At 41.5% G+C, this 57,671-nt stretch carries 55 protein-coding genes (1 of these 55 running past the window's edge); 32 read left to right on the top strand and 23 right to left on the bottom strand.

The genetic code is table 11. The annotated features are described in order from the left end of the window. The 5 genes in view from K1F36_RS05290 to K1F36_RS05270 are tightly spaced (at most 10 nt apart) and all read left to right on the top strand, a layout consistent with a single transcriptional unit that may run on beyond the window. Positions 1 to 1,300 carry the 3' portion of a nuclear transport factor 2 family protein gene (locus tag K1F36_RS05290; protein WP_220112868.1) on the top strand. It extends 227 nt beyond the left edge of the window, so 1,300 of the gene's 1,527 nt are visible here — the last part of the coding sequence; its start codon lies off the left edge, out of view; the stop codon is at positions 1,298 to 1,300. A gap of 4 nt (positions 1,301 to 1,304) precedes the next feature. Further along, complete coding sequence (locus K1F36_RS05285) at positions 1,305 to 1,922, top strand: TMEM175 family protein (RefSeq protein ID WP_220112867.1); 618 nt, start codon at positions 1,305 to 1,307, stop codon at positions 1,920 to 1,922. A 1-nt stretch (position 1,923) separates the two neighbouring features. Continuing rightward, positions 1,924 to 3,255 carry a M28 family metallopeptidase gene (locus K1F36_RS05280; RefSeq protein WP_220112866.1) on the top strand — a complete coding sequence of 444 codons (1,332 nt, stop codon included), beginning with the start codon at positions 1,924 to 1,926 and terminating at the stop codon, positions 3,253 to 3,255. A 10-nt stretch (positions 3,256 to 3,265) separates the two neighbouring features. After that, positions 3,266 to 4,879, top strand: coding sequence for a M1 family metallopeptidase (locus tag K1F36_RS05275; RefSeq protein WP_220112865.1), 1,614 nt, complete (start codon positions 3,266 to 3,268; stop codon positions 4,877 to 4,879). A 1-nt stretch (position 4,880) separates the two neighbouring features. After that, positions 4,881 to 5,450 carry a YdeI/OmpD-associated family protein gene (locus tag K1F36_RS05270; RefSeq protein WP_220112864.1) on the top strand — a complete coding sequence of 190 codons (570 nt, stop codon included), beginning with the start codon at positions 4,881 to 4,883 and terminating at the stop codon, positions 5,448 to 5,450. 4 nt (positions 5,451 to 5,454) lie between these two features. On the opposite strand, the gene K1F36_RS05265 is transcribed toward K1F36_RS05270, so the two are convergent. After that, on the bottom strand, positions 5,455 to 6,708 hold the full coding sequence (locus K1F36_RS05265; RefSeq protein ID WP_220112863.1) for an MFS transporter: 1,254 nt from the start codon (positions 6,706 to 6,708) through the stop codon (positions 5,455 to 5,457). Positions 6,709 to 6,810: 102 nt separating this feature from the next. Between K1F36_RS05265 and K1F36_RS05260 the strand changes: the two genes are divergently transcribed. From K1F36_RS05260 to K1F36_RS05215, 10 genes are all read left to right on the top strand, one after another. Next, positions 6,811 to 8,217 (top strand): amidohydrolase family protein, encoded by a 1,407-nt coding sequence (locus K1F36_RS05260; protein ID WP_220112862.1) that lies wholly within the window; start codon positions 6,811 to 6,813, stop codon positions 8,215 to 8,217. A 21-nt stretch (positions 8,218 to 8,238) separates the two neighbouring features. Next, on the top strand, positions 8,239 to 9,495 hold the full coding sequence (locus K1F36_RS05255; RefSeq protein WP_258538946.1) for a metal-dependent hydrolase family protein: 1,257 nt from the start codon (positions 8,239 to 8,241) through the stop codon (positions 9,493 to 9,495). A gap of 148 nt (positions 9,496 to 9,643) precedes the next feature. Then, positions 9,644 to 12,850, top strand: a complete 3,207-nt coding sequence (locus K1F36_RS05250; RefSeq protein WP_220112861.1) for a VPS10 domain-containing protein — start codon at positions 9,644 to 9,646, stop codon at positions 12,848 to 12,850. A 7-nt stretch (positions 12,851 to 12,857) separates the two neighbouring features. Next, positions 12,858 to 14,777, top strand: coding sequence for a S9 family peptidase (locus K1F36_RS05245; protein ID WP_220112860.1), 1,920 nt, complete (start codon positions 12,858 to 12,860; stop codon positions 14,775 to 14,777). Then, entirely contained in the window at positions 14,774 to 15,472 is a 699-nt protein-coding gene (locus K1F36_RS05240; RefSeq protein WP_220112859.1) for a DUF2490 domain-containing protein, read from the top strand. Before K1F36_RS05245 ends, K1F36_RS05240 begins: the two co-directional genes overlap by 4 nt. A 68-nt stretch (positions 15,473 to 15,540) precedes the next feature. Beyond that, the gene (locus K1F36_RS05235) at positions 15,541 to 16,128 is read left to right on the top strand and encodes a superoxide dismutase family protein (RefSeq protein ID WP_220112858.1); all 588 of its coding nucleotides are present in this window, start codon (positions 15,541 to 15,543) and stop codon (positions 16,126 to 16,128) included. Between the two features lie 54 nt (positions 16,129 to 16,182). Next, the gene (locus K1F36_RS05230) at positions 16,183 to 16,380 is read left to right on the top strand and encodes a (4Fe-4S)-binding protein (RefSeq protein ID WP_220112857.1); all 198 of its coding nucleotides are present in this window, start codon (positions 16,183 to 16,185) and stop codon (positions 16,378 to 16,380) included. 17 nt (positions 16,381 to 16,397) lie between these two features. Further along, positions 16,398 to 16,700: a GNAT family N-acetyltransferase gene (locus K1F36_RS05225; RefSeq protein WP_220112856.1), complete on the top strand. Its 303-nt coding sequence runs from the start codon at positions 16,398 to 16,400 to the stop codon at positions 16,698 to 16,700. Positions 16,701 to 16,741: 41 nt separating this feature from the next. Then, on the top strand, positions 16,742 to 17,269 hold the full coding sequence (locus tag K1F36_RS05220; protein WP_220112855.1) for an RNA polymerase sigma factor: 528 nt from the start codon (positions 16,742 to 16,744) through the stop codon (positions 17,267 to 17,269). A gap of 2 nt (positions 17,270 to 17,271) precedes the next feature. Continuing rightward, positions 17,272 to 18,069, top strand: coding sequence for an anti-sigma factor (locus K1F36_RS05215; RefSeq protein ID WP_220113075.1), 798 nt, complete (start codon positions 17,272 to 17,274; stop codon positions 18,067 to 18,069). A 67-nt stretch (positions 18,070 to 18,136) separates the two neighbouring features. Here the strand turns inward: K1F36_RS05215 and K1F36_RS05210 are convergent, their stop codons facing one another. Beyond that, entirely contained in the window at positions 18,137 to 18,784 is a 648-nt protein-coding gene (locus K1F36_RS05210; protein WP_220112854.1) for an OmpW/AlkL family protein, read from the bottom strand. A gap of 120 nt (positions 18,785 to 18,904) precedes the next feature. Then, positions 18,905 to 19,885, bottom strand: coding sequence for a CorA family divalent cation transporter (locus K1F36_RS05205; protein ID WP_220112853.1), 981 nt, complete (start codon positions 19,883 to 19,885; stop codon positions 18,905 to 18,907). A gap of 72 nt (positions 19,886 to 19,957) precedes the next feature. On the opposite strand from K1F36_RS05205, the gene K1F36_RS05200 reads away from it, so the two are divergent. Further along, a complete protein-coding gene (locus K1F36_RS05200; RefSeq protein ID WP_220112852.1) occupies positions 19,958 to 20,497 on the top strand; it encodes a mechanosensitive ion channel family protein in 540 nt (179 codons plus the stop codon). A 94-nt stretch (positions 20,498 to 20,591) separates the two neighbouring features. Here the strand turns inward: K1F36_RS05200 and K1F36_RS05195 are convergent, their stop codons facing one another. Next, positions 20,592 to 21,878 carry a tetratricopeptide repeat protein gene (locus K1F36_RS05195; RefSeq protein WP_220112851.1) on the bottom strand — a complete coding sequence of 429 codons (1,287 nt, stop codon included), beginning with the start codon at positions 21,876 to 21,878 and terminating at the stop codon, positions 20,592 to 20,594. Positions 21,879 to 22,032: 154 nt separating this feature from the next. On the opposite strand from K1F36_RS05195, the gene K1F36_RS05190 reads away from it, so the two are divergent. After that, on the top strand, positions 22,033 to 23,223 hold the full coding sequence (locus tag K1F36_RS05190) for an LETM1-related biofilm-associated protein (RefSeq protein WP_220112850.1): 1,191 nt from the start codon (positions 22,033 to 22,035) through the stop codon (positions 23,221 to 23,223). A gap of 89 nt (positions 23,224 to 23,312) precedes the next feature. On the opposite strand, the gene K1F36_RS05185 is transcribed toward K1F36_RS05190, so the two are convergent. The 8 genes from K1F36_RS05185 to K1F36_RS05150 all read right to left on the bottom strand — a co-directional run bounded on the left by K1F36_RS05185 (position 23,313) and on the right by K1F36_RS05150 (position 28,655). Beyond that, positions 23,313 to 24,068: a LytR/AlgR family response regulator transcription factor gene (locus K1F36_RS05185; RefSeq protein ID WP_207032931.1), complete on the bottom strand. Its 756-nt coding sequence runs from the start codon at positions 24,066 to 24,068 to the stop codon at positions 23,313 to 23,315. Between the two features lie 63 nt (positions 24,069 to 24,131). Continuing rightward, complete coding sequence (locus tag K1F36_RS05180) at positions 24,132 to 24,410, bottom strand: 2TM domain-containing protein (protein WP_220112849.1); 279 nt, start codon at positions 24,408 to 24,410, stop codon at positions 24,132 to 24,134. 4 nt (positions 24,411 to 24,414) lie between these two features. Continuing rightward, positions 24,415 to 24,747 (bottom strand): 2TM domain-containing protein, encoded by a 333-nt coding sequence (locus K1F36_RS05175; protein ID WP_220112848.1) that lies wholly within the window; start codon positions 24,745 to 24,747, stop codon positions 24,415 to 24,417. 4 nt (positions 24,748 to 24,751) lie between these two features. Continuing rightward, positions 24,752 to 25,057 carry a 2TM domain-containing protein gene (locus K1F36_RS05170; protein WP_220112847.1) on the bottom strand — a complete coding sequence of 102 codons (306 nt, stop codon included), beginning with the start codon at positions 25,055 to 25,057 and terminating at the stop codon, positions 24,752 to 24,754. A gap of 2 nt (positions 25,058 to 25,059) precedes the next feature. Beyond that, entirely contained in the window at positions 25,060 to 25,404 is a 345-nt protein-coding gene (locus K1F36_RS05165; protein ID WP_220112846.1) for a 2TM domain-containing protein, read from the bottom strand. Positions 25,405 to 25,406: 2 nt separating this feature from the next. After that, a complete protein-coding gene (locus K1F36_RS05160; RefSeq protein WP_220112845.1) occupies positions 25,407 to 25,685 on the bottom strand; it encodes a 2TM domain-containing protein in 279 nt (92 codons plus the stop codon). A 1,012-nt stretch (positions 25,686 to 26,697) separates the two neighbouring features. Next, complete coding sequence (locus tag K1F36_RS05155) at positions 26,698 to 28,026, bottom strand: 2TM domain-containing protein (protein ID WP_220112844.1); 1,329 nt, start codon at positions 28,024 to 28,026, stop codon at positions 26,698 to 26,700. A gap of 5 nt (positions 28,027 to 28,031) precedes the next feature. After that, positions 28,032 to 28,655, bottom strand: a complete 624-nt coding sequence (locus K1F36_RS05150) for a tetratricopeptide repeat protein (protein ID WP_220112843.1) — start codon at positions 28,653 to 28,655, stop codon at positions 28,032 to 28,034. Between the two features lie 154 nt (positions 28,656 to 28,809). On the opposite strand from K1F36_RS05150, the gene K1F36_RS05145 reads away from it, so the two are divergent. Continuing rightward, positions 28,810 to 29,421, top strand: coding sequence for an FMN-binding negative transcriptional regulator (locus tag K1F36_RS05145; RefSeq protein ID WP_220112842.1), 612 nt, complete (start codon positions 28,810 to 28,812; stop codon positions 29,419 to 29,421). Between the two features lie 4 nt (positions 29,422 to 29,425). On the opposite strand, the gene K1F36_RS05140 is transcribed toward K1F36_RS05145, so the two are convergent. Beyond that, positions 29,426 to 31,219, bottom strand: a complete 1,794-nt coding sequence (locus K1F36_RS05140; protein ID WP_220112841.1) for a PorP/SprF family type IX secretion system membrane protein — start codon at positions 31,217 to 31,219, stop codon at positions 29,426 to 29,428. A 245-nt stretch (positions 31,220 to 31,464) separates the two neighbouring features. Here K1F36_RS05140 and K1F36_RS05135 point away from each other — a divergent pair, with 245 nt between their 5' ends. Both K1F36_RS05135 and K1F36_RS05130 read left to right on the top strand, forming a co-directional pair. Beyond that, positions 31,465 to 31,965, top strand: coding sequence for a GNAT family N-acetyltransferase (locus K1F36_RS05135; RefSeq protein WP_258538945.1), 501 nt, complete (start codon positions 31,465 to 31,467; stop codon positions 31,963 to 31,965). 167 nt (positions 31,966 to 32,132) lie between these two features. After that, positions 32,133 to 32,555, top strand: a complete 423-nt coding sequence (locus K1F36_RS05130; RefSeq protein ID WP_220112840.1) for a DoxX family protein — start codon at positions 32,133 to 32,135, stop codon at positions 32,553 to 32,555. A 1-nt stretch (position 32,556) separates the two neighbouring features. Here K1F36_RS05130 and K1F36_RS05125 read toward each other — a convergent pair whose 3' ends face one another. Then, positions 32,557 to 34,719, bottom strand: coding sequence for a TonB-dependent receptor (locus K1F36_RS05125; protein ID WP_220112839.1), 2,163 nt, complete (start codon positions 34,717 to 34,719; stop codon positions 32,557 to 32,559). 212 nt (positions 34,720 to 34,931) lie between these two features. Between K1F36_RS05125 and K1F36_RS05120 the strand changes: the two genes are divergently transcribed. Together K1F36_RS05120 and K1F36_RS05115 are read left to right on the top strand one after the other, a co-directional pair. After that, complete coding sequence (locus K1F36_RS05120; RefSeq protein ID WP_220112838.1) at positions 34,932 to 35,351, top strand: DUF2141 domain-containing protein; 420 nt, start codon at positions 34,932 to 34,934, stop codon at positions 35,349 to 35,351. A 141-nt stretch (positions 35,352 to 35,492) separates the two neighbouring features. Further along, the gene (locus K1F36_RS05115) at positions 35,493 to 36,434 is read left to right on the top strand and encodes a LysR substrate-binding domain-containing protein (protein ID WP_220112837.1); all 942 of its coding nucleotides are present in this window, start codon (positions 35,493 to 35,495) and stop codon (positions 36,432 to 36,434) included. A 32-nt stretch (positions 36,435 to 36,466) separates the two neighbouring features. On the opposite strand, the gene K1F36_RS05110 is transcribed toward K1F36_RS05115, so the two are convergent. Next, a complete protein-coding gene (locus K1F36_RS05110) occupies positions 36,467 to 36,664 on the bottom strand; it encodes a hypothetical protein (RefSeq protein WP_220113073.1) in 198 nt (65 codons plus the stop codon). 120 nt (positions 36,665 to 36,784) lie between these two features. Between K1F36_RS05110 and K1F36_RS05105 the strand changes: the two genes are divergently transcribed. Further along, complete coding sequence (locus tag K1F36_RS05105; RefSeq protein ID WP_220112836.1) at positions 36,785 to 38,068, top strand: D-alanyl-D-alanine carboxypeptidase; 1,284 nt, start codon at positions 36,785 to 36,787, stop codon at positions 38,066 to 38,068. Here K1F36_RS05105 and K1F36_RS05100 read toward each other — a convergent pair. After that, positions 38,062 to 38,625 carry an NUDIX domain-containing protein gene (locus K1F36_RS05100; protein WP_220113072.1) on the bottom strand — a complete coding sequence of 188 codons (564 nt, stop codon included), beginning with the start codon at positions 38,623 to 38,625 and terminating at the stop codon, positions 38,062 to 38,064. The two genes, K1F36_RS05105 and K1F36_RS05100, sit on opposite strands and share 7 nt — an antisense overlap. Before the next feature lie 146 nt (positions 38,626 to 38,771). Between K1F36_RS05100 and K1F36_RS05095 the strand changes: the two genes are divergently transcribed. Next, a complete protein-coding gene (locus tag K1F36_RS05095) occupies positions 38,772 to 40,328 on the top strand; it encodes a M81 family metallopeptidase (protein WP_220112835.1) in 1,557 nt (518 codons plus the stop codon). Here the strand turns inward: K1F36_RS05095 and K1F36_RS05090 are convergent. The 4 genes from K1F36_RS05090 to K1F36_RS05075 form a co-directional block, all read right to left on the bottom strand. Then, positions 40,325 to 40,978, bottom strand: coding sequence for a DUF2461 domain-containing protein (locus K1F36_RS05090; protein ID WP_220112834.1), 654 nt, complete (start codon positions 40,976 to 40,978; stop codon positions 40,325 to 40,327). The genes K1F36_RS05095 and K1F36_RS05090 overlap by 4 nt on opposite strands. Positions 40,979 to 41,036: 58 nt before the next feature. Next, a complete protein-coding gene (locus K1F36_RS05085) occupies positions 41,037 to 41,399 on the bottom strand; it encodes a four helix bundle protein (protein WP_220112833.1) in 363 nt (120 codons plus the stop codon). Between the two features lie 68 nt (positions 41,400 to 41,467). Next, on the bottom strand, positions 41,468 to 42,268 hold the full coding sequence (locus K1F36_RS05080; RefSeq protein WP_220112832.1) for a TIGR00266 family protein: 801 nt from the start codon (positions 42,266 to 42,268) through the stop codon (positions 41,468 to 41,470). A 1,089-nt stretch (positions 42,269 to 43,357) separates the two neighbouring features. Beyond that, positions 43,358 to 43,813, bottom strand: coding sequence for a DUF4442 domain-containing protein (locus K1F36_RS05075; protein ID WP_220112831.1), 456 nt, complete (start codon positions 43,811 to 43,813; stop codon positions 43,358 to 43,360). A 168-nt stretch (positions 43,814 to 43,981) separates the two neighbouring features. Here K1F36_RS05075 and K1F36_RS05070 point away from each other — a divergent pair, with 168 nt between their 5' ends. The 7 genes from K1F36_RS05070 to K1F36_RS05040 all read left to right on the top strand — a co-directional run bounded on the left by K1F36_RS05070 (position 43,982) and on the right by K1F36_RS05040 (position 51,040). Then, on the top strand, positions 43,982 to 44,464 hold the full coding sequence (locus K1F36_RS05070) for a DUF4870 domain-containing protein (protein WP_220112830.1): 483 nt from the start codon (positions 43,982 to 43,984) through the stop codon (positions 44,462 to 44,464). A gap of 228 nt (positions 44,465 to 44,692) precedes the next feature. Next, positions 44,693 to 45,022, top strand: a complete 330-nt coding sequence (locus K1F36_RS05065; protein WP_220112829.1) for a PadR family transcriptional regulator — start codon at positions 44,693 to 44,695, stop codon at positions 45,020 to 45,022. A gap of 9 nt (positions 45,023 to 45,031) precedes the next feature. Continuing rightward, positions 45,032 to 46,768: a PspC domain-containing protein gene (locus K1F36_RS05060; protein WP_220112828.1), complete on the top strand. Its 1,737-nt coding sequence runs from the start codon at positions 45,032 to 45,034 to the stop codon at positions 46,766 to 46,768. A 119-nt stretch (positions 46,769 to 46,887) separates the two neighbouring features. After that, positions 46,888 to 47,610 (top strand): head GIN domain-containing protein, encoded by a 723-nt coding sequence (locus K1F36_RS05055; protein ID WP_220112827.1) that lies wholly within the window; start codon positions 46,888 to 46,890, stop codon positions 47,608 to 47,610. 108 nt (positions 47,611 to 47,718) lie between these two features. Beyond that, the gene (locus K1F36_RS05050; protein WP_220112826.1) at positions 47,719 to 48,729 is read left to right on the top strand and encodes a dipeptide epimerase; all 1,011 of its coding nucleotides are present in this window, start codon (positions 47,719 to 47,721) and stop codon (positions 48,727 to 48,729) included. After that, on the top strand, positions 48,729 to 49,772 hold the full coding sequence (locus tag K1F36_RS05045; RefSeq protein ID WP_220112825.1) for an aminotransferase class I/II-fold pyridoxal phosphate-dependent enzyme: 1,044 nt from the start codon (positions 48,729 to 48,731) through the stop codon (positions 49,770 to 49,772). The genes K1F36_RS05050 and K1F36_RS05045 overlap by 1 nt, the downstream gene beginning before the upstream one ends. 65 nt (positions 49,773 to 49,837) lie before the next feature. Next, positions 49,838 to 51,040: a C40 family peptidase gene (locus tag K1F36_RS05040; protein ID WP_220112824.1), complete on the top strand. Its 1,203-nt coding sequence runs from the start codon at positions 49,838 to 49,840 to the stop codon at positions 51,038 to 51,040. A gap of 73 nt (positions 51,041 to 51,113) precedes the next feature. Here K1F36_RS05040 and K1F36_RS05035 read toward each other — a convergent pair whose 3' ends face one another. Beyond that, complete coding sequence (locus tag K1F36_RS05035) at positions 51,114 to 52,505, bottom strand: SusD/RagB family nutrient-binding outer membrane lipoprotein (protein ID WP_220112823.1); 1,392 nt, start codon at positions 52,503 to 52,505, stop codon at positions 51,114 to 51,116. Positions 52,506 to 52,516: 11 nt separating this feature from the next. Continuing rightward, the gene (locus K1F36_RS05030; RefSeq protein ID WP_220112822.1) at positions 52,517 to 55,684 is read right to left on the bottom strand and encodes a SusC/RagA family TonB-linked outer membrane protein; all 3,168 of its coding nucleotides are present in this window, start codon (positions 55,682 to 55,684) and stop codon (positions 52,517 to 52,519) included. 296 nt (positions 55,685 to 55,980) lie between these two features. On the opposite strand from K1F36_RS05030, the gene K1F36_RS05025 reads away from it, so the two are divergent. Then, positions 55,981 to 56,424: a hypothetical protein gene (locus tag K1F36_RS05025; protein WP_220112821.1), complete on the top strand. Its 444-nt coding sequence runs from the start codon at positions 55,981 to 55,983 to the stop codon at positions 56,422 to 56,424. A gap of 76 nt (positions 56,425 to 56,500) precedes the next feature. Here K1F36_RS05025 and trxB read toward each other — a convergent pair whose 3' ends face one another. Continuing rightward, the gene (trxB, locus tag K1F36_RS05020; protein ID WP_220112820.1) at positions 56,501 to 57,469 is read right to left on the bottom strand and encodes a thioredoxin-disulfide reductase; all 969 of its coding nucleotides are present in this window, start codon (positions 57,467 to 57,469) and stop codon (positions 56,501 to 56,503) included. Between the last annotated feature and the right edge of the window lie 202 nt (positions 57,470 to 57,671).

The raw sequence follows: 57,671 nt of genomic DNA, 5'->3' as shown, positions 1-57,671 counted from the left end.
TCGATTTAATGTTGACGAAGGAAGCACATCCTCTTGGCTGACCTATACTACCGCAGGAAGCGAATATTCACCTCTGCGTATTCCCGGAGAAAATGCATTTTCTGCTATTCGCTTGGATGTCGATGGGTTACAACGGTTATACCAATACGACTTTAAATCACGTGAGTCTACCCCTATAACCGATTTAAAAATTGGTTATCATGTTTGGTACAACAAGCATATTTTGGTTGCAACGGTTTTGGTTGAAAACCGAATGGACCTAAAGGTTATCAATCTGGAAGACAACACCCAAAAAACGGTTTACCAAAACGTGGGAAGGTCTTTGCACAAAATTCCCGGTTCAGATTTAGTGAGCTTTATAGGGAAAAGAAACAATGCTTGGGAAATTTTATCCCTTGACCCGATTACCGGGGAATCAAAAAAAATAACGAACACGTTTGACAATGAAGAAGACATTTGTTGGTTGGATGAAAATACCATCATCACTGGTGCAGGTAAACGGCTTTTGACATTGAACATTGATTCAGAAAATGCTACGTGGAAGACCATTATTGCATTCCCACAGGAGGAAATCAATAATATAAGTCGAATTGCAATTAGCCCGAACGGCAAACGATTGGCATTTGTAGCAGAGGATTCACCATCAAAGATAATTCAAAAACAAGTGGAGTCTTTTAACAATCAAAACCTAGATGCCTTTGTCTCCTGTTTTTCGGAAGGTGTTGTGGTACAACGTTTTCCAAACGATAGAATGTATCAAGGGAGAAACAAAATGAGGGAAAACTATGAACGTTTTTTTGAGAATGTCAAATCCTCGAGCGTGGAAGTCGTTAACCGAATCGTTCTAGGCAATACCGTTGTGGATGAGGAAATTACCCAAGTGGATGGAAGAGAGGGACGCCAAGTCGCCATATACACAGTAGAGAATGGACTGGTCACATCAATGACCTTTATTTTTCCAGATGGCCCCTTAACAGATGCTGAAAGTGTGGTTCAAGAACAATTGAAAGCATACAACGAAAGAGATATCGACGCCTTTGCCGGAACCTATGCCCAAGATGTAGAACTATATCAATTTCCAAAAAAGCTCAACTCAAAAGGCATTTCAAAACTGAAACAACAGTACAGTTCTTTTTTTAACAACACACCGGATTTGAACTGTGAGATCGTAAACAGAATCGTAATCGGCAACAAAGTCATAGATTATGAGTCGGTAACGGTAAATGGAAATTTGGTTAGGGCCATTGCCATTTACGAGGTAACAAACGGAGAAATTACCAAGGTCACGTTTATTCAATAACCCAATGAAGCTACCCCACAATAGAAGCAGAATTGAAGCCTTTAGCGATGGGGTTTTTGCTTTTGCCGCTACATTGCTGGTGGTTTCGGTGGGCACTCAGTCCAAAAGTTCCATACTTCAAGTGGACTGGTTGGTGTTCTTGAGTTTTGGTGTCAGTTTTTTTGCCCTGGTTGGATTGTGGTCGGTGCACTATAACTTTTTTCGAAGGACCAGTTACATGGATAATTGGATTATCGCCCTCAATGCAGTTCTGCTGTTTTTGATACTCTACTACATTTTCCCCATAAAATCCTTGATCAATTCGTGGACGGGAGCACTTCAGATCAATGCAGATGAATTTTCTTCGCTGTTCCAACTTTACAGTCTTGGGTTCCTTCTTATCTTCACCTGCTATGCACTTATGTATTTAAGGGTCTACAAAAAAGCCAACAATAGCAATATGACACATCTTTTTTATGCCCGGCATTTTGGGTTATTTGTACTTGTTGCCCTTATTTCAATTATAGTTGCCAAACTTCAATTGGGATTATATTACGGTCTTCCAGGTATTGTGTATGCACTTTTGGGCCCTTTTTGTTATTTTCACGCTTCATTCTTTCAGAAAAAAACCAACGCTTTTTAATATGAGAAAAATATTCCCCTTGCTATTTGTGGTTTTCACTACAACAATTTATGCGCAGACCGATACCAGAATTTATGACATTATCAATGCGGTTTCGTCGGAACGTATCGAATCTGATGTTACCACCTTGGTCAATTTTGGAACCAGACATACCTTGAGCGATACGGTTTCCCAGACTAGAGGGATTGGTGCCGCCAGAAGATGGATCAAGTCAGAGTTTGATAAAATTTCTTCCGATTGTGGAGATTGTTTAGAGGTTTTTTATCAAAAAAATCTAATCGAAAAAGGTGACAATGCCCGAATCGTAAAAGATGTGGAAATTGTGAACGTGGTTGCCATCCAGCGTGGGACCAAATTTCCAAACAGATTTATCATCATGAGCGGGGATATTGATTCCCGTGTAAGCGACCCTACCAACTATACTTCGGATTCCCCTGGAGCCAACGACAATGCCAGTGGAATGGCCGGGACTATTGAGGCCGCTAGGGTATTATCAAAATACAAATTCGAGAGCAGCATCATTTTCGTAGGCCTCTCCGGCGAAGAACAAGGACTTTACGGAGGAAAAGGCCTTGCCGAGTATGCCAAGAAAAAAGAATGGGATATTGTGGGTATACTAAATAATGATATGATCGGTAATATTACGGGCGTCGATGGTGTTGTGAGCAACCGGGATTTTAGAATATTCTCTGAACCTGTGCCCCCAACCGAAACAGAAGAACAAAGAAGAGCCAGACGTTTTTATGGTGGAGAGGTTGATGGTATTTCACGTCAGCTGGCACGCTATGTTTACAAAACCACTAAAACCTATATGCCAGAAATGAACCCCATGATGATCTATCGCCTAGATAGATTCGGTAGAGGTGGACACCATAGACCTTTCAACGACGCCGGATATGCAGGAATCCGAATTATGGAAGCCCATGAAAACTACACACAGCAACATCAAGATATACGCGAGGAAAATGGTATTGCCTACGGTGATGTTTTGGAGCACGTAAACTTTGAATACGCCAAAAAACTTACTGCGGTAAATGCTATCAACCTAGCTTCCATTGCTTGGGCTCCCCCTGCACCGGAAACGGTAGAAATCGGAGGCATTGTTGAACCCAGTGCCAAATTGCGCTGGAGCGAGGTAGATGGTGCCGTTGGCTATAAAATTTATTGGAGGGACACTACCTCTCCTACTTGGGACAATTACAAATATGTGGGCAATGTAACCGAACACACCTTAGATGGTGTTGTGATAGATAATTTCTTTTTTGGTGTTGCGGCCATAGGTAAAAATGGACATGAAAGTCCTGTAGTTTTTCCAAATAAAGTATTCAGATAACAAAAAAACAATGAAAAAAAGTTTAATTCTTTTTGCCCTTATACTCGGGGTATGGTCCATTAACGCCCAAGAACTTACAAGACAAGATACTTTAAGGGGCAGTATTACACCTGAAAGGGCATGGTGGGACTTGAATCACTACGACCTCAACGTTAAAATCGAGCCTTCAAAGAAGTTTATTTCGGGCTATAACGTGGTAAGGTATAAAGTTTTGGAAGAAGCCAAAACACTTCAAATTGATCTTCAAGAACCCATGAAGATTGAGTCCATTGAGCAAGATGGAAAAAAATTGAAGTTCACTTCAGAAGGCAATGCGCATTTCATCAAACTAAAGAAAAAACAGGTTCTTGGCGAATTCAACGAAGTTAAAATCACATATTCGGGACAACCACGGGAAGCTGTTCGTGCACCTTGGGACGGTGGTTTCTCTTGGAAACAGGATAAGAATGGTAATCCCTTTGTGGCTACATCCTGCCAAGGACTTGGTGCAAGCGTTTGGTGGCCCAACAAAGACCACATGTACGACGAAGTGGACAGTATGCGCATTAGTGTTACCGTTCCCAAAGAACTAATGGATGTTTCCAACGGACAACTGGAAAGCGTTGAGGAAATAGATGAATTCAAAACCTACAATTGGGTAGTAAAAAACCCCATCAATAATTATGGAGTAAATGTCAATATTGGAAACTATGTCCATTTTGATGAAGTTTTCGAAGGTGAAAAAGGTCCTTTGAAACTAGATTACTATGTATTGCCAGAAAATTTAGAGAAGGCCAAAAAGCAGTTTGTACAAGCTCCGATGATGCTCCAGGCCTTTGAACATTGGTTTGGTCCCTACCCCTTTTATGAGGATGGTTTTAAACTCGTGGAAGTTCCCTATTTAGGCATGGAACACCAAAGCTCCGTTACCTATGGAAACAAGTTCGAGAACGGATATTTGGGAAGAGACCTGTCCGGAACCGGTTGGGGTTTGCAGTTTGATTTTATCATAATACACGAAGCGGGACATGAATGGTTTGCCAATAACATCACCTATAAGGATATTGCGGATATGTGGATTCATGAAGGATTTACCGCATACTCGGAAAACCTGTACCTAGACTATCATTTTGGTACAAAAGCATCTGAAGCTTATGTTGTAGGAACACGAAGCAATATTCAGAACGACAGTCCCATTATCGGAACCTACGGAGTCAACAAATCCGGTTCTGGAGATATGTACTACAAAGGCGCCAACATGTTGCATACACTTCGCCAATTGGTGGAGGATGATGATAAATGGCGCCAAATCTTAAGAGGATTGAATAAAGATTTCTATCACAAAACAGTGACCACCAAAGAAATTGAGGGTTACCTCAGCAAACATACGGGCAAAGATTTATCCGCATTCTTTAATCAATATCTCCGAACAACAATGATTCCTAATTTGGAATACAAGTTGGAAGGAGACGAGATTAAGTTCAGATACACAGATGTAGTGCAAGACTTTGACATGCCTGTTCGGGTATTTATTGATGGTTCCGAAAAGTGGTTGTTCCCCAATAGTGAATGGAAAACCGAAAAATTGGATGGAACCCAAGTGGTTTTTGATAAAAACTTTTACATAGAGACCAAAAAAATCTGATTTGGAGAAGCACCCGGAGCATTATTTTAAAAATGATGAGGAGTGGCGCGATTGGCTTCATGAAAACCATAGCTCATACACTGGCATCCATCTTATCTTCTACAAGGTGGAACACCATAAAGAAAGTATGCGTTGGGAAGAGGCCGTAAAGGTGGCCCTGTGCTACGGTTGGATAGACAGTACCGTAAGAAGTTTAGGAGATGGCAAGCGCAAACAATACTTCTGCCCAAGAAAACCGAAGAGTACATGGAGTAAGGTGAACAAGGATTACATAAAGGATTTGTTAGACAGTGGGTTGATGCACCAAAGTGGGTTAAACGCGATTGAAATTGCCAAGGAAAACGGTTCTTGGACCGTGTTGGATGATGCCGAAAATGGTGTGGTTCCCGAGGATCTACAAAAGGCATTTAAAAAGAAGCCAAATGCCCACACCAACTTTCAGAATTTCACCGTAGGGCAACGAAAAGGGTATCTCATGTGGCTTAATCAGGCTAAACGGGAAGAAACACGAAGTAAAAGAATAAAGGAGATCATCGCCTTTTCAGAAAAAAACATCAAATACAGGAATTAGAAAATCATCTACCATATTTTCTGTGATAGACCCATGCGGCTAAACCGCCAACAAAAGCAAAGGCACTCAACATCCAAAAAACATGTTGGTGACCCAGTTCTTCTCCGGGATGTGCGTCCAATAGCATACCATAAGCTGGTCCAGCGAACACATCAGGAGTGTATCCTACCAACGAAATGAGTCCCACAGCAGTTCCTGTGAACGTAATCGGTATCTTTCCTGACTGCATTACACCAAAGTATAAAGCTCTTATAGCGTATACACCTGCCGCTATCACAACCACCGACATAAAGAACAAAAGCATTGTGGTAGGTGCAATTAGTCCACTGGCAAACAATACACCTCCAATCAAGGTTAATACAAAACTCATGAACAGAAGCCAGGTAATCTTCAGTTTATCGGCTATCAAACCCACCAAAATACCAGTGGCCGGGCGAAGGAATTGCAACAAAGTGCCCACTTTGGCAGAATCCACTTGGTTGTACAGCATCACCTCTTCCGCATATTGAGATATGATGTCCGTAATCTTATACCCCACGTAACCACAAAGAATAATCACCATCAAAAGCCAAACAGAGGGCAATTTTAAAACCTGTTTGATATCTCCCCAAGAAATCTGGTCAAGGGTTGCTTCTTCTTCGTTTTTACCCGTTTTCATAAAAAACCAGACCAAAACCCCCACCAGAATAATGATTATGGATGTTAAGTAGAGTACATATGTAAATGCTTCTTTACGGCTATCCAAACTCGCCATATCCAAAGACTCGGACAAAAAAAACGAAAACACGACCACACCCAATAAACTGAACAGGGCACCCGTAAGTCCACGACCACCATCCAAAAATCCAAAAGCCTTACCTTGGGAATCGCTTCCTCCCCAAATCCTTGTGGCCTTGATCATGGGCGCCCAAAAAAGAAAAATCGTGGTAAATCCCCACCAACCATACAACACCTGAAGTACCCACAAATCTGGATATTGAGCGAACAGAAAACCGCCCAATGCGGTCATCCACAAAGCAATGGCTATCAACTTTCTAGGCTGGTACTTGTCGGCCAATGGACCGCCCAAAATATAAGAAACCATAGCAACCAGTCCGTAAACCGAAAAGCAGAGTCCTAACTCTACGTTGTCCAACTCCAAAACATCCAGAACCGTGGGCCTAAAAACACGTGGTAGCACAAAAGGAAGGATAAAGATGGCCTCTCCCGAGAGAATCAACAATAATAAATAGAGCCAGCTTGGTTTTGTTTCCTTCAAAACTTGTATTTGGTTAAAAATCACCAAAAAAATCGGAAAAACCCAAAGGGATAGGAAATAAAAAATCAGGTATCTTTAAGGATTATAATAAACCAAACTAAAATGATTAGACCTTTACTTTTATCCCTTCTCTTCATAATCGCCAGCTGTAAGAAGGAAACTATCAACCATTACGATCTCGCAATTACCAATGCACAGGTCATCCATCTGGAAACCGGAAAAATTGAAACCCAAAATATCTTGGTATCCAATGGTAAGATTGAGGCCGTAGAAACTGAAGGTTCAAGCAATTTTAAGGCTGATTCCACCATCGACGCCTCTGGAAAGTACATTCTACCTGGGTTTTGGGACAATCATATCCATTTACGGGGAGGTGATACTTTGATCAAAAACAACAAGAACTTTCTAAAACTGTTCATTGCCAATGGCATTACCACAGTTCGTGATGCAGGCGGCGACCTCACCTATTCCGTTATGGACTGGAAAAATCAAATTGCCTCAGAAGAGTTGGTTGGCCCCACAATCTTTACCGCTGGACCAAAAATAGATGGTCCCAATAGTAGATGGGCAGGTTCCTTGGAAGTGGAAACGGAAGATGATGTTGTCCAAGCATTGGATTCGCTAGAATCTTTAAACGTGGACTTTGTAAAAATTTATGACAGTAGAATTTCACCTGACAGCTACTTGGCAGCAATAAGAGAAGCCAAGAAAAGAGGATTTACCGTTTCTGGGCATATGCCGTTCACTGTAACCTTGGAAGAGACTATATACGCAGGGATGGATGGCATTGAGCACCTCTACTACATTATGAAAGGCTGTGCCAGCAATGAAATGGAAATTACCGAGAAGCTGAGTCAGGGTGAAATTGGTTTTTGGGACGCCATGCCAGCCCTTATGGAAGGTTATGCGGACAGCACTGCGCACAAAACCTTTAATACGTTAAAAGAAAATGATGTTTTTGTAGTTCCGACCCTTCACATTGGGGAAACATTGAGTTATTTGGACGAGGTGGACCATAGCAACGATGAGTATCTTCAATACATGGGTGATGGTATCATACAAACCTATCAAGGAAGAATACAATCAGCATTAAATTCATCCGAAGAAGCCAGTGAAAATAGAAAGCGATTGGATGCTTTTTTTGGCGAATTGGCGAAATCGCTTGATTCCGCTGGAGTTCAATTATTGGCTGGGTCGGACAGCGGGGCGTTCAACTCTTATGCCTATCCTGGTATTTCCTTGCACAAGGAATTACAGGCCATGGTAGCGAACGGGATATCACCTCTCGATGCACTGCGAACCTCTTGTCCAAACGGAGCAAAATTCTTAAGTCAAACGGATGATTATGGAGAAATTTCCAAAGGAAAAGTCTCCGATTTGGTTATTTTGGATGCCAATCCATTGGAAAACATCCAAAATACACAGAAGATTTACTCCGTGATCAAGGGAAATCAGGTGTTTTCCAAAAAACGAATTCAGAAATTATTGGAGAACGCTAAAATGGATTAATTCCAAAACAACAACCTCAACATGCAATCAAAATACATATTTGTCCTAGCTATTACCTTATTGGTGAACACATTGCAATCACAGACCCTACTTGTACCAGAACGGGTTTTTGATGGTAAGAAAATCCATAACGGTTGGGTAGTGGCTATTGACAGCAACCGAATAACCTATGCTGGCCCAATGAACGGTTTGAAAAGAGCCAGCTCCTACACCAAAAAAGAATTAAAGGGCATGACCCTGATGCCAGGTATTATTGAAGGACATTCCCATTTGCTGTTGCACCCATACAACGAAACAGAATGGAACGACCAAGTTCTGAAGGAATCCCCCACTGAGAGGGCTATCAGAGGCTCCGTTCACGCCAAAAATTCATTGATGGCAGGCGTCACCGCCATGCGTGACCTGGGTTCAGAGGGAGCTGGTTATACCGATATCTACCTCAAAAAGACGATTGACGGCGGTATTATTCCAGGCCCGCGCACTTTGATGGCGGGTCCAGCCATAGTGGCGACAGGAGCCTATGGTCCAAAAGGGTTCCATGACGGTGTCACAGTGCCTCTCGGTGCTGTTCCCGTGAGCGGTAGGGACAATGCCGTCAAAGAAGTGAGAACTCAACTAGGCAACGGGGCCAACTTCATAAAAATATATGCGGATTACCGCTGGGGCAAGGGTGAGCCCTCCCAGCCTACCTTTTTACAGGAGGAAATAAACGCTATGGTTTCTGCAGCTACCACAGCTGGTCGTTATGTGGTGGCCCATGCCAGTACCCCAGAAGGAATGAGGCGCGCTATTTTGGGAGGTGTGGAAACCATTGAACACGGCGATGGCGGTACTGCCGAAATCTTTAGTTTGATGAAAGAAAATGGAGTAGCCCTTTGCCCAACCCTTGCCGCGGGAGATGCCATATCGCAATATCAAGGTTGGAAAAAAGGTGCCGAACCCGACCCGGAACGAGTGGCAAAAAAGAAAAAATCCTTTCAACTGGCTCTGCAATCGGGGGTTGATATTGTTTTTGGTGGCGACGTTGGTGTATTTACCCACGGAGAAAATTATCGTGAACTGGAACTTATGGTAGCCTACGGCATGGAGCCCATCAAAGCCTTACGATCAGCAACCTCACTGAATGCAAAAATTCTTCATTTTGATGAACTGGGAACGATTCAAAAAGGATACTTGGCAGATATCATTGCTGTTGAGGGGAATCCTGTTGAAAACATTTCTCAAATGAAACACGTAAAATATGTGATGAAAGATGGGGTCGTTTACAAGGATAAATAAGCCACGCTGTCCCTTCACACTTCATTAACATCCTTTTAAGAAATGAGGTAGGGGTTTTTGGTATCTTTAAGCGACCAAAAAATGACCGTGCTTGTCCGAAGTATGCCGTTAACTGGTCAAAGCTAAACTCAAAAAACAAAGCCAACTAATGAAAAAATCAATCCTCTATTTTGTTCTTCTTATTACGGCCAGTATCACCGCACAAGATTTTGATGTGGAACTGCTGCGCGACATGAAACCAAGAAACATTGGTCCCGCAGGAATGAGCGGTCGTGTCACTTCCATTGATGTGGTCCATTCCAATCCCGATGTAATGTTTGTTGGAACAGCTTCGGGCGGCTTGTGGAAATCAACTTCTGGCGGGATAAAATGGGAACCTGTTTTTGATAATGAAGTAACAGGCTCAATAGGAGCTGTGGCCATCCAACAATCCAACCCATCGGTAATCTGGGTAGGTACAGGAGAGGGCAACCCAAGAAACAGCCTAAATGGCGGATATGGAATTTATAAGTCCCTGGACGGGGGTAAAACATGGAAATCCATGGGATTGGAGAAAACAAGGCATATCCATAGGGTCATAATAGACCCAACAGACCCCGATGTAGTGTATATAGGCGCCATTGGTTCCCCTTGGGGCGAGCACCCCGAGCGAGGTGTCTTTAAAACTACCGATGGTGGGGAAACTTGGGAAAAGGTATTGTTCGTGAACAACAAAACAGGCATTGCCGATTTGGTCATGGACCCAAAAAACCCGAACAAACTGATTGCTGCCATGTGGGAGCACAAAAGAGAACCATGGTTCTTTAAGTCGGGCGGAGAAGGCAGCGGATTGCACATTACGCACGACGGTGGTAAAACATGGAAACAAATCACCGCAGAAGATGGACTTCCCAAAGGAGATTTGGGAAGGATTGGTGTTGCCATAGCCCGAAACAAACCCAATATCATCTATGCCTTGGTAGAGGCGAAGAAAAACGCTTTGTACAAATCCACAGATGGTGGTTTCAAATGGGAAAAAATCAATGATAAAAGCGATATAGGAAACCGTCCATTTTATTATTCAGAAATATATGTGGACCCTCAGAACGAAAATCGGGTGTATTCGGTTTTCACCTATATCAATGTTTCCGAAGATGGTGGTAAAAACTTCACCCAATTGATGCCCGCCTATGGGGTGGACAATGGTGTACACCCCGATCACCATGCTTGGTGGATTCACCCCGAAAACGGACAATTTATGATGGATGGTAACGATGGAGGTCTCAACATTACCAAAAACGGAGGCAAAACATGGCGCTTTATTGGTAATTTGCCCGTGGCACAGTTCTATCACATTAGTACGGACAACGAGTATCCGTACAATGTATATGGAGGTATGCAGGACAACGGCTCTTGGAGAGGACCCGCCTATGTTTGGAAAGCACAAGGTATCCGAAACAGTTATTGGCAAGAAATCGCCTTCGGCGATGGGTTCGATGTGGTTCCGGACAAAGACGATAGCCAATTCGGATACGCCATGAGCCAGCAAGGATATGTGAGCCGATACGATTGGAAAACAGGGAACGGTTACATTGTACGCCCTACCCCTCCCGATGCTGACACAAAACTTCGGTTTAACTGGAACGCGGCCATCGGCCAAGACCCTTTTGATAACAGCACGGTATATTTTGGAAGTCAGTTTGTGCACAAATCCACAAACAAAGGTTTGACTTGGGAAGTAATCTCGCCAGACCTGACGACAAACGATAAAGAAAAACAAAAACAGAGCGAAAGCGGTGGACTTACGATGGATGCCACAGGGGCGGAAAACCACTGCACCATCATCGTCATCGAACCTTCACCCGTTGAAAAGGATATGCTCTGGATTGGAACTGACGATGGACGTGTGCACTATACCCAAAATGGTGGAGAAACTTGGGTCGATGTCACCAAAAACATCAAAGGCTTACCAACGGGAAGCTGGATTCCACAGATAAAAGCTTCCCAAAACAATAAAGGCGAAGCCCTATTGATAGCAAACGATTACAGAAGGTTTAATTATACACCATACGCCTACCGCACCAAAGACTATGGCAAAACCTGGACCCGTATTGTAGATGAAAACGATGTGGAAAGCTACACGCTTTCCATTATCGAGGACCAAAAAAACCCAAACCTCATGTTCTTGGGTACGGATGATGGACTTTATCTTTCATTGGACGCAGGCAACAATTGGAAAAAATGGGACAAGGATTTCCCAACCGTTTCCACAAAGGATTTGGCCATTCATCCAAGGGAACAGGATTTGGTCATCGGAACCTTTGGTAGGGCCGCTTGGGTATTGGATGATATCCGACCGTTACGAAAATTAGCGGACAATACATCTGTTTTGGAGAAAGAAATCGGTCTTTTTGATAGTCCTGATGCCTTTTTGGCCGCTTACCAACAGCCCACTGGCGGTAGGTTTGGTGGAGATGCCATTTACAGCGGTGAGAACAGGGAGTCGGGAGCTATGATCACATACTACCTAAAAGAAGGAGCTGACAAATCCAAGGAAGAGAAAAAAGACGAGAGCGATGAAGGTGACAAGGCCGAGGACGAAAAGCCAAAGGAAAAAATCAAGGATTCCATCTTTTTTGAATTCTATGATGGTGATAGGCTCATCAGAACATTGAAATACAAAACTCCCGAAAAGGCTGGTTTCCATAGAATTTATTGGAACCTGGATGAAAAAGGTCCAGATAGACCTTCGAGAACCATCAGCAAACGCGATAGGGAACGTGGTGGTATCGAGGTAAAACCAGGAACTTACAAAGTAAAGGCGGTTTATGGCGATGTGTCCGATTCCACCATGGTAACCGTTAAAACGGACCCAAGGTTGGATGTTGATCTCGCCTCCATCAACGAAGTGTACGAAACTGGCAAAAAACTGGAAGGGTACACGCAAACAGCCGCGGATGCCGTAAAACAATTGGTGGAAAGCAAAAATTTGGCAGAAAAATTCAAAAAAGAGCTCAAGGAACTGGACAAGGACAAGTTCAAGGAACAGATAAAAGCATCCGAAGAAATTACAAAGCAAATCGATTCTGTCATTGCTCTGTATTTGGGCAAGGAAGACAAACGACAAGGAATCACCGATGACCCCGAACCCAACGTAATGACCAGATTGGGAGATGCTTCTTATTATGTGAACACAAGAAAATCTGGAATCACCGAAACCGAAAGAAGAATGATTCGGTTTGCAGAAGAAGAACTAAAGGCAGTATTGGAAAGCACCAATGCCTTCTTTAATGATGAATGGAAATCGTACAGAACATCCATTGAATCATTGGATCTATCTCCTTTTAAGGAAACCGAAAGTTTTGAACTTAAATAAGCGAACCATGAAAAAATTATTGGCCATTGCCCTGATCACCAGCATTTGGGCGTGCAAAGAAGAAAAAAAGGAACCTTCCGTAGCAGATACGATGAAGACCTACACCATTGCCCAAATGATGGATAACGAATCCATTGGAGGAGGAAGTTTTTCACCCGACAAATCCAAATTGTTGGTATCGAGCAACCGTTCGGGCATTTATAATATCTACACCATACCCACTTCGGGTGGCGACATGATTCCCATAACGCAATCGGACAGCTCATCGGTGTTCTCTATTTCTTATTTTCCGAATGATGAACGAATGCTCTTCCGTATGGACAACAATGGCGATGAAATCTATCACATTTTTGTTCGGGACACCGATGGCAGCAACAAAGACCTGACACCAGAGGAAGGGGCCCGTTCCCTGTTTTACCAATGGTCCGAGGACAAATCGGCATTCTTTTATGGCTCCAACAAGCGGGATAGCCGATTTATGGACCTCTACAAAATGAATTTGGAGACCATGGACGCCCAATTGATCTATCAAAACGATGATGGATACGATGTTGGCGTTGTTTCCCCAGATGAAAAATATGTGGCGTTGAGCAAATCCATCAATACGAACGATAGCGATTTGTTCTTGTATAATTTGGAGTCAAAAGAATTGATGAAAATCAACAAAAACCAAAGTGGAAACGCACCGCAGGATTTTTCACCCGATGGTTCCGCACTTTATTACACCACCGATGATGGCAGCGAATTTTCTTATTTGATGAAATACACCATTGCTGATGGCTCGTACGAAAAGGCAATGGAACGTGATTGGGATATTTCAGGTAGTTATTTTACGGATAATGGCACCTATCAAGTCACTTACATTAACGAAGATGCCAAAAACACCATCGAAGTGATGGAGGTGGCCACGGGCAAAAACATAGAACTCCCCAAGGTGGAGAACATGGAAATTACCAGCGTTAGCTTTTCCGACGACGAAACCATGATGCGTTTTTACGCAGGCGGTTCGCATACACCATCAAACCTTTATGTGTACAATTTGGAAACCAAGGAGCAGAAAAAGCTGACTGATGTATTGAACCCAGAAATCCAAGGACAGGATCTGGTCAAGGCCGAGGTAATCCGATATGAATCCTTTGATGGCTTGGAAATCCCAGCCATTTACTATACCCCACACCAAGCAAGCGAAGAAAATCCTGTACCCGCTTTGGTTTGGGTACATGGAGGTCCTGGTGGGCAATCCCGTCAAAACTTCAGCTCGTTTATCCAATATTTGGTGAACCATGGTTATGCCGTTTTAGCGGTGAACAATCGTGGAAGCAGTGGATATGGCAAAACCTTCTACCAAATGGACGACCTTAACCATGGTGACAAAGATTTGAAAGATTGCGTAGAAGGAAAAAATTGGCTAGCTCAACAACCTGAAATCGATGGGGAGAAAATAGGAATTATTGGAGGATCCTACGGCGGATACATGACCATGGCCGCTTTGACCTACGCCCCTGAAGAATTTGATGTAGGGGTCAATCTCTTTGGGGTGACCAATTGGATGAGAACCCTAAAAAGTATTCCGCCATGGTGGGAATCCTTTAAAGATGCATTGTATAAAGAATTGGGAGACCCTTACAGTGCCGACTCCGTTCGGTTGAAACAGATTTCCCCTCTTTTCCATACCGATAAGGTCACCAAACCGTTGATCGTACTTCAAGGCTCACAAGACCCTAGGGTATTGCAGGCAGAGTCTGACGAAATTGTAGCTGGGGTGCGTCAGAATGGAGTCCCTGTTGAGTATGTCCTCTTTGAGGATGAAGGACATGGTTTTGTCAAAAAAGAGAATCAAATCACTGCATACAGCAAAATATTGGAGTTTTTGGACGAGTACCTCAAAGGAGATGCAAGCACGCCAATAAAAGAAGAAAGTAAATGATCAAAAAATTAACTGCCCTTTTTATACTATTAGGAACATTAACCGCAAATGCACAACAACCTGGTGAGGATGAAATGGGAGCTTGGTACATGTACTTTGGCACCAACAAAATTTCGGAACGTTTAAGCATTCATACAGAGGCACAGTTTAGGTTTTATGAGACCACGAGCAACTTTAACCAAATGTTGTTGAGAACGGGACTTAATTACCATATCGATCCAAATGCTATTGCAACAGGAGGTTATGCGTTTATTGATACCGATAATAATTTTTATGAGTTTGAAGGCGAGATCAATTCAAAGGAGCATCGGATTTTTGAACAATTTATACTCAAAAACAAAGTCTGGGAATTTCTTTTTGAGCACCGTTACCGCTTGGAGCAGCGTTTTTTGGATTTTGGGGAAACCACCGATACACAACATCGGGCGCGTTATCGGATTCAAATGACCCTGCCATTGACCAATACGTTCTTTCTGAATTTTTATGATGAATTGTTCATCAATCTACAGGATAATCTATTTGGCCAAAACAGGCTGTATGGTGCTGTTGGTGTGAATGTTACCGAAAACACCAGTGTGCAGTTAGGTTACTTGAGAAATCAGTTTGCCAATGCTGTTTATGACAGGTTACAGTTGGCCATTTTTTACAATCCAGATTTAAGAGGATTGTTTAAGGGCAAAAAAACTGATCAATAGAGCACGTGAATGGTTGACAGCGGCATAAATAATACCTAACTTAGTGGTTAATCTAAAAACTCATTTTAATGAAAAGTATACAAGCAATAGCGTTAGCGCTAGTATTTATAACTGCGTTTAGCTGCAAACAAGCTAAAAAAGAAACAGAAGAAGCAACTGAGGAAGTTGAAGAAACCGTGGATCAAATGGTTGAAACTACTGAACCTGAATCCATTACATTTAGCATGGAACCTAAAAGCGACAGTAATGTGAACGGTGAGGTTGTTTTTACCCAAGAGAATGGAAATGTTACTATGAAAGCTACCTTTACAGGGCTTGATGAAGGCGAACATGCCATTCACCTTCATGAAAAAGCAGATTGTTCTTCCGCAGATGGAAAATCAACAGGAGGACACTGGAACCCAACTTTTGAAAAGCACGGTAAATGGGGAGCTGAAGATGGTTACCACAAAGGTGACATCGGTAACTTTACCGCAGATGCAGATGGAAACGCAACAGTAGATTTTTCTACGGACGAATGGTGCATTGGTTGCGATGACGAAAAGAAAAACATTTTGGGCAAAGCAGTAATCGTTCATCAAGGAGTGGATGATTATACCTCCCAACCATCCGGAGCTGCCGGTGCAAGAATCGCTTGTACAGGTATCATTCAATAAAAACTATTCAGAGCTGCTTTCGGGCAGCTCTTTTTTTATTTCAATTTGTGTGCTATGAAAGAATATTCTAACGGGGAAATAGCCGTGATCTGGAAACCTGAACTTTGCCAACATGCCGGAATTTGCGTGAAAATGTTGCCAAAGGTCTATAACCCCAAAGAAAAACCTTGGATACAAGCCGAAAACGCATCCACCGAACAATTGAAACAACAAATCTCAAAATGTCCATCGGGCGCATTAAGCTACCGATAACCAATCACTAAAATTTTGTGGAAAAGCAATATCAACTTGTAGACAACGAATCCGCCAAAAGGTTCCAGTTTGAACTGGATAATGGCGATATAGCAAAAATTGAATATATCAAAGCCAAAGAAAAAATATACCTTACCCATACCGAAGTCCCCCCAGGGCACGAAGGCCAAGGCATAGGCTCTGAACTCATCAAACAAACTCTGGAGCATATCAAAAAGGAAGATTGGACGCTCATACCGTTGTGTCCCTTTGTTGCCAAATATCTGAAAGAACATCCCGAATGGAAAACATTGGTGCTGAAGGGAATCAATATTGAATAGCACAAACACAGCCAACTTTTTATATCTTTAACCAACCGGTTATGCAATTGGACAACCTCATAGAAAAATTTCAGAAAAAGGACAGTGCTGCCTTTGAAGCTTTGTACAACATGTACGCTGAAAATATATGTGGGGTAATCAATGTAATTGTGAAGGATACGGAGCGTTCCCAAGAAATCTGTCAAGATGTATTCGTGAAAATCTGGGAAAAATCGGACCAGTACGACACTTCCAAAGGCCGTTTTTTCACATGGATCTTGAACATAGCCCGTAACGCCGCAATCGACGAAGTGCGCTCAAAAACCCATAAAAATCAAAAAAAGAACCTCCCCGTAGATTCTCTCGTAGGTATCTATGAAAACGGCGAAGACCTTAATGATAGAATGGACACTATTGGGCTTCAGTCTTTATTAAAAGGATTAAAGGAAAAGTGCATTTTACTAATTGATATGCTTTATTTTAAAGGCTATACACAAAAAGAAGCTGCCAAAGAGCTGGATACGCCAGTTGGCACCATCAAAACGAGAATAAGAAGCTGTATTTCAAATATTAGAAAAAATATGGCATGAGCATGGATGTGAAAGAATACATAGCGTCTGGAAAATTGGAACTGTATGTTGCAGGAGCATTGTCCACGGAGGAAAACTTGGAGGTGCAACATTATGCTATTCAATACCCTGAAATAAGGAGTGAGATAGAGGCTATAGAGCGAGCCATTCTTGCAGTTACCGAAGCCGCATCACCGAAGATGCCTTCGGATGGTTTTACCAAGATAAAAGCACGAATAGATGATGTTATTCCATTTATACCTGAAGGTACCTCCGGCAAGGGAACCTCTTGGGGCAGTTATTTGGGATGGGCAGCATCGGTGCTGTTGGCCGTCGGATTGTTTTGGATGTATACGGAGAATTCCAAACTACAATCGGAAATAGAGCTTACCAACAAAGAGAAACAAAGTCTAGAGGATATACTCTCGGATACCCAAGAGGAAATCACTTATAAAGAATCGCTTCTTGAGAGTATTAGAGACCAAAACGTTACGGTGATTGCACTTGGTGGACAAACGGTGTCCCCTTCTTCTTATGCAAAAGCCTATTGGAACAAAGAAGAAAGCAAAGTGATTATTGACGCCAAAGGGCTTCCAGAACCACCCGAAGGTTTCACCTATCAGGTCTGGTCCCTAAAACTGGACCCACTAACACCCACCAGCATTGGATTATTGGATGATTTTGCATCGGTGGACACTAAGTTATTTACATTGGAAAACGCGAATGAATCGGAAGCCTTTGGTATTACTTTGGAACCCGAAGGTGGTAGCGAAACACCAACATTGGAGCAATTGTACACCCTTGGCGCCGTAGGCTCTTAAAAAAGAAGGTGGTCGGCAAAGCCAAACCACCTTCAAAACTTAGATTACCTAAAAAAACAATCGAATATTAAAGTTTAAGACCTATCCCAAACCCAAAAATCCAAGGGTTGATATCTACGTCTGCGTCTACGGTAGCTCCCAGGGCGCTTGTAGCATCAACGGTGGCAGTGGTGTTCAGGAAGAGCTTCTTAACATCAAAGTTCAAAAACCATTTATCGTTCAACATATAATCAAACCCACCTTGAAGTGCAAAGCCAACAGCCGTATCATAGTTGATATCATCAACCGTCGGTCCTTCATCAACACCGTAAAATAAGGTAAGGTTCACCCCTGCCCCGACATAGGGGACCAAATTACCTCCGGTAAAATGGTATTGACCTGTAAGTGTCGGGGGCAACAACCAAACGTGGCCCAAATCGATTTCTCCTACGGCAGTCTCTACTGCCTTGACATCATGTTTTGTAGTTCCCAAAATCAATTCCATCGACCAATTGTCATCAAAGAAGTAGGTAATGTCAAATTCAGGAACAATTGAGGTGGAAATATCCACATCCCCACCAATGGCTTCAATATCCGCGCTTTCATCTGGGGAGACCACGATTCCCCTTAATCTAAATTGCCATTTTCCGCTATTGTCCGCCGGGGCATCTTGTGCCACTGCCAAGTTTGTTAATCCCATTACAGCGATAGCCGCTACAAGTATTCTTTTTCTCATCGTGTATTATTTAATAATGATGAGACAAATCTACCGAGCTGTGTTTTTCAAGAATATGATGTTTATCATTGGATGACAAAGAGGAATCACTAAGCCATCAAAAAGAAGTAATTCAATCCATCAAAACCATTTTTTCCGCTTAAAAATGACTATAGATATTATGGTGACTATGAGCATTACGCCCAATAGAATAAAATAACCATAAGGTGACCTTAACTCGGGCATGTTTTCGAAGTTCATCCCGTAAATGCCGGCCAAAAATGTCAGGGGAATAAACACCACTGAGAAGATGGTCAAGGTCTTCATTACCTCATTCAAGCGGTGGCCCTGGACACTGAAAAAGAGGTTTATTTGGCTTTCGAGTTCCATAATATCCGAATCGATATCGGCAATAAGGCCATTTATCTGTTCACGAAGTTCACTAAAATATTTGGTGTGAAAGCCTTTGACCTGAACTCGTTCCAACTTGATGATGATATCCCTAAGACCTTGTGCTGCTTTCTTAAAATCTTGTATCACCGCTTTTTTCTGCTCTACCTCGAACATAAACTCAGGGGTTGGTTCACGTTTTACGATGGCATCCAAGGCATTTTCCATGATTACCGTTTCCTCGTACTTATCTTTGTAATTGGTGATCAAGGTCTCTAGAATAAAAAAAAGCAGGTAATCTGCCCGTTTTTTTCTGATGATACCCTTGTTTTCAAATATTCGCTGGCGAATCCAATCAAAATGATCCCCCCACTTTTCCTGGATGCACCAATTGAAGTCCTTTGAGACCACAAAATACATTTGCTCGGACTCCATAGTATCGTGTTCTGTTTTAAGGATTCGGGCCGCAATAAACAACTGGTCTTCCAGCACTATGACCTTGTTTCCCATCTTTTGGTTCAAGAGCAGGCGCAGTAAAAAATCGTCAAGGTTATTACCGTTCACCATTTGCCTAAACTCTTCCATGTAATCCAAACCATAGGTATTTACCCAAGTAATGGATTTATCGCCTTTTGAAAGCAACAAATCGCTCTCCAATGAGAATTTGTGATTAGAGTAATTTTCGGGAGAGTAGTTGATTACCCACGAATTTTCTTCAAAATCTGTTTTCATGGCTTAAAAATATGAAAGGGTTTATTCGTAGTTTAGACTTATCAATATAAATCAAATTTACTAAGAAGCATCATGATTGACACTATGTCCTTCAAATCCGAGATTTTGTTCACTATCATTCTTTTGACCATTATCATTACGCTCAACTCTTTCAGCAAAAGGGCTATTCGCCGGTTCGGTAGAACAAGTTCCATTGATATGAACAGTAGAAAAATAATTTTTTATTTGAGCAATTTGCTGTTCTATCTGCTGGCTTTTATCGGCATTTCATTGATTTGGGGAGTCAATTTCGAGGAATTTTCGGTATTTATTTCCTCGATGTTGGCCATATTGGGAGTTGGTTTCGTAGCGCAATGGTCCATCCTTTCCAACCTTACGGCAAGTGTTATCCTCTTTTTTAACCATCCTTTGCGTTTGGGTGACAGAATTAGGGTGATGGACAAGGATTTTGACTGGACCGGAAAAGTTGAGGACATCAGCGGATTCTATCTATTTATGCGCACGGATGATGGCAAACGAATTACCATCCCTACCAATCTGGTCATACAAAAAGGTATTGAAATCTTGAAAGAGCAAGAAAGCGAGACCCAAAATGCCATTGCCGATGATTAAAAAAACGCCATGGCAAAAATACCATGGCGTACCTAAAAACAACAACCAAGCCGAGACCCTATCGGTCTTCAACCTTGCTTTTAGCGGGGGAAATTCACAAACTGGCAACCTCTGCTTCCTTTATGGGGCCAAGCTCGTAGGTTGCCCCCAATAATTCTTCTTTTAGCGCTTTAACCTTGTCTTGTTTTCCGTTTGCTTTGTAAATCTCGGCAGCGCGTTGCAAAACGGCAGGTTCATGGGTGACACCTATTACGTGTTCTTCGATAACCTTCATTGATTTTTCCTTTTCTCCCAAATGAAGTAGGCTGTAGGCCAACCACCCATAAGATTGGGGTGTAGGTCTAATACTCACCTCTTCCTGTGCCAATTCATAAGCTCGGTGTTCCACATCCATACTCAGCAAAAAATCCACATTATGGGCATTGTACATATCGCCATAATCCGTGTTTTTACCTGCCATTTTATAATAATCATCCAATGCCTGGACCCTCAACATATCATCGTCAATAAAAGCTGCAATCTCTGCTTTCAACAAATAATATTCGGGGGATTTGTTCTTTTGTGTGATGGAGTCCAAAATCCGAAGTGCCTCAATACCATTTCTTTCGTGGGAATACACGATCCAAGCGATTCCTTTTTTTGCATTTGCATCTTGTGGCGATATTTGAAGCGCCTTGAGATATAGTTTGTAAGCTTCTTCTATATGTCCTGTTGCCCCATAATAATCCGCTAAATGGAGGTAGGAACACAACAACAAGTCTTCATTCTGGGAAATCTCTGCCTTCTCTGTCGCTTTTTCCATGAGCTTAATGGCAGAATCAGAATGACCCTTGAAATTGTTCCACCTAGCCAACCTGACCAAATATTCATAGCTTGATACATCCTTGATGCTATCCAAGTATTTGTTTGCAAGCCCATAGTTGCCCAATTCCATATGAATATCAAACAGCAAACTCTGGGTCGCCTCCAAATCGGTACCTAGAGCTCTTGCCTCTTTTGCCAGCACCAAAGCCTCCTTGAACCTGTGCTGCAACATGTAATTATTGGACAAAGCCCTTATAAATCCAGATTTTTCAGTAGTAGCCATCTCAATCGCCTTATTTAAGATCTTCGCTGAATTTTTTAAGAATTTGACATCACCGGTTTCCTTATAAATTTGCATGTTATCGTCCGTCAAGTTCCACAAACCGGGCAATTGCATACTATCAGAGTTGGCTTCTACTTCAAACTGTAAATTAGCGGGTATAGTCTTTAACGGACCTGATACCAAAAAGTGATCATAGTCCGATTTGTTTGTTTTGAACACTTCCGGTTCTTGAACGCAAGAAACCAGAAACGTCAAGATGAGGAATAAACAGATACGTGGTATTATTATCTTCATTTTGTTTGTTGTTTTAGGGCTTGTATCTACCCTACCTACGGAACTGCGTAGTACGCGGTTTGGTTTTGAAATGTTAAAATTTCATCGAAGTCATTGGCCTGTACCAAAGCAAAGTCAGAGAAATTGTTTTACTTTGATGCGTTAAAATGTATCCATGAACCCTTCCGCCTCTGGCTGGATCAACAAATTTGGTCACCTAGTAGCTCAAGAGTCTTCCCGTTTTGAAGACTTTGACAGTTTGTACAGAGAACTCAAAACAAATGGTTTCATATACGGTGTCCACTTAAGCATCCCATCGTTTATAGATGTGGAACACACATTGAGCGAGGACGAGATTGCCAAGATCAATCTACTGACCGCTTTATACTACACCTATACCTTTGAGGTTGGAAAGACCGATTTCGAGGCCTTCGTCAACAAAATATTCGAATACTATCAATCCTTGAATGTGAGCAGGATTTCGTTTTTGAGCAAGATATTGAGCGGCTCAAAAACAATTTCCCAACTGGAAAAATTGATTGATTCCCGAATCTATTTAAGCGACAACACTTTTAGTAGGGCACTCGGAAATAGTTTGACCAATTCGTTACTTTATGTAGATATTCTCATCTTCATAATTTATCTCCGAAGCGATAAAGACATGATGAGCCATGCACAACTTTTGGAGTATGTTACCATTAATATTGTGTACCATGCCCTCAACTCCAAAGAGACCCATGAATCGGATGCAAAATTGATTCAATTGTTGGGGTCTTCCCTTACCTATGTGGATCTTGACAATGCAAAATTTGAAGGCGAATATTCGGATTTATTGAACCAGAATTTCACCAAAAATGAGAAGGATTATTTTCTGGATATGGCATGCCTGACCATATGGGAAGATAAGACGTTGGACTACTCTGAAACGGACTACATTTTTGGTCTTGGAAAAGACCTTGGAAAGTCTAAAAAAGAAGTAGAATCTGAGCTCGATTTTGTGATGAATTTCTTCGAGAAAAACAAGGATAAAATTGCCTATTTGAGCAACAAAAATTTGGCCGTTCAATTCTATGATGGGATGTCCAAAAACGTGAGCAAATTAATTCTTCGAAACAGTAAAAGATTAAAAAAAGAGCTGACCGAAAGTAGGGAATTGGTCGCACTTTTATCCAAGTCGACCGTGAAGGATTTGAGTAACGAAGAGAAGAAAAAAGTGCAAAATCAATTGCTCGATATTTTTAAAAGTATTCCTTCCTTGGCAATTTTTATGCTGCCCGGAGGAGCGATTCTTCTGCCTATTTTTATTAAATTGATACCTAAACTTCTTCCTTCCGCTTTTGATGACAATCGAGTTGAAGAAAAGTAGGTTTTTTACCCAAAAAACTCACTATAAGAAAAACCTATTATTAGTTTTATATTTTTTTAAAAAAATGATAATCAGTTTTTTAAATTAATTTATTCCAACCATAACTTAAAGTCTCTTACTCGTTCCCTACTTACTATCACTTCAGCCTCATCAAACCGTTTTAACTTGATTTGAAGCCTTGAATTTGTATATGAAATAATGTCTCCTATATGGTTGATGTTCACATAAAATTTTCGGCTGACCCTAAAAAATGTCTGTGGCTCCAACTCCTCCTCCAACTGTTCCAGGGTAGTGTCCAATAAATAATTTCTTCCATCCGAAGTAGCGGCATAAGTACCTTTGTTCTCACTATAAAAACACTCTACCTCATCGGCATTTATAATTTTTAAATGCTGTCCTACCCTAGCTGTAAACCGCTTCTTGAATTCGCGTTCCAAAGGGTTAACCAAAAGCTTTTTTATGTCGTTAAAATCGATGGGGATTTTTTGGTTTTCCGGTTTAAAATTCCGGTACTTTTTTACGGCACTTTCCAGCTCTTCTTCGTCTATTGGTTTTAACAAATAATCAATGCTATTTAACTTGAATGCTTGGAGTGCATATTCATCATAAGCGGTGGTAAAAATGATAGCACTTTTCACCTCGACTTCATCAAAGATTTCAAAGGAAAGTCCATCGGATAATTGGATGTCCAGAAAGATTAAATCGGGATGCGGATTTTTCTGAAACCATGCTATGGATTCTTCAACGGAATGCAACATGGTGGAGACCTCCATTTCCAATTCGGAGAGCAGTCTGGACAATCTTCTTGCCGCTGGTTTTTCGTCTTCAATGATCAGGACATTCATATAGGTTTGGTTTGTTGTTTAGGTTTTGGTCTTGTTGTGATTTTTCTTGTTACTTCTTCTTCACTATACTTTTTTATCATCAAAATGAAATCTGTAAACATACCTTCCTTGGACAGCGATCACAGCTCCCCAAATTATAGGTATCGCCAAAATATTCCAATCTATCCATTTCAAAAAAGCTTCATTAGAGTTGCCACTGGTTTCCATGAACCAATCAACGGTACTTCCTTTTAAGGCCAAGAGGACAGAACTTACTAAAATAAAAAAAGTCAAATGATAGTAAAACCTTTTTATGGCATTCACTTTTCGCTGGGCCTTTTCAAAAACGGAATTTCTGTCCATGATGCTATTTATATTTATCTACCTTGTTCCTATCCTCTTCGATGTATTTTTGAATCTGTCGTTCTTCCCATCTTTTAAAGAACGTAAATTTATGCCTTTGCAGAATCAATGTATGAACGACCAAGATCACGGCCCAAATCAAGATGTTTGCATTGATCCAATCATAGTAATAGGACTCCTTTGGAAATGTTTCTGGTAATAACGAATTTAATATTCCGGTCTTAAGAAGGTATAAGAGGCCGTTAACGACAATAAAAATGAAAATGTGTCTATAGTACCCTTTGAGCTCCTTGACGCGTTTTTTGGCGTTCTCTCTCGCTGTATCTTTGTTGACCATAATCTTATTTATACTTGTTCATTTCTTCTTTATCCTCGTCCATGTACTTTTGGATTTGGCGTTCTTCCCAGTCTTTACCCAACAATGGATTGAAACCAAAGGTTTTTGACGCATGGAAGAGAACTCCCACTCCCCAGGCAATTAAAGTAAAGAAATGCTCCCATTTCCAAAAGTCATCGCTCCTTAGGTACAAGTTCACCAGAATAAAGGCATTTATCACCACATAAATGGCCAAATGGATATAAAAGCCTTTGAGTTCATCCACTCTTTTTTTGGCCCTATTGTATTTTTCTTTGTTGCTATTTTCCATGGTTATTTCCATTTATTGTTTTGTTCATCATCACGCATAAACTCCTCTAACTTGCGTTTTTCCCATTGTTTTCCAAAAAAGGGATTAAGGTCAAATGTTTTAATGGCATGAAAAACAATTCCGATTCCCCAACCAAAAGCGGCCCACAAGAACCACATATAGCCAAAGCCCGTGGTGTAGTAATTTAGAACTGCCAATCCGGCTATTACAAGCACATATGAGGTGAGGTTACCGTAGAACTTCTTAAGCTCCTGAACACGCTCACGCGCCCTTACATATTTGTTTTCTTTATCTATAGTTTCCATGGTATTGTTGTTTGATGTGATGTTGTAGCTAAAAATACTCATTCTTAAAATTCTTTATTGTTCATAAACTCCTGAATCTTACGCTCTTCCCAATCCTTTCCAAAAATGGGATTGTGTCCATAAGCGGTCATCCAAAGGCTGACCAAACCAAATCCCCATCCAACGGCGGGAAAAATGGCCCAAGGAATATCGGTGGTCCTATAATTGATGTAGATCAAAAGTGGAATTACCACGCAATAGGCAATTAAGCTATGATAAAAGGATTTAAGGCTCTCCACTCTTTCTTTTGCTCTTGTGTAACGGTGTTCGTTTACATTTTTCATGACTGTTCGGTTTTAATTATTGATTACAGGTCAAATATCAGAATAGCCTGGGGCAAAAAGAAAAGTGAATTCCCGAACTGTAATTTTAATGGGATGAGTTGTAGATAGAGGGGTTAAGGGTTAAGGGTTAAGGGTTGAGGGTTGAGGGTTGAGGGTTGAGGGTTGAGGGTTGAGGGTTGAGGGTTGAGGGTTGAGGGTTGAGGGTTGAGGGTTGAGGGTTGAGGGTTGAGGGTTGAGGGTTGAGGGTTGAGGGTTGAGGGTTGAGGGTTGAGGGTTGAGGGTTGAGGGTTGAGGGTTGAGGGTTGAGGGTTGAGGGTTGAGGGTTGAGGGTTGAGGGTTGAGGGTTGAGGGTTGAGGGTTGAGGGTTGAGGGTTGAGGGTTGAGGGTTGAGGGTTGAGGGTTGAGGGTTGAGGGTTGAGGGTTGAGGGTTGAGGGTTGAGGGTTGAGGGTTGAGGGTTGAGGGTTGAGGGTTGAGGGTTGAGGGTTGAGGGTTGAGGGTTGAGGGTTGAGGGTTGAGGGTTGAGGGTTGAGGGTTGAGGGTTGAGGGTTGAGGGTTGAGGGTTGAGGGTTGAGGGTTGAGGGTTGAGGGTTGAGGGTTGAGGGTTGAGGGTTGAGGGTTGAGGGTTGAGGGTTGAGGGTTGAGGGTTGAGGGTTGAGGGTTGAGGGTTGAGGGTTGAGGGTTGAGGGTTGAGGGTTGAGGGTTGAGGGTTGAGGGTTGAGGGTTGAGGGTTGAGGGTTGAGGGTTGAGGGTTGAGGGTTGAGGGTTGAGGGTTGAGGGTTGAGGGTTGAGGGTTGAGGGTTGAGGGTTGAGGGTTGAGGGTTGAGGGTTGAGGGTTGAGGGTTGAGGGTTGAGGGTTGAGGGTTGAGGGTTGAGGGTTGAGGGTTGAGGGTTGAGGGTTGAGGGAAGTTCGTTAAATTTTCCTGATTGCAACCTATATGCTGTGCTCATTGATTTGGACAATTCGAAGACGGAAATCCGACTTCTGAAATCTATCAACTGAAATCTGAATTCCTAGAAATCGTCCTTTTCCATTAATTCTTTGATCTTGCGCTCCTCCCAACGTTTTCCCCATAACGGATTATAGCCGAAGGCTGCCATACCGTGGGCCGTAAGTCCAAATCCCCAACCCAACGTAGGGAAGAAAGCCCATAGAAAATCCGTAGTACGAAAGTTGAGCCACCATAAAAAAGGAATCACAATACAATAGGCCATAAGATTGCCATAGAAGTCTTTAATATTCTTGACCCGTTCCTTGGCATTGGCATAGCGTTTCTCTTCAATATAGCTCTCCTGTGTCTCTAGAACCGTATATTTTTGGGTGAGCATAGGTATAAAAACCACGAAATCGCTTTCCGTTTTCTCAATGATCACTTCACGGTCCGTAAGGATATTGTACCGTTGTTTTATGTTTTGGAGTCCTACCCCACTGCTCTTTTTAACCACCTGCTTCTCTTGGAGGTTGTTGCTCACCACCAACATACCATTTTGTTCAAATACTTTGATATGCAATGGCCGGGAAGAAGTGACCACATTGTGCTTTACTGCGTTTTCCAACAAAAGCTGTAATGACAGGGGCACTATTTTAGCTTCAGGCTGGGAGCAAGTATCCGGAATATCGAAAATAATACTGTCCTCAAAGCGCATTTTAAGGAGTCTAACATAGGTTCGGGCAAATTTCAATTCTTCATCGACCGTAACCAGGTCCTTGTTTTTCTGCTCCAACACATATCTATATACTTTGGAAAGCGATGTGGTGAAGTTTTGTGCTTGGTGAGGATCCTCATCTATCAAACTGGTCAATACATTAAGGCTATTGAACAGAAAATGGGGATCCAACTGATTTTTCAGCGCATCGAACCGAGCGGATGCCGACCCGGCAATTATCTTTTGCTCCTTTACCTGCTTTTCCTTGTAGTATTTGTAGTAGTAGGCTGCATAGAACAACAGCGCAACTATCATAGCAATTAAAAAAGAGGTGTAATAATCCTTTGGAGTTTCGTCCAAAATAAACGTACTAAAACCAACATTGTAGATAAGTACCTTAAGAACTAAGCGGGCTAAAAAGATACCAATTATGGAGGCAATGATATTCCCTATTATTCCATAACCGATGTATTTGCGGGTAAATAATTCTTTATCATATTTCCGCATTAGCAAAATAAACGATACCGCGTTGCAGAGATAAATAATCATGGAAAACACTATGGTTTCCCAAAAATCTACGGACAATTCCTTAAGAGTGAACTCCCAACCATTTACAAAGTAGATAATAAGGGACACTATAAAAATAGCGACCCCTATTAATAATGCTTTAGTTATTTCTCTTACGAAGAGCTTCATACTGATTATTTACCGCAACTTTTCAACACCTCTTCCGCCCTTTCTTTTCCCCAGGTCGGGTAGAACGGAGTTTCGGATTTAAAGGTAGCAAAAAGTTCCAAGGCTCTTTCCACATCTTCGCAATAGGGAGTAATGTCCTTTCCAAAATAACGGGCCGACCCCATATCCCATTCTGCTTTGGAAAGTATCACCCTGGGATTATCCGGGGCTATTTCCATTGCTTTTTGATACAGTTGAACATTTTCCTGAGATAGCGTCATACCATAAGTGACTCCATCAAAAGCAATCCATGCGGTATTAATAAGCGCCTCCTGAATCAAAATTTCGGGATTGTTGGGGGAAATGGCCTTTGCCACATCCAGAAATTCTTTGGCTTTTTCCAGTTGCTTGCTCAATTTCTGCTCATCCTTCTCCCCAAAAGATATCACTGTATTGATTTGTGATACATAATAATAAGGCAGCCATTTATCTGGTTCGGCTGTGGCTATACGCTCGAAAAGGTTAGATGCTTCCGTTGTTTTTTGGTTTTTCCATAATTCAAACGCCTTTTCCATTCCGCTGGAATAGCGATCCTGCGCATTTACCAATGTTGACCCAATGAGTACAATAGCTAAAATAAGTTTTTTCATGACTGTTGTTTTTGATTATTGATGCCACAAAGATGATTGCAAGACTGCATTTTTTAAAAGAAGGTTTACCCAACTGTGAACATTCGGGGATGAACCGTAGTCCGTCGCAACTTAATTTATATTTTAGCTTTCCATTTAAAATTTAAGCACGCCCATGTACATCCCTCCCCATTACACCAATAATGACATTGAAGAGATCAAAGCTTTTTTGAAGCAGAACAGTTTTGGGATTTTAATCAATATCGTGGACAATAAACCATGGGGAACGCACATTCCCTTGGAACTGGAAACCGATGGGCAAGGAAACGATATTTTGGTCGGACACATAGCCAAAGCCAACCCACAATGGAAATATTTTAAGGATGAGTCCGAAGTACTTTGCATTTTCAACGGGCCGCATGCCTATGTCTCATCTTCGTGGTACAAAGAGGAAGAAGTGCCTACTTGGAACTACATTGCAGTCCACGTTTACGGGAAGTTGAGCATTCTAACGGAAGAAGAGACCATGGCGGCCATGCACCGATTGGTAGATAAATATGAAAATGATTCCAAAAACCCGATTTCACTCAAAAATATGTCTTCAAAAACCCTGCGTCAAGTAAAGGGCGTAGTGGGATTTCATATTAAGGTTTCAGATATACAGGCAACGTATAAATTGTCGCAGACCCGTTCCGATGATCATCAAAAAATAATATCTGAACTAAAAGAACGCCCCGACTCAGGGAGCCAGGGCATTGCAGATTTTATGAGGGACAAAAAGTCTTGATTGATTATTCAATATCCTGAAAAATAGCATCCGCCCAGTTGGCGTACCTTGGGTTTTCCACATGCATGATCCAAATTTCGTCTTGGTACTTACCTTTCATTTTTGATTGATATGCCTGGTAGGCCAATTCGTTTTCCTCGTACTTGGCCAAGTAGACATAGTTTAGACCGTTATCCGGATTCTTAAAGTATTGTGCCTGTAGACCTTTGCTTTTCAATTCTTCCATGAAGTTTTTCAGGTAGGTCTCATTTTTAAACACATTTGCCACAATGTAATGTCCTTGCCCTACACCTTCAAGATTGATGTATTTTTCAATGGGCTTGAATGCTCCACCATTAAAGGTCCCCTCGCTTTTCTTCTCAACTTGTTTTGGCGCCGGTTTGAAATTCATGGCCAAAGCCGTTTCAGTAGAAGCATCAATGGCGTTGTACAGGGAATCCAAGTCTTTGCTATCGGCCATGTAAAGCTTTTGGGCTTTATCCTTTATATCGGGAATATCGTCGCCATTATGCCGTTTTACCAATCGCATCACCATCTCAAAACGTTTTTCCATATCTTGCTCCCGGCTCTGCTTCATGGAATCTACCTTGTAGAGCAAATCGTCTATTACGGCATAGCTATCTTCTTGCTTTTCTTGCAATTCGGCAACACGCTCCTCCCAATAGGCCCTTTCTTCCTTATTCGTAGGCCGTAAAGTGGTTTCAACATCCAGTTTACTGCTTTGTTGGGTCTTTTTGGTTTCCTCCCCTGCGTCCGCTACAGCTGTATTTTCAATTTTCTTTTTCTCTACATCTTCTTCATCATTGGAGACGAATGTATTTTTGGAAAGATTGGGCACAAAAGAGTATGCAATGGAAATTTCGTGGGTAACCCCAAGATTGGCTATGCTGTTCACCAAGCTCTTCTCAAAGTTATAGCCAAAGGACAACCGCTGGTTTAAATTGAAGCCTGTTCCTGCGGATGCACCATAAAATTGATCATAACCCGCTTGTACCCAACCTAGTTTAGGGAGATCAAAAATGATTCCTCCTCCGAAAACAGGATTTTCACTGCCTTCAAAACGGGCTCTTGCCAAGGGCATTAATCGCGCATCCTCAAAAATACCCTTACCATATTCCATTTGGTGAACATACTGAATGTGGCCAGAGAATGTTTTTTGTTTGAACTGGGTCAGCGATTCACTGGACTTTAAATTAAAGTCCACCAAGTTTTGGGCAAAAACGCCAAAATCAAACTTCCCCAAACTAAGGTTCAATCCGGGTTGAAAAGAGATAATGGAACTTTCGCTAGCATCGTTCAAAAAAGGGTCATCTTCCAAGGCAACAACCCTACTCGGGTCATAACTGCTCACATAATAGGGAATATTCACGCCAAAAGTTAGGCTGCTCTCTTCCCCCAACTGAATGCCATGGGAGTAATTGGCCATTATGCCCAAATTGGAGATTATGCCAACTCGCTGGTTGTAAAGGCTTAGGCCCAAGCCAATTCTATCGTTCAGACGGCCGCTATAACTCAAAAAATAGTTCTGGCGGTTGTTGGCGAAATCTGCACTTTGACTTCGATGAAAAAAATTGATGTACGATTTATCCTCCCGAATGGATGAAAAAGTGGGATTGATCAAAAATCGGTTGAATTTCAACAAATTTTGAAACGGTACATCGTAACTTACATTGGGACCATTTTGCTCTTGGGCCCGCAATGGAAGACCAAGAAAAATAAGAACCATGAACGCAAATAGATAGCGCTCAAATGGGTACGGGAATGTAGTTTGGGGAAACTTGGGTAGTTTTATCTCCATAGCCGATTGGAATTTGTAGGTTAAGTTGCCCGATTGGGACAGGCCAATATGTTTTTAAGTTTGTCATTCGCAAGATTTGGGACCTTGTAAGAATTTTATGACTAATCTAATGTAAAACTAAATATTTTATCGTCCAACCGGTAATTTTTTCGTTGAACAGCATAGTGAATTGATAGATAAGCAGTTTCTTTCGATAAAAAGTGCTTTTGAGTTTACGGATGTTATTGAAATTCAAATTATTTTTAATGGCAAAAACGAAAAATAACCTCAAAATGGATGCCTCTTTTACCATTGTCCCCTATTCCGAAGCTTATAAAGATGCTTTTAGGCTCCTTAACGAGGAGTGGATCATCAAATATTTCCAAATTGAGGAAATGGACCGTCTCGCACTACACAATCCGAAAGGCTACATTTTGGACAAAGGTGGATATATTGCAGTTGCCTTATTGAATGAGCGACCGGTAGGGGTTTGTGCCTTGATACCCTGTATATGTAATGGATACGATTTTGAACTGTCCAAAATGGGTGTGTCACCTGCGGTCCAAGGAAAAGGAATAGGTAAATTGTTGGGCCAGCATATTATTGAGAAAGCAAAGCAATTGGGCGCCAAGAAAATATTTTTGGAGAGCAATAGAAAATTGGCGCCGGCATTGTCGCTCTACAAAAAGTTGGGGTTTGTAGAAATGGTCAAAGTAAAATCCCCATATGCCCGCAGCGATATTCAGATGGAATTGATTTTGGGGTAAATTCTTTGAGTGACTGCTTTCATATATAAGTTCGTTTAATGACATCGTTGATATTTTGAATTGATTTCACTTAAAACTCAAATATCATTATCAACATTTATGTAAAAAAATTAAATATATCACTTAAAATGAGTACCTTATGTAATCAATCCACAAACCTCAACACCATGGGTCTCATAAAAAAGCTCAACAAATGGGCCAATGCCCATACCTATCTTTCACTAGATTTAATCCGGGTTTTACTCGGTGTCGTTTTTTTTGTCAAGGGAATCGAGTTTATGTCCAATTATGAGGAAATGGAGCGTTTGGCAAAACCGTTCCAAGACATTCCAGGGGGGATGATATTTCTTCATTATCTAATTCCTGCACACTTTGTGGGTGGCATCCTAATTACAGTTGGTTTACTCACCCGATGGGCCGCCATTGCACAGTTGCCGATTTTGTTCGGTGCTATCCTCACTAACTTTTTAGGAGTAATGAACACTAACTATCTAATGTTGGCCATTATTGTTTTGATAACATCCTTATTCTTTATTGTATATGGCTCAGGTCGACATTCGGTCGACTATTACCTCAAAATGCAGCAGTAGCCTATAGATTATCCAGCTGATTACTTTTACCATCGGTACTTATCGTCCAGAAGAAACCAACAAAGAAAAAACTATCCGCCGGAGGGGTTATGGCCCTTCTATTGTACACTCCTCCCACATCCGGAGTATTCGCATACTGATAATTGCTCACGTTATTTAGGCTCAACAGATTGCTTACGGAAAAGTAAAGGATTTTTTGTTGGTCGATAAGATAGGCCCAGTTAAAGCTCAAGTTATTGTACGATTTGGTTTTTTCCTGCATGAAACCAGGGTTATTGGGATTGTGATAAGGCCTTCCCGAACCGTAAGAATATGACAACCCCACTTGCGAGCGCAACTTGTCCACCCAATATTTGGTCACTAATGAAGCATTGTGCTTTGGTGCAAAGTTGGGAGTGGCCCGTTCAGGAAAATTTTGGTAGTCTCGCTCGGTATTCAAATAAGAATAGGAAAACCAGTAATCCAAATTTTCGATGCTCTTACTATCCCTCCAAAATACATCAATACCTTGGGCATATCCATTTCCAGAATTACTGTATTCGGAATTAAACTGTGGCATCTCGGAATCATATTTTATCAATTGGTCATACGACTTATGGTAGACCTCTGTTCTAAAGGTTTTACCGTTGTTTATGTGTTGATAGTTTAGAATGTAGTGGGACGCTTTCTCCATGGACAGGCTTTCATCAAACTTGACAACATCCGCAATTGGTCTTTGATAAAAATCACCGTAGGCCAAGGAAAACTGGCCGTTCTCGCCCGCTTTGTATGCCAGTGATAGTCTTGGGGACAATTTAAATTCATCCAATAAACTACTGTGTGTGCCTCTAACACCCAGTTTCATGGCAAACTTGTTGCTCAAATAGATATCGGATTCAGCAAAACCGGCCCAAAGTCCATCGGTATAATTATTTTCAAATTCATCAATATTTACATCTGTGTAAGTTTCATCAAATTTGGTATGAAAATATTCGGCGCCAAAGCTCAAATCATATCGATTGCTAAAGTTTTTACGAGCCTTTACCTTAAGGTGCGAAGACGTTTCCTTACTGTCAACATTGGCCTCATTAATGCCAATATCGTTAGTATCCCATGCAATGGAAGCGCCTGATGTTAGGCTCCAGTCATTCTCAAAATAGTATTTATAGGATGAGTTAAAATATAAGTTGTTGTTCTTCAGACCAAAGCGTACAAAATCATCAAAATTGATGTCTTCCTGTTCAATATCCAAATTGGAATGGTTAAAACCCGTGTACAGTTTGAACATGCTTTTTTCGCCTTTGCTCCTAAAGACAGCTTCACCCGAAATGGATTCATAAGGACTTTTCCAACGAACGCCTTGTGTGGAAGGAATCAAGGCTTCATAAGGCGCCAGGTTCATATAAGAGGTGTTGATACTCAACGATTGGTCTCCCCAAATCTTGGTATGCCCTAGCCCACCCCCAACGCTCATAATGGATATATCGGTTTTCTCCTGTAACGGAACATCCGTAGTGTTCAATAATAGTACACTGGAAAGCGCCTGACCGTACTCTGCAGAATACCCCCCGGTGCTAAAGGATATACCCTTGAACAAAAATGGGGAGAACCTTCCGCGGGTAGGTGTATTATTGGCCGTAGCGTTGAATGGCTGAAAAACCCGAAGTCCATCGATAAATACCTGGGTCTCGCCCGCTGTACCCCCCCTTACGAACAAGCGTCCATCCTCGTTCACCGTTGTTGTTCCCGGTAGAGTCTGCAGTGCGGCCACAAAATCACCGGTTGCACCAGCCGTGGTCACGATATCGAGTGGTTTCAATACGGATGCCTTGGAATTGTTACCGGCTTCAAACGTACCGGCGGTCAAAGTAACCCCTGACAATGAATTTATGGATTCCATTAATTTGATGTGTAAATTTTTGAAATAGGAAACGTCACCCACCTCATAATGGGGCTCAAAAGATAACATGGAAACAACAAGCGTTTGTGTGCCCTCTTCATTTGTCTCAAAGCTAAAATGTCCATTGATGTCTGACGAGGCTCCGTCGTAAGTGCCTTCCAAATAAACATTGGCCCCTTCTATGGGGATGTTTTTGGCATCTGTGATTTTTCCAGAGATTGTGCGCTGCGAAAAAATAGTGCCAGTGCAAAATAAAAAAGTGATAATGTTGATAAAGGTTTTCATGACTAATCGTTTAGATTGATGCCACAAAATTGCTTGGATGCAGGTTGCCAAACCAAAAGGAAATGCCCAACTGTAGATTTTTATAACCGAATTGATTTCCTTATTTCCGACTGCAGTTCACTCCAAAAAATCAACATTTCGGTAAGTAGAAATTTTTTCAGAACCTCTTCTTTCGGAGATTTGAAGCATACAAAACATCAAAAACAACCATTATGAAAACTGTAACACTAGCATTAAGTCTATTTTTAGTAAGCATCGTTGGCCTAGCACAAGAAAAAACCGGCGTGGATATTACCGTTACCATTGATAATATTACTAACGACGAAGGCAAAGTTCTCGCAGGTCTGCATACAGAAGAAACTTTTATGAAAGGACAGGGAGTACAAAATTTACAAAGTGAAATTAAAGAGGGTAAAGTCACACTAACTTTTACCAATGTATTGCCTGGCAATTATGCCATTATGGCCATGCACGATGCAAATGAAAACAATCGAATGGACTATCAATCCAACGGAATGCCCAAAGAAAGCTATGGCATGTCCGGTAACGATATGACCATGGGGCCACCTAGCTTTAATAATGCAAAGTTTACTGTTGGCGAGGAAGATTTGGAATTCACCATTAGGTTCTAGCCTAGAAAAAACATCATCGATCAAAAGAAAGCCTGCCATAGTGCAGGCTTTTTTTATCCGCTATAATAATTCAGGATTACGTTTTTTCTATAGATTAACCTGATGGTTTTTCATACTTTTATACCCTAAACTTATAATTGAATGACCATTACCCAGCTTCAATATGTGTTAGCTGTTGCCGAACACAAGAACTTTACCTTGGCCGCTGAAAAAAGCTTTGTTACCCAACCCACACTGAGTATGCAGGTTCAAAAGTTGGAAGACGAACTGGATGTACTGATTTTTGATAGGAGCAAAAAACCTATAACCATTACAGAAGTTGGTAAAAAAATAGTGGCCCAAGCTAAAAACATTGTTGCCGAGGCTGAGCGCATCAAAGATATTGTAGATCAGGATAAGGGATATATCGGTGGGGACTATACCTTGGGAATCATACCCACTGTAATGCCAACATTGCTCCCAATGTTCTTGAACGCATTCATTAAGAAATATCCAAAGGTCAACCTTATTATTAAGGAACAGTCCACCCAAACCATGATCAAAAATATTATGGACGGACATTTGGATGCCGGGATTGCTGCAACTCCGTTAGAAATTGAATTTATAAAAGAACGACCCCTTTATTATGAACCCTTTGTAGGATATGTTCCAAAAAATCATCGCTTGGCTGCAGAAAATGAACTTACCACGAGTGATTTGGATGTCAATGATGTGCTCTTATTGCAAGATGGACATTGTTTCCGCGAAGGTGTAATCAACTTATGCAAAGCTTCTAAAAACCTACGTGGCGAACACTTTAAAATAGAGAGCGGAAGCTTTGAAACTTTGGTAAGCTTAGCTGACGAAGGTATGGGAATGACCTTGTTACCTTACTTAAACACCCTGCAGTTGGATAAAGAAAAAATTATAAACCTTAAATCTTTCCAAACCCCTTCCCCTGCCCGAGAAATAAGTATGATATACCATAAAAGCGAACTAAAAATACAGATAACCGACGCCCTAAGAGAAGTTATCTCCAGTATTGTTCGTGGGGCAATTGCATTTCAGGACGTAAAAATCATCAGTCCGTTGTCCAAAAATTAAAAGAGCCGCTTTTCAGCGGCCCTTGTTAGTGTTTAAGTTTTTAATAATAAAATTGTTGAATGTAATTCCGGTTTGTCCACAACGTAAAATTGCAACCAGATTTTCAATTCTTCTACTTCATTGGGTAACAATCTAGAAATTGCTTTCTGAAGCTCCCTAGCGAAGAGTTTAGCATCAAAACTCACCTTTTGAAGGATTGTTTTGGTGTAATCTAACATAGCTCTGGGCATATCAATTTGATTAAATTGGGTAAATAGGTTGTGACCTAAATTACTAAAAAAGAGGTTTAAAAAAGCTAACTTCCAGTTAAAAATTGAATATCTTGTTGTTAAACCTGACCAAAGAATCATATGCTCAAAATATATAAAAACCAATTCAAAAAACTGATTTTCAGATATTTTATAGTTTCCACCTTACTGACCAGTTGCAGTTCCATCAAGAAAACACTCAATTCAAAAATAGCGGACGACAAATTTCAAAATTCTTTCCATGGTTTGGTTGTCGTCGATGCAAGTAGTAGAAAAGAAGTCTATAATTTGAACGGGGATAAATACTTTACCCCTGCCAGCAACACTAAGATTGTGACTTTCTATACAGGCCTTAATTTGCTTCCCAAAAACATCCCTACTCTAAAATATTTGATTGTCAATGACACCGTATTTGTGGAAGGAACTGGTGACCCATCTTGGCTTCACCCTTATTTTAATGACAGTACTGCGGTAAATTGGCTCAAAAATCAAAAAACCATTGCACTCTACACCAAAAATCATGATGAGCAACGATACGGACCCGGCTGGGCATGGGAAGATTACGACACCTATTTTTCGCCCGAGAAATCTACGTTGCCACTCTACGGAAATGTAGCTACCATTTCAAACAAAGGTGATTTAGAGGTTTCCCCAAAATATTTTGAAGACCAAACCATGGTAAAGGACACAACCATAAAAAGAGTGGAGTTCAAAAACCAATTCTATATTTCCCCAATGGAGCAGGACACTTTGGAAGTTCCTTATATGACCAGTGATAGTTTGACGAAACATTTATTGGAAATAGCCACGGGAAAAGAGATTTTCTTGACCCAACATTTCCCCGAAGGCGAAAAACAAACATTGTACGGCATTGAAACGGACTCCATTTATAAAAGAATGTTGTTGAAGAGCGATAATTTTTTGGCGGAACAATTATTGTTGGCAGCGTCGGGAATTGTCTCCGATACCTTGAGCACCCAAAATGCCATTGATTATATGTTGGACAATCATTTCAAGGACTTGAAACAGCAACCGCGATGGGTAGATGGTTCCGGGCTTTCCCGATATAATCTGTTTACACCGAGGTCCTTTGTCCAAATCCTCCAAAAAATGTACGATGAAACCCCGGAAGAACGCCTATTCGGAATTTTTCCGATGTGGGGACCCGAAAATACTGTTGATCAATGGGAAGACTCCTCCACAGAGCCTTTTCTATTTGCGAAATCTGGTTCGGTGGGCAACAATTATAATTTAAGTGGCTATGTGAAGACGAAATCGGGCAAATTGCTCATCTTCAGTTTTATGAACAACCATTTTAGGGTGCCTTCCAAAGAAGTCAGGCAAACAATGTATGCCACATTAAAAAGTCTTCACAAAAACTACTGATCAAAAATTCCTTGGATTTGGGCATATTGTAGCAGCATGATGGTTTTGGCATCCCGTATCTCACCAGATTCCACCATGGCAATGGCTTTTTCAAAATCCAGCTCCAACACCTCAATGTTCTCCGTTTCATCATCCGCACCACCGCCTTCACTTATTTTCATCCCATCTTCGTAGGCCCCTATAAAAAAGTGGAGTATTTCCGTAACCGAACCCGGTGACATGTAGGATTCAAAAACCTTTTTCACCATATCAATTTTATAGCCAGTTTCTTCCTCGACCTCCATTTTGATGGTCTGCTCGGCATTGCCCTTTTCCAACAGTCCAGCGCACACCTCGATCATCATCCCATCATCGTTACCGTTTACATATGTGGGCATTCGGAACTGCCTAGTGAGCACTACCTTTCCCTTATCAACATTATATAATAAGATAGCGGCACCATTGCCACGGTCATAAGCTTCGCGGGTTTGCTTTTCCCAAACACCATCATCCCGTAAATATTCAAAAGAGATTTTCTCAAGCGTGTACCAATTATCCGAAAGCAGCTCCCGCTGCATGTTTCTGATTCTGTCGTTAGCCAAAATGCATAAATTTTTCTAAATATAATACTAATCCATTTATCCGGATGAATCACTTCTCCTTTTGACACCATCACAATAATGTCGATATTTATGCTTTGATGAAACCGACCAAACCTAATAATATGCGTAAGCCTCTACTTTATCTATTTCTTTTTGCCATTCTGATAAGTTGTGAAAAGAACACTGAAAAAAAACTGCCCCGAATAGCCATTGCAGGCCTAGGGATTGAATCAAGTACCTTTTCACCCGCCCTAACCCATGAAGAAGCCTTCCATCCCAAAATCGGGGACTCCATATTCAACCGTTATCCTTTTATGGATGCTGATTCTTCCCTGAGAAAACGGGCCGAATGGGTTCCCACTTTAGTGGGGAAATCATTGCCGGGCGGAACCGTTACCCGTGAAGCCTATGAATCGTTGGTAGGAAAGACCCTGACCATGCTGGAAGAAAACATGCCCTATGATGGTCTTTTTTTTGATATTCACGGTGCGATGAGTGTTGTTGGATTGGACGACCCCGAAGGCGACCTCATTAAGAGAATCCGTGAAGTGGTCGGTACTGATGTGTTGATTTCCACTTCCATGGACCTGCACGGAAATGTTTCGAAACGATTGGCTCAGCATTCTGATTTGATTACTTGTTACCGTATGGCTCCCCATGAGGATGCCACGGAATCACGTAAAAGAGCCGTGGAAAACTTGGTCACTAGATTGGAAAACGGAAAAGGCAAACCAAAATATAAAGCGTGGGTTCCCGTACCCATCTTGCTCCCGGGAGAAAAAACGAGTACCCGAGTGGAGCCCGGGAAAAGTCTGTACGCCCAAGTGCCCGAAGTAGAACAAAAAGAAGGTGTGATCGATGCTGCCATTTGGATTGGCTACGCCTGGGCGGATGAGCCTCGAAACCATGCCGTGGTCATGGTGACCGGTGATGATCAAAAACAAGTGACCGAAGGGGCGGAAAAACTGGCCAGTAGTTTTTGGGATGTACGCGAGGAGTTTGAATTTGTTGCTCCAACCAAACCTTACGACGAAGCTTTGGAAATTGCACTGGCAAGCGACAAAAAACCATTTATGTTGAGCGATATGGGCGACAACCCCACCGCAGGTGGTGCTGGCGACGTCACTTGGACCTTGACAGAACTTTTAAAACGTAAAGAATTCCATGTGCCAGATGGCAAATCTTTGATTTACGCATCCATTCCAGGGCCCAAATTGGTTGAGGAAGCTCTAAAAGTTGGAATTGGTGGAGAAGTTAGTGCTCCAGTAGGCGCTGAAATAGATGACCGATACGCTTCGCCTTTAGAATTGATGGGGGAAGTGACCGCCATAAAACATGGCGACGTTCATGCGGAGACCGAGGTCGTGGTAAAAGTGGACAATGCTCATATCATCGTGACAAAAAAGAGGAAACCATACCACAGAAAATCGGATTTCACCAACTTGGAACTTACCCCGAGTGAAACCGATATCATCGTGGTAAAAATTGGCTATTTGGTACCCGAACTGTACAACATGCGTGGCGACTGGATCATGATGTTGACTCCCGGCGGCGTAGATCAAGACTTGGAGCGTTTGGGGCATAAAAGAATCATTAGGCCCATGTTTCCGTACGATAAGGATATGGAACGTCCCGACCTATCCGCACGTTTGATCCAGGCTTCGGATGAACTTGACTAAACAGTTACAGCTTGATTTAAATATTGCCTAAAGGGAAGCATTTCCTTGTATACGGCAACGATTTTTTCCTTGAAATCATCGCTGAGGACGTCGGCTCTGGTCAATTGATATTCCACAGCGAATGTTTTGTTGCGCAGCAATTCGATATACGGGTGGTCGTTGGAAAACCCTTTGGGCGATGACACCAGTTTTTCATCATCGTAGAGTCCACCGAACATTTTTTTGAAGGATGGTTTGTCCAAAATCTTTTGCAACTCTTCACCATTATAATCGATGGCATCGCGGATACTGCGCAGCGTTTTGGAATCGGGCCGCCAGCGACCACCTGCCAACAAGCAGTGCTTTAGTCCAATTTCGATATAAAAATCGGCAGAATTGGGGGCTTTGTCCAAACCTGCCCCAAAATGGTCTTTGTAGATGGGCTTGTTAGGGTGGAACATCAAATTATTGTTGACACGATTGATGCCTTTTTTGCCGGGAGTTGGGTAATAATCATCATGGAGCTGGGCCATTGTCATATCCAAATCGTCCAGCCAAGCGATGAAGTCGTTGCGGAGGGATTTGTACCATTTACGGTTCGCATCCATCCATTCCTTGTTGTTGTTTTGTTGCAATTCTTCCAGAAAGTGGAACAGGTCATTGAAATTCATGGATTGCTTGATGTTGGATGTTGGATGCTCGTTGTTAAAAGTCTTTAATGGTGTGAAGCTATATCTTGTTTCGAAAAGCTATAATCATGTTCATTAACCTGAAACAACAATCATATAATTTTTCAAATTCTCTATCGGAAATATATGTCCTATTACTGGCCTTATACAAACAAGTCACCACTTCTGCCAGTGAACGCACAGAATAACCCAGAAACTTTCTAAACTCAAGCTTTGATTGAACGATGGAACCTTCAGAAATATTAAGGGCCACCGAATCTGCTGCTCGACAAATTTGGGATGATAAGTTATATGCTTCTTTCTTGGGGAAATCATCGGCAATCAAGTTTATTTGTTCTCCCAAATTCATGGCGTCCTGCCATATATGTAGTTTTTCAAATTTAAACTTCGCTTTTTCAACCATATTAAATCTTTTGAACAATGGACATTTTGCATCAAGCACCTAACATCGAGCACCAAACCTCCTGCAACTTAAAACCTATTATCACCATCGAGCAAATCACCAAGACCGCCCAAGATACTACCTTCACCTTTATCTTTTCCACCACCACGGGGTGCAGCGGCCCAAACTCGGCTGGCCAATCTACTAAATGGCAAGGATTGTATATAAACGGTTCCAGGACCGCGAAGCGTTGCAAAGAAAAGTCCTTCACCTCCGAAAACAGAATTTCGGATACCTCCTATGAATTCGATATTATAATCCACGGTTTGGGAGAATCCGACGATACAACCGGTATCTACTTTTAACACCTCTCCCGGAGCCAGCACCTTTTTGGCCATGGTTCCGCCTGCATGCACGAAGGCCATTCCGTCGCCTTCCAATTTTTGCATAATGAAGCCTTCACCACCAAAAAAACCGCGTCCCAAACGTTTGGAGAATTCGATGCCTACGGAAACGCCTTTGGCGGCGCACAGAAATGCATCTTTTTGACAGATGAACTTTCCTCCTTTTTCAGATAGGTCGATGGGCACAATTTTACCGGGATAAGGCGAAGCAAAGCTTACTTGTTTTTTTCCTTGACCAATGTTCAAAAAAGCGGTCATAAAAAGGCTTTCGCCAGTGAGCAAACGCTTCCCGGCAGAGAACAATTTGCCCAAAACCCCCGTATCTTGATTGGAACCATCACCGAAAATGGTGTCCATTTTAATATCGGAATCCATCATCATAAAACTGCCTGCTTCGGCAACAACGGCCTCTTGTGGATCTAGTTCTATCTCCACATATTGCATTTCTTCGCCGTAAATGTGATAATCTATTTCGTGTGCGTTCATTTGATATTGATGTTTTTGATTTCTGTTTATATGTTGGGAAAATGGTTGTTTTGTTACATTGAAGCCCCACAATGAGGTTTTTGTGCATTTAAGAATGCGCCTACATGAATTAAACTGTGCGCGATAAAAGCGATTTCCAAACACTCCATTTCTCAAAGACCAAGTAATGCTGATATTCTCTTGCTCCCATTTAATAGATCAAATGGATTTTACATCTGATTTTGATTGGTTTTCTCAATCAAGGTTTTCATAAGAAAATGAAAATCCCTTGATTTCATGTATTTAGATACAACTGGTATTGGTTTGTCCAAGTACTTTAAGTGTATATTAACCGACAAAACAGAATCAGATGTATCGATGCCGAAGTCCTTTATGTCACAATAATTAATTTCAATCCCAAAAAGAGAAAAGTTGTTTTCTCGAAAAATGATCTTATCATCTTTTAACCTATAAAACTGGAAAAACGAATAAATCAGATATACGGACCAGCCAACAATGGCAAAAACAGCTATCAGACATACTTGGTTAATCCATACTTCTTTTATTTTCAATACACCTAGCCTGTAGATGACAAAAGCACCGTATAATTGACCTACTCCCAAAAGAAGCAATTTATACAATGGCTTAATTTTTATTACTTTAAAATCATTCACTATCTTTCCAATTCTTCTTTATTAGAATACGATGATTAGTTTGTTCATTTTGGTACTCATTTTTATTTGGGGATATAAGTTGACGAAAATCCTATTGAATTCAAAAGATTTGACAAGTTTTGCCAAAGAATTTGATTCGCTTTCCAAGAAATACAAGTTTTCAGACCATAGTAAATCAGAATGTTACAGAATAGAAGCTAAACGATACAGGCTGTTCAATAAAAAAACAACCAAGTCAAATTTAATTTGGTTTTTTATTGAAGTATGCTGTTTAATTTTAATTTATTTGGTATTTGTAGAAAAACATTTTTCTTCCAACCTATTTTAGTGCTCTTTTTTAAACCTACCTAGACTTTAAAAAATATTCTTCTATTGTTGCATACCTAAAATGATTAATCCATTTAACACAGATTCATTTAGTTATGTTCAACTATAATCACCCCTTAACCTTCACCGTCCACTCAAAATGAAAGGTGGATACCGCTACCCCATCTTGATTCACTCCTACCGCTTTCATCCAACACGTTTGTCCTTCGCCAGTTTCCACGGTTTTTTGGATGGCATCGGCAATCAGTTCGCCATCCTCACAAGTAAAATTGATTCGCCCCGTAGCTTTTTTGGTAAATGTGGCTTTGTTATTGGCAACGAGCATGGACACTTTTTTGCCGCTTTTCTGGATTTCGTTCATCACCAATGCACCTGTACTTAGCTCGGCAGCCATCCCCTGAACGGCCCAAAACATGGATTTAAACGGATTTTGGTTCATCCATTTAAGTTTTACAGAGGTCATTGCTCTTTGATCATCGATATCTTTGAGCCTTACCCCGCACCACCATGCAGAAGGGAGCTTCATAAATGTGAACATATTGATTTTACTGGGTGTCAGTGCCATAACTTGGGTTTGTTTGCCCTAAAAATAGGCAAAAAGAAGTTATCAAAAATTGTTAATTATATGTTAAATTATAGTACTTTGTTTTGCATAGTACTGTCTTTTGGATATATATTTGCATCGTAAGCTAATAGGTTAACACCTTTACAATCAAAAAACATCAATCAGAAAATGGCAACTACCATCACCAAACACGAACGAAATTTATCCGCGATCATCCACGCGTCCATGTTCTCGAAGTACTTTATTCCTTTCGGAAACTTTATTCTTCCATTGATTTTATGGACCGCAAACAAAAAAGAGCATGCGTTTGTCGATTACAACGGTAAACAGGCTCTTAATTTTCAAATTAGTATGTTGCTTTACTCCATCGTGGCAGGTTTGGTCACCATCCCTTTCTTTATTGGATTTTGGCCAGACTTGTTCGATTGGAACTTTTTCGGGTTCCATGGGTTGAGCGACCTCAACAATTTGAACATTCATATTGACAGCGACGATTTTAGGTTTGGCAGATTGTTCTGGCCAGTGGGCATTACAGGATTCTTGCAGGTGGCACTTGGCGTCGTGAACATCGTTTTCACCATTCTGGCCACTATTCGAACCAATGAGGGAGAATATTTTAAATATCCGTTCACTATAAAATTCATCAAATAACAAAGGAGCCTAATCACCTCCGAAACAATCATCATCAATCAAAGTAAAAGGAGTTTAAACATCAATCAAAAAACGAAAAAACAATCATCAATCAAAGAACCGTTTCCACTCCCCTGCCCAATTCAGGGGACTGGAGTGGAAACGAAACCAAACAAAGTTTGGAGAACAAGAAAAAACTGTTAATTAAATGCCGAACCCAGTTCAGCATAAATTTAGACCCATGAAATTATGAACATAGAAAACACAAAAGCACAAATGCGCAAAGGTGTTCTGGAGTATTGCATCTTGTCAATCCTAAAGGATGAGGACAAGTATGCCTCCGAAATTCTGGACGCTTTAAAAGACGCAAAGATGTTAGTAGTGGAAGGTACCATATACCCTTTGCTCACAAGGCTTAAGAATGCAGGATTGCTCAACTATCGTTGGGAAGAATCCACATCGGGACCTCCCCGCAAATACTACGGTCTCACCGAAACAGGCCAGTTGTTCCTTAACGAACTCAATGGCACCTGGGACGAACTTAGGAATGCAGTCAATCTGGTAACCAACTCAAAATAAAATCAAAAAATGAACAAGACAGTAAATATAAATCTAGCAAATACGCTCTTCCATATAGACGACGATGCGTATAACAAGCTGAGACGGTACTTGGAGTCCATAAAACGCTCCTTCGCAGGTACCAAGGGAAGCGATGAGATCATTGCCGATATCGAGGCGAGGATAGCCGAGCTCTTTCTCGAAAAAATGGAGAACGAACGCCAGGTGATCACTCACAAAGAGGTGGGTCAGGTAATCGATGTTATGGGACAGCCCGAAGATTACATGGTGGACGAGGATATTTTTGAGGACGAACCCAGAAAGAGCTATGCCGAACCTACTGCGAGAAGGGCAAAAAAACTCTACAGGGACATCGACCACAAGTACATCGGTGGTGTTTGCGCCGGTCTGGAACACTATTTGGGCATCGATTCCCTTTGGGTAAGGCTCATATTTATCCTTTTGGCCGTATTTACCAGTGGTTTTGGGCTTATCGCCTATATCCTGCTTTGGATATTGGTTCCCGAGGCCGCTACAACCTCCCAAAAATTGGATATGCGGGGGGAGCCCGTCAACATCAGCAATATAGAACGCAAAGTTAAAGAGGGGTTTGATGATGTTGCCGACAAGGTAAAAAGCGTTGACTACGAAAAAGTGGGCAACAAGGTCAAAAGCAGCTCCAAGACCTTTTTTGATACCATTGGGGACATTATTCTGTTCCTGTTCAAGATATTCGGCAAGTTCATAGGCATATTGTTGATCATTATTGGGGCATCCACCTTGGTAGGACTGTTCTTTGGCCTGTTCACAGTAGGTTTGCTCGATGCGGTACACGTACCGGGTGTAGATTTTTATGAAATTGTAAATACCTCCGGAGCACCGGTTTGGTTGGTATCCATCTTGTTGTTCTTTGCCGTGGGCATTCCGTTCTTCTTTGTTCTATATTTAGGATTGAAAATCTTGGTGAACAATCTAAAATCCATTGGCAACATTGCCAAATTTGCCCTATTGGGACTTTGGCTGATATCTGTTGGGACCCTAATCGTATTTGGCATACGCCAAGCTGCTGAATTTTCATATACAGGAAGCGTGAACGATAGGACTCAACTGGCCATGGAAATGCCATCCGACACCTTAATGATCACCATGAAAAATGTTCATAGAGATTATGACCGTGACGATATCCACTTTGGTAGAATGACCTTTGGATATGACGATAATGACAACCGTATTTTGATGTCCGACGAAGTGGATATTAAAATTAGACAGTCCGATTCCGACTCCATAAGCATCCACATTAGAAAAGATGCCGATGGAAGTTCCACCCTCGCGGCCCGAGACCGTGCGCGGAATATTGCCTATTCTTACACAGTGGATGGCAATGAAATTGTACTGGATAAGTATTTGACGACAGACACATCAAACAAAGCCAGGAACCAAGAGGTGACCGTAACCATTTATATTCCCGAGGGGAAAACCGTTTATTTTGACAATAATACCAGCCGCTACATTGGCAGGGGAATCGATAACGACCAAGGGTTTTACAGAAGCGGTATAGCAGGTCAACACTGGTTGATGAGTGATGATGCAGAACTACAATGCTTGGATTGCCCTGAAGATGATAACAACGATTCCGATGGAAACGGCAGGATAATCATCAATGAAGATGGCATCGATATCAACATTCAGGATGCTGAAGATTCTGTTCAATTAAAGATTGATGAAAACGGCGTAAATGTTAAAGCCAAGGAAAAAAGTAACAATTGAGTCGCTTAATTCGTCAGTTCAGTAGATCATTATTTAAAAAGCTCATATAAAAACAGACATTTACCCTGAAATCATTTCAGTAGACAACTTAAAATCAATCAATAGTAAAAACAACAATCATGACAACACTAGCAAGATTAGCAATCGCCGCACTACTATCCCTATTTGCATCCTCATGCATGATGGATATGAACTTCGGCAACGGAAAAACCGGTAACGGCGAAGTCGTAGAAGAGACCCGCGATGTAAAAGAGGATTTCGACATCGTATCCGCATCGGAAGGTATAGATGTATTCGTGACCCAAGGTTCTGACTTCAACATTACCGTGGAGGCAGACGAGAACATCATAGACCTAATCGGTACCGACATCAAAGATGGTAGACTAAAGATACATGCCATTGAAAATATTGGACGTGCCACAAAAAACGTTTATGTAACCCTTCCAGAGATTACTGCTTTGGAAAGCTCTAGCGGCGCCGACCTTATTGCCCAAAATGTGATCAAAGCAGAAAATATTGAGCTGGACGCCAGTAGCGGTGCCGATTTACATGCAGAGGTAATGGCGGGTGAGGTTTCTGCCGATGCCAGTAGCGGGGCGGATATTAAAGTTTCCGGTCAAGCGGATGCTCTTTTTGCAGATGCAAGCAGTGGTTCCGACATTAAAGCGCAAGACCTAATTGTAAAAAGGTGCAACGCCGATGCAAGTAGCGGGGCAGACATTTCCGTGAATGTATCGGAGTCTCTGGTCGCCGATGCAAGTAGTGGTGCAGATATTAGATATACGGGTGATGCCAGCGTAGAGACCAAAAAATCCGTATCGGGCAGCGTTCGTAAATATTAATCCAATTCCCTTTAAATATGCAAAGGCCCACTGAATTTTCGGTGGGCTTTTGTCTTTATTATATTTGAGTGAAACCCTATCTTAGCATGATTACAATACCTAAAAACTATGCAGATAAAACTCAAAAAATATATTCTTCAACTAGCACATACCTTTACCATTTCCAGAGAATCCAGGGACGAACAGGACACCTTGATCGTTTGCCTTTCGTTGGATGGAAAAACGGGGTATGGCGAAGCCACTTCCAACCCCTATTATAAAATTACCATTGAAGGGATGATGGCGGAAATAGAAGCGGTCCAAAATCAAATTGAAGAGTACAATTTTGACACTCCCGAAGATTTTTACGAATTTTTAGAGTCGCTCAACCTTCATAAATTTACCCTTTGCGCTTTGGATTTGGCCGCTAACGACCTTTATGGCAAGCTGAAAGGAAAACCACTTTATGAAATCTGGGGTACCACATCAGAAAAGTATCCAATGACCAACTATACCATCGGAATAGATACCATCGAGAAAATGGTGGCAAAACTCCAAGAGAAACCATGGCCCCTTTATAAAATAAAACTTGGGACTTCGGACGATGTTGCTATTGTTCGTGAACTTCGAAAACATACCGATAGCATTTTCAGAATAGATGCCAATACAGCATGGACCGCCGAGGAAACCATTAAAAATGCCCCGTTATTGAAAGAACTGGGGGTGGAATTTTTGGAACAACCCCTAAAGGCAGATGATTGGGAAGGCATGGCTTTGGTAAAGGAAAAATCCGTGCTACCGGTCATCGCCGACGAAAGTTGCATCATAGAGAGCGATGTAGAGGAATGCGGAGGTTATTTTCACGGCATCAACATTAAACTGACCAAGTGCGGTGGACTTACACCCGCCCGTCGTATGATCAAAAAAGGTCGGGAATTGGGACTACAGCTTATGGTGGGATGTATGACGGAATCTACCGTTGGTATTTCTGCCATTGCCCAACTTTTGCCCCAATTGGATTATGTGGACATGGATGGTGCCATGTTGTTAAAAGGCGACATAGCCAAAGGGGTGGAAATTCTGGATAACGGAAAAGTCATTTTTCCCGAGCTACCAGGAAGCGGAATAGAACTGCTCTAATGGCCCACTCCATACAACGCATACCGGACAGGGAAATATTCATCGAAGGAAAGCCTTACCTCTATTTTGGAGGGACGGCTTATTTGGGATTGCAGAACTATGACCCCTTTAAAACACTGTATTTAAAAAATGTATCGGAATACGGGATGCATTATGGAGCCTCCAGAAAATCGAACATAAAGCTCAATATTTATGAACAGGCCGAGCAACAACTGGCCGAATGGGTAGGCAGTAAAGGGTGTCTTACCATGTCCAGTGGTTATTTGGCAGCCCAATTGACGGTACAAACGCTCTTGGAAAAGGGGCATCCTGTGATTGCGGCGCCCCATGCCCATACCGCTCTTTTAATGCCTGGTGTGGAACAGACAAACAGCCCTCAAGAACTGGTTAGATTGATAGACCATAAAATTGAAAAAAATCTGTGTCCGGCGCTTCTTTTTGACACCATTGATTTTTCTGGAAATCAATTCCCAAATTTTGAAGTTTTAAAACGTCTTCCGTTGGATAAAATTATATTGATTGGAGATGACTCACATGGCATAGGGCTGGTTGGGGATAATGGAAATGGCTGTTATCAAATGCTCAAACAATTAAATCCTTCCAATCTTTTGATCTGTTGTTCACTGGGAAAAGCACTTGGAACGCAGGCGGGGGCCATTTTCGGCAACAAAAAAATCATCGAAGTTCTTGAAAATTCTGCATTTTATGGAGGCGCCAGCCCAGCTTCACCAGCATTTATCGCAACACTTCTGGGAGCTACAGAAATATATTCCGAACGATTGGAGGTGCTAAAATCCCGTTATCAACTTTTAAAATACGAATTGCGAAATCCATCATATTTTAATCATTTAGACGGACATCCCACTTTTGAGTTTCAGAATGAAGGTTTGGCACATGCACTGCACCAAGATGGTTTTATTTTTACCAACTTTCATTATCCAAATAAAAATGGGCCTTTGGTCAGTCGGTTGGTATTGAGCGCTTATCATACGGATGAGGATATTAAAAAATTGGCCGAAAGTGTTAATGCTCATTTCAATTAACCACTTTATCTGCCTTATTGGTTATTTTGCGTAATCCAATCTGATTATAACTTTAAATTTAAACCATGAAATTTCCCTACTTGCCAAAATTCGGAGTCTTATTTATAGTATTGACAGTTCTTTTCTTTTCAGCCTGTAATCCTGAAAATAGTAGTGATGTAAATAAGGTAGATGGTGTGATTGCCGCTGTCAAAGAAAACTATGCGCCGGACAAACGGGTGGCCCTTTTTGACATTCAATCTGAAAAAAAATCTTCTGGCTATATCCTAAAGGGGAAAACAAACCTTCCAGAAGCGTTGGATGCTCTTAAAAAAGAGTTGGATTCGCAAAATATAAAGTATACGGACAGTATTGAGGTATTGCCTTCAGAAAAGTTAGAGGGAAAGATTTATGGGGTAATCAATAATTCGGTTGCCAACCTAAGGTCAAACCCTGCGCATTCTGCCGAATTGGTTACACAGGGCATTTTGGGAATGCCCCTTACCGTATATCAAAAAGAGAGGAGCTGGTACCATATACAAACTCCGGACAACTATCTCGGATGGGTAGATGCAGGAGGCATTGAATTAATGACCAAGCAGGAATTTGATAAATGGAAAACTACAGAAAAGGTAATTTACACGGATACTTATGGAAAGTCATACACCGAAGCGGATGCGAGCTCCGATGCCGTTTCCGATGTGGTGGCCGGTAATATTTTTAGCCTTATGGGCGAAGATGGTGACTTTTACAGGATAAAATATCCCGACGGACGAGAAGCATACCTGTTAAAGGGCGAAGCGAATAGTTTTGACGAATGGAAATCCAAGTTGGCTTTGACCAAGGAAAGTTTGGTAGAGACCTCAAAAACAATGCTCGGTGTGCCCTATTTATGGGGAGGTACTTCCACCAAGGGTGTGGATTGTAGTGGTTTTACCAAGACGGTTTATTTAATGAACGGAATGATTATCCCTCGCGATGCTTCACAACAGATTCATGAAGGAGTCTTGATCGATGATTCCAAGGAGTTTGACAAACTGATTGCCGGAGACCTTTTGTTTTTTGGGCGTAAAGCCACTGATTCCACTTCGGAACGCGTGATTCATGTGGGGATGTGGATTGGGGACAATAAGTTTATCCACTCCGCTGGAAATGTTCATATAAGCACTATGGACCAAGATTCAGATGAGTTTGATGAGTACAATTATAACCGTTACCTGCGCACCAAGCGAATTTTAAATGAAACAGGTGAAGGTTTGTTGTACCTGACCAAAGAGGATATTTTTTAATAAGGCATCGACCTATAAATATAAAGGCCATCCAATTTGGATGGCCTTTAATTTTTATGATAAACGTGTTAATTTATTGATCCCACCAAAGTGATTCATGGATGCTATCGTCCCCTCCAAATTGGCGTTGGACTGCATCATTATAATTGGTTTCATTGTTGAAGGCCTCGTTATCCGGATAACTTAATCTTAAAGGAACAGCTACACCATTTGGTGAAACCATTATATCAGGATAGCCTGTTCTTCTCCATTCGGACCAAGCTTCATAACCGAACATAAACAAATGCACCCAACGTTGAGTGGAAATCTGTTCTATGGCCATCGAAGCATCATAAGTAACCCCTGGTTGTTCCAAAAATTCCGCTGCACCATCAGTGCTTCCTGTCCATTGCAATATGGATTGCTCAACTGCCATCTCATAGTAGGAAGCGGCATCACCTGCTATCCAACTTCTTTCAGGAGTAGCGGCTTCGGCCATTGCAAAAAGGATTTGGGCATAGGTAAGCAATTGAACAGGGGCGTCCTGCGCATAAATAGCATCTCCCAACAACGAATATTCTTCTGTTCCAATATTCTCTTCTTCGCCAAACAGTAGTCCAATATATTCTCCGGAACTTCTCGTCAGATTTCCGTAAACAGGAAGTCTGGGGTCATCGACGGGCTCCATTTCGGCAACCAAATTTTCCGTGAGGGCCCACCATTCCCTATTTTGGTTTACAATTTGTCCGAACCAATAATTTTGGTTGTTGGCTTCTGCCAAATGCTGGAACACAAGATTATCATCATTTGATTCCAACACGCCATCTTCCATAGCATCATTGAACTCTTCTTCAGCAATGGCAGGTGCAACTTCCGAAAGACGGAGAGCCATAAGCATTCTAATGGAGTTCGCCAGTTTTCTCCATTTTCCCATGTCTCCATTATAAATAATGTCGTTGGCTATGCTACCGCTTTCAATTAGATCTACAGCTTCCTTCAGTTCCGCAAATAAATCTTCATAAATGAATTCCTGTGAGTCATATACCGGAGTAAAATTATCGACTCCCTGTAATGCTTCGTTGTAGGGAACATCTCCCCATCGGTCAGTTATATTCCAAAAATAATAGGCTTTTAGAATCTTGGCTACCGCAATTTGATTGTTTATGGGCCCATCGTTCCCATTGAGTTCCTCGGAATTCAAAACCGCTTCCAAATCGGCCAATGGACCATAATACCAACCATAAAAGCTGGTACTCTGTTCAGGATAGAGCGAAGCACCCACATACTGGGTCTCAGCCAAGTATTGTGCCATAAATTCTCCTTGTGGAGATGAACTCAAACCTGGCAAAGAAAGTTGTGCCTGAGCAATAAGCTGTGTTCCTGATGCCTGATTCGGAAGGTTGGGATTCTGATTGATGTCTTCGTCAAAATCGCTGCAACTTACCCCTAGAAAAGCTGACAAAACTATTATATATATCTTCTTCATCTTATATCCTTTTAAAATGTTACGTTTAGGTTAAGACCATATGATCTTACCGAAGGTAATTGGCCTGACTCGTACCAACTTATGGACTGGGCCCCTGTTGAAATCTCTGATGGGTTTATGCCCCTTGGAGCTCTTTGCCAAATCATGTAGGGGTTTCGTGCTATAAAAGAAAGGCTCATTGATTTAAAAGGCAATTTATTGATGATATTATCGCCTAAGTTATATTGAACCCTTACTTCCCTTAATTTTATGTAGGATGCATCATAAAGCCATTCCTCATATATTCTTCTTCCGACCACATTTCTGTAATAGGAACGGGCGTCTACATATGCGGTTACCTCTTCACCTGTCGATTCAGAAATTCCGGTGACCTTTACACCACCTCCATCTTCAACGGCGTCTCTTACGTTCATACCGTTATCGTTTGTGGCTACTGTTAATGCATCTTGGCCTGTTCTTACGGACAACATTTTTGATCTACTGAAGAACTGTCCTCCGCCTTGAAAATCAATCATTGCGGCAATATTGAATTGGCCTATCCTGAAATTATTTTGAATTCCTCCGTTAAAATCTGGCAATACCGAACCGAAATCATGCGTGGCATCGGTATACAATGGCATGTTATCATCACCAAGTAATATCATTCCCGTAGCTTCATCCCTTTCATACGCTTGCCCTACCAAACTACCGAAAGGCTTTCCTTCGTAGGAGTTCAAATAACTTGTAACACTTGAGTAGGTAGTGGAATCATAGGTATAAACATCTATGCCCGGTGCGAGTTCCACAACTTCACTTTCATTTTTATTGATGTTAAAGGTAAAGTCCCATGAAAAGAAGTTGGATCTAATGGGATTGGCATTCACTGATAGCTCAAAACCATTGTTCTCGATCAAACCTGCATTGATGATACTGGAATTATACCCACTGGTTCCAGAAACATCCAAACTGATAATCTGATCCTTGTTCTTTTGCTCATAATAAGTAAAGTCAAAGCCCAATCGATTTTTGAAGAAATTCAACTCGATTCCAGCTTCAAAAGAATTAGAGAATGATGGTTTGATGTTGGGGTTGTTCAAATTGTCCGGTACAAACAATGTATTTATGCCATCATAAACCGTTCCCACACCATAAACGGTGCTGGTCTGATACGGGTTCAAATCTGATCCTGCCTGCGCATAACTGGCCCTGATCTTACCGAACGACAACGGTTCCCAATTCAACAATTCACTAAAAACGATACTTCCCGATAAGGAGGGATACCAGTATGAATTGTTGTCCTCAGGTAACGCTGACGAATTATCGTTTCGTATGGATGCATCTATAAAATAAGTTCCATCGTATCCGAACGATACCAAACTGTATAAGCTTCGTATTTGTTTTTCCAATAGGTAGGATGTCGTATTTGGCCTATCTATGGATGCATCGATATTGTAGAAGCCCGGTGTAGAAAGTCCGCCGACCGTACCCATTGAAAGATAGGAATAACGCCTATCATAAATGTTTCCACCTATACTGCCATCAAAGGAAAAGTCACCCCAAGAATTTTTGTATTGTGCCAAAAATTCGTAGTTGAACTCCCTATTCTGATATTTTCCAACTGAGTAAGAAGGCACCCTTCTACCTCCAAAAGCTGATCTATTTTCTATATTTTGGGTGTACATATCCGAACGGATGAATCCACTCACTTCCAATTCTGGTAAAATCTTGTAAGAAATCCCTATATCTCCAAAGAATCGATCTCGTCTATCGTTGCTGTTGTTTTCATACACCTCAAAATATGGATTGTTCCAATAGAGCGGGTCAAAATCAGAAATCTGGCCGGTTTCTGAATCCGGGCGGCTTAAGTTCCAATGTAAAAATGTTCCATCATCATATTGATAATCCCTCAACCTGTTCATATCAAGGTTACGCTGGAACCATTGCACCATGTAACTGGCACCATATTCGGACCCTTGTCCCGGACGTTGGCCTTCATTTCTGGCATAGTTCATATTACTGGAAACAGTAACTTTTTCATTCAGGTTTAAACTTGCACTCAAACCAATGTTATTTCTATTAAGGTATGTATTTGGAACAACTCCCTCAATACGCGTGTCATTTGCACTTAATCGGAAAGAGGTATTCTCATTACCTCCGGTAACCGACACGCTGTTGTTGTAAGTCGCCCCTGTTCGGTAGTAATCCTGAACATTGTTGGGCTGTGGCACAAATGGTCTAAGCTGTCCATATTCAGGATCCTGTGGATAAAAACTAAAGACATGGCGAACGGGAGTACCATCCATTAGAGGGCCCCAGCTTTCATCCACACTCATATCTACATAAGGTTGACCATTATCGAGCACCCTAAAGGTTTGACTGGAACCGCCCCCGTACATATTTTGCAACGGAATAAAATTATAAGTGGATTCCAGTGAAACGGAAGATGAAATCTGTACATTAACGTCCTTAACTCCCTTCTTGCCTTTTTTGGTAGTAATCATTATAACCCCGAACTGTCCTCTGATTCCATACAAAGCAGAAGCAGCTGGTCCTTTCAGCACATTGACAGATTCAATATCTGCCGGGTTGATGTCCTGCGCAAGGTTTCCATAATCCGCTTGATCGCTTCCAGAAAAATTAGCGTTGGAAATTGGGGTTCCATCAATAACAATTAACGGTTGGTCTCCTCCACTAATGGAGTTTACACCTCTAATTTTGATTTTCTGGGTACCTCCCATACTAGCCCCGGAAGCTCCTGTAACCTGTACCCCGGCAACTCGTCCGGAAAGTGACCCCAAGACATTTTGCTCATTGGTCAAATTAAAATTATCTCCATCGACCTCCTGTGTTGCATAACCCAGTGACTTTTTGTCCCTTGAAATTCCCAAAGCAGTAACCACAACTTCGTCCAGTTGTGTTGAATCTTCTTCCAAAACAACATTGACTATGGTTTCGGAACCTACAGTAACATCTTTTGTCTTCATCCCTATATAGGAAAATCGTAGTACTTGCCCGCTAGAGGCGTTTATGGAATAATTTCCATCAAAATCGGTAGTTGCACCTATATTCGTGCCACCAACCACTATGGTCACCCCGGGCAATGGCGTACCCGATACATCGGACACGGTACCCGTAATGGTCTGACCAAATGCGACAATGCATAAGAACATTGCAGCAAATGTTAAAAACATGCTTTTCATTAGGTTAGGTTTAAGTGAATAAGGGCGAAAAGTGGTTATTTTTTTTTACAAATCAAACATTTTAACAAATAAATGTTTGATTACTGATGATTCCAGGCTATTGAATCAAGTATCTTCAAATAGCAACCCTATTTTCTGAAAATATATCATGACACACCTTGTTCTTTAGTTTCTGCATTGTACGAAATGTGTTTTGAATATTGTGAAAATGTTAAAATTTAGTGCCAAAAAAATTAATTTTATCAAAAATTATCCCTATCTTTTAGATAATTATAAATTATCAAAAGTAGGGCATTATGAAAAAACTAGTTTTACTTTTCACTCTTGTTTTCGTTTTCGTGATAGCAGGAAGTTTCACGAAACATGAACCAAAAGACCCAACTATTGAAGGCACATGGGAGCTTCAAAGTTTTTACAACTATGACGGGGAAAACGTTATAGATACCATAGAAAAATCGGATGGATACAGACAGGTTAAAATGTACTCCAAAGAAAAAATCATGTGGACCCGATACGTCCCCGATGATCCCAATGGAAGATTTGGCTATGGCTCTTACAGGGTTACGGATAACTCCTTAATCGAAGTGATAGAATATGGTGATGATGATATGATGAAAGCATTGGATACCATGCGAAACTTTACTTTCGAACTTATCCTCAAGGAAGACACCTTCAGCCAAATCACCGTTGATTCTGACGGAAACAGAACATTTTCAGAAAACTACAAGCGGATTGATTAAACACAATTACAATCATGAAAAAAGGCACTGAAATTCCAGTGCCTTTTTTATATCCAGTATTAATATAATCAACTTGCTATGAAGCAAACACTTCTTTGCTCTCTACAGCTGCCAAGTAGCGCTCTGCATCCAAAGCGGCCATACAGCCTGTTCCAGCGGCTGTTACTGCTTGCCTGTATATTTTGTCCTGTGCATCACCACTTGCAAAAACACCTGGTTTATTTGTTTTAGTGGATTTAGGTTGGGTAATAATATAGCCAGTTTCATCCATGTCCAACTGTCCTTTAAACACATCGGTATTGGGTTTATGCCCTATGGCTATAAACAATCCTGTGATAGAGATCTCTTCTTTCTCTCCAGTTTCATTGTTTATAATTCTTAGTCCTTCCACAACTTGATCACCAAGAACTTCATCGACTTCCGTGTTGTAACGGATTTCAATATTATCAATACTATTTACTCTATGCTGCATTGCTTTGGATGCCCTCATATGGTCTTTGCGCACCAACATGGTGACTTTGGAGCATATATTCGCCAAGTATGACGCTTCCTCTGCAGCAGTATCCCCTGCTCCGACGATAGCCACTTCTTGACCTTTATAGAAAAAGCCGTCACATACCGCACAAGCAGATACACCTCCACCTCGCAAGCGTTGCTCGCTAGGTAAATTCAAATATTTTGCCGATGCACCTGTTGAGATAATTACCGTTTCTGCTTCGAGTTCGGTAGAATCGTCCACCGTAATTTTATGGATTCCCCCTACTTCATCGCTTAATTCAACCGCCGTTACCATTCCGATTCTTACCTCGGTACCAAAACGTTCGGCCTGCTGTTGCAATTGCATCATCATAGTAGGACCATCAATCCCTTCTGGGTATCCGGGAAAATTATCCACTTCTGTTGTTGTGGTCAATTGCCCACCGGGCTCCAACCCTGTATACATTACCGGTTTTAAATCCGCCCTTGAGGCATAAATGGCCGCAGTATACCCTGCTGGTCCCGATCCAATAATCAATGTTTTGATTCTTTCCACTTGTTCTGACATATATCTTCTTCCTGAAATGTTACATTACAAAAGTAGGTTTTTTGTACAAAAACTTACACCCTAGGTTTTCTGCGTTTCCTGAAAAGATGTGAACAATTGTGAATGAGTAATTAAGCGTTTATCATTTTGAGCTCATCCAAATAAAAAAGAGCCGTAAAAACCACTAGTGGTCGGAAGAAATTCCGGCCACTTTAAGTTTTAA

Origin of the sequence: Flagellimonas abyssi (genome assembly GCF_019457905.1) — a bacterium.
Classification (GTDB): domain Bacteria; phylum Bacteroidota; class Bacteroidia; order Flavobacteriales; family Flavobacteriaceae; genus Flagellimonas; species Flagellimonas abyssi.
The sequence above is the reverse complement of the archived record's forward strand: the minus strand, read 5'-3'. Positions and strand labels throughout refer to the sequence as shown.

What these genes read in the sequence shown, in the direction of transcription:
- K1F36_RS05285 (WP_220112867.1), top strand. Translation starts at nt 1,305, where the DNA reads ATGAAGCTACCCCACAATAGAAGCAGAATTGAAGCCTTTAGCGATGGG.
- K1F36_RS05280 (WP_220112866.1), top strand. Translation starts at nt 1,924, where the DNA reads ATGAGAAAAATATTCCCCTTGCTATTTGTGGTTTTCACTACAACAATT.
- K1F36_RS05275 (WP_220112865.1), top strand. Translation starts at nt 3,266, where the DNA reads ATGAAAAAAAGTTTAATTCTTTTTGCCCTTATACTCGGGGTATGGTCC.
- K1F36_RS05260 (WP_220112862.1), top strand. Translation starts at nt 6,811, where the DNA reads ATGATTAGACCTTTACTTTTATCCCTTCTCTTCATAATCGCCAGCTGT.
- K1F36_RS05255 (WP_258538946.1), top strand. Translation starts at nt 8,239, where the DNA reads ATGCAATCAAAATACATATTTGTCCTAGCTATTACCTTATTGGTGAAC.
- K1F36_RS05250 (WP_220112861.1), top strand. Translation starts at nt 9,644, where the DNA reads ATGAAAAAATCAATCCTCTATTTTGTTCTTCTTATTACGGCCAGTATC.
- K1F36_RS05245 (WP_220112860.1), top strand. Translation starts at nt 12,858, where the DNA reads ATGAAAAAATTATTGGCCATTGCCCTGATCACCAGCATTTGGGCGTGC.
- K1F36_RS05240 (WP_220112859.1), top strand. Translation starts at nt 14,774, where the DNA reads ATGATCAAAAAATTAACTGCCCTTTTTATACTATTAGGAACATTAACC.
- K1F36_RS05235 (WP_220112858.1), top strand. Translation starts at nt 15,541, where the DNA reads ATGAAAAGTATACAAGCAATAGCGTTAGCGCTAGTATTTATAACTGCG.
- K1F36_RS05230 (WP_220112857.1), top strand. Translation starts at nt 16,183, where the DNA reads ATGAAAGAATATTCTAACGGGGAAATAGCCGTGATCTGGAAACCTGAA.
- K1F36_RS05220 (WP_220112855.1), top strand. Translation starts at nt 16,742, where the DNA reads ATGCAATTGGACAACCTCATAGAAAAATTTCAGAAAAAGGACAGTGCT.
- K1F36_RS05215 (WP_220113075.1), top strand. Translation starts at nt 17,272, where the DNA reads ATGGATGTGAAAGAATACATAGCGTCTGGAAAATTGGAACTGTATGTT.
- K1F36_RS05210 (WP_220112854.1), bottom strand. Translation starts at nt 18,784, where the DNA reads ATGAGAAAAAGAATACTTGTAGCGGCTATCGCTGTAATGGGATTAACA.
- K1F36_RS05205 (WP_220112853.1), bottom strand. Translation starts at nt 19,885, where the DNA reads ATGAAAACAGATTTTGAAGAAAATTCGTGGGTAATCAACTACTCTCCC.
- K1F36_RS05200 (WP_220112852.1), top strand. Translation starts at nt 19,958, where the DNA reads ATGATTGACACTATGTCCTTCAAATCCGAGATTTTGTTCACTATCATT.
- K1F36_RS05195 (WP_220112851.1), bottom strand. Translation starts at nt 21,878, where the DNA reads ATGAAGATAATAATACCACGTATCTGTTTATTCCTCATCTTGACGTTT.
- K1F36_RS05190 (WP_220112850.1), top strand. Translation starts at nt 22,033, where the DNA reads ATGAACCCTTCCGCCTCTGGCTGGATCAACAAATTTGGTCACCTAGTA.
- K1F36_RS05185 (WP_207032931.1), bottom strand. Translation starts at nt 24,068, where the DNA reads ATGAATGTCCTGATCATTGAAGACGAAAAACCAGCGGCAAGAAGATTG.
- K1F36_RS05180 (WP_220112849.1), bottom strand. Translation starts at nt 24,410, where the DNA reads ATGGACAGAAATTCCGTTTTTGAAAAGGCCCAGCGAAAAGTGAATGCC.
- K1F36_RS05175 (WP_220112848.1), bottom strand. Translation starts at nt 24,747, where the DNA reads ATGGTCAACAAAGATACAGCGAGAGAGAACGCCAAAAAACGCGTCAAG.
- K1F36_RS05170 (WP_220112847.1), bottom strand. Translation starts at nt 25,057, where the DNA reads ATGGAAAATAGCAACAAAGAAAAATACAATAGGGCCAAAAAAAGAGTG.
- K1F36_RS05165 (WP_220112846.1), bottom strand. Translation starts at nt 25,404, where the DNA reads ATGAGTATTTTTAGCTACAACATCACATCAAACAACAATACCATGGAA.
- K1F36_RS05160 (WP_220112845.1), bottom strand. Translation starts at nt 25,685, where the DNA reads ATGAAAAATGTAAACGAACACCGTTACACAAGAGCAAAAGAAAGAGTG.
- K1F36_RS05155 (WP_220112844.1), bottom strand. Translation starts at nt 28,026, where the DNA reads ATGAAGCTCTTCGTAAGAGAAATAACTAAAGCATTATTAATAGGGGTC.
- K1F36_RS05150 (WP_220112843.1), bottom strand. Translation starts at nt 28,655, where the DNA reads ATGAAAAAACTTATTTTAGCTATTGTACTCATTGGGTCAACATTGGTA.
- K1F36_RS05145 (WP_220112842.1), top strand. Translation starts at nt 28,810, where the DNA reads ATGTACATCCCTCCCCATTACACCAATAATGACATTGAAGAGATCAAA.
- K1F36_RS05140 (WP_220112841.1), bottom strand. Translation starts at nt 31,219, where the DNA reads ATGGAGATAAAACTACCCAAGTTTCCCCAAACTACATTCCCGTACCCA.
- K1F36_RS05135 (WP_258538945.1), top strand. Translation starts at nt 31,465, where the DNA reads ATGGCAAAAACGAAAAATAACCTCAAAATGGATGCCTCTTTTACCATT.
- K1F36_RS05130 (WP_220112840.1), top strand. Translation starts at nt 32,133, where the DNA reads ATGGGTCTCATAAAAAAGCTCAACAAATGGGCCAATGCCCATACCTAT.
- K1F36_RS05125 (WP_220112839.1), bottom strand. Translation starts at nt 34,719, where the DNA reads ATGAAAACCTTTATCAACATTATCACTTTTTTATTTTGCACTGGCACT.
- K1F36_RS05120 (WP_220112838.1), top strand. Translation starts at nt 34,932, where the DNA reads ATGAAAACTGTAACACTAGCATTAAGTCTATTTTTAGTAAGCATCGTT.
- K1F36_RS05115 (WP_220112837.1), top strand. Translation starts at nt 35,493, where the DNA reads ATGACCATTACCCAGCTTCAATATGTGTTAGCTGTTGCCGAACACAAG.
- K1F36_RS05110 (WP_220113073.1), bottom strand. Translation starts at nt 36,664, where the DNA reads ATGCCCAGAGCTATGTTAGATTACACCAAAACAATCCTTCAAAAGGTG.
- K1F36_RS05105 (WP_220112836.1), top strand. Translation starts at nt 36,785, where the DNA reads ATGCTCAAAATATATAAAAACCAATTCAAAAAACTGATTTTCAGATAT.
- K1F36_RS05100 (WP_220113072.1), bottom strand. Translation starts at nt 38,625, where the DNA reads ATGCAGCGGGAGCTGCTTTCGGATAATTGGTACACGCTTGAGAAAATC.
- K1F36_RS05095 (WP_220112835.1), top strand. Translation starts at nt 38,772, where the DNA reads ATGCGTAAGCCTCTACTTTATCTATTTCTTTTTGCCATTCTGATAAGT.
- K1F36_RS05090 (WP_220112834.1), bottom strand. Translation starts at nt 40,978, where the DNA reads ATGAATTTCAATGACCTGTTCCACTTTCTGGAAGAATTGCAACAAAAC.
- K1F36_RS05085 (WP_220112833.1), bottom strand. Translation starts at nt 41,399, where the DNA reads ATGGTTGAAAAAGCGAAGTTTAAATTTGAAAAACTACATATATGGCAG.
- K1F36_RS05080 (WP_220112832.1), bottom strand. Translation starts at nt 42,268, where the DNA reads ATGAACGCACACGAAATAGATTATCACATTTACGGCGAAGAAATGCAA.
- K1F36_RS05075 (WP_220112831.1), bottom strand. Translation starts at nt 43,813, where the DNA reads ATGGCACTGACACCCAGTAAAATCAATATGTTCACATTTATGAAGCTC.
- K1F36_RS05070 (WP_220112830.1), top strand. Translation starts at nt 43,982, where the DNA reads ATGGCAACTACCATCACCAAACACGAACGAAATTTATCCGCGATCATC.
- K1F36_RS05065 (WP_220112829.1), top strand. Translation starts at nt 44,693, where the DNA reads ATGAACATAGAAAACACAAAAGCACAAATGCGCAAAGGTGTTCTGGAG.
- K1F36_RS05060 (WP_220112828.1), top strand. Translation starts at nt 45,032, where the DNA reads ATGAACAAGACAGTAAATATAAATCTAGCAAATACGCTCTTCCATATA.
- K1F36_RS05055 (WP_220112827.1), top strand. Translation starts at nt 46,888, where the DNA reads ATGACAACACTAGCAAGATTAGCAATCGCCGCACTACTATCCCTATTT.
- K1F36_RS05050 (WP_220112826.1), top strand. Translation starts at nt 47,719, where the DNA reads ATGCAGATAAAACTCAAAAAATATATTCTTCAACTAGCACATACCTTT.
- K1F36_RS05045 (WP_220112825.1), top strand. Translation starts at nt 48,729, where the DNA reads ATGGCCCACTCCATACAACGCATACCGGACAGGGAAATATTCATCGAA.
- K1F36_RS05040 (WP_220112824.1), top strand. Translation starts at nt 49,838, where the DNA reads ATGAAATTTCCCTACTTGCCAAAATTCGGAGTCTTATTTATAGTATTG.
- K1F36_RS05035 (WP_220112823.1), bottom strand. Translation starts at nt 52,505, where the DNA reads ATGAAGAAGATATATATAATAGTTTTGTCAGCTTTTCTAGGGGTAAGT.
- K1F36_RS05030 (WP_220112822.1), bottom strand. Translation starts at nt 55,684, where the DNA reads ATGAAAAGCATGTTTTTAACATTTGCTGCAATGTTCTTATGCATTGTC.
- K1F36_RS05025 (WP_220112821.1), top strand. Translation starts at nt 55,981, where the DNA reads ATGAAAAAACTAGTTTTACTTTTCACTCTTGTTTTCGTTTTCGTGATA.
- trxB (WP_220112820.1), bottom strand. Translation starts at nt 57,469, where the DNA reads ATGTCAGAACAAGTGGAAAGAATCAAAACATTGATTATTGGATCGGGA.